Genomic DNA, 54,947 nt, shown 5'->3' on the forward strand with positions numbered 1-54,947 from the left:
AACTCGTGGAAGACGCAGATGTCGTCGGAGCCCAGGAGTGTCTGCCGGCCCGCGACCTCGGCCCGGTGGACACCCAGGGGCTGGAGCGAGACCGAGACGATGGGGTGCTCCCGGTGGTGGCGTACGTGCCGGTCCGTCCGCCGCACCCGGAAGCCCGAGTTGCGGGTGGCGAAGAAGTCGAGTCCGCCGACGCGCCACAGTTCCATGCGCGCGTGGATACCGGTCGCCGGCTCCTCGTGGGCGACGTCGTTGGGCACCAGGGAATCCGTCAATGCGTGGTGGAACGCGTCCACGCGCTCACGAGGTGACACCGTGTTGAGGTCGAGCAGCAGCACACACCCTCCAGGAGAGACGACTTACGGGAATTCCGCGGCAGCGGTGAGTGCCCTCGACCGCGGCCGGCTCCGCCGGCGGGGCGTCAGGCGGCGAGGCCGTCGAGTTCGGCGGCCCAGTCGATCAGGCCGGCCTCGGAGCCCTGGGGCACCAGGGTGAAGCAGTCCCGGCGGAGCCAGCGGCGGACCTGGCGGGCGGGGAGGTCGATGAGGACGACGGTGTCGCAGCCGCGGAGCATGATGCGCAGGGAGGCGCGGCCGTGACAGGTGCAGGGTGGCCAGACGCGGACGTCGCCGAGGCCGGCGGGTCTCTGCAGGCCCTCCCAGAGGAGGTCGCGGGAGAAGCGCCAGGTGCCCGCTTCCGCCGCGGGGCCGAGGAACTCGAGGGCGACGGCGAGCGGGTCGTCCCTGCGGTAGCCGAGGCGCACCGGGATGTCGACGGACTCGTGCTCGCCGAGGGCCAGCCGGGCGTCGAGGGTGATGTCGGTGCTGGTGGCGGCGTCCGGGCCGGGCTGGGGGCTGGGCAGGGGCTGGTGCGTGGGCACGGGGGATCTCCTGGACGGTTTCGGGGTGGGGCCGGCGCGATGCCGAGAGGGGCCGTCCGGGCCGGTGTGGGGCCGGCGGGTGCGGTGTCCGATCGGGACGGGGGCACACCGGACGATCGGGGCGTCGGCGCCGGGGACGGCGCGACGCTCCTGCCTCGAGCCCTGGGAGCTGCCGAGGAGCAGGGAGAGGCGGAACCGGTCCTCAGGTTAGGGGGTGGCGGCGGGCGTGGATGTTCCGCCCGTGCACCGCGGGGTGACGATCCGCGCACCTTTCGCCTGGGTACGGGGCCGGGCGCGGGCTCTCCGCTGTCGCTTCCACTCCGTACGACAGTTGTGGCACGGCGCGACCGGGGGTCGGAGCGGCGGTCGCCGTTCGGTCCCGCGCCTCGTCAACTTGGCTGTACTGTAAGAGAGTTCACTGGCTTTGGCCGTGCTCCGGCCTCACGCGCGGAGGCTCTTCCAGGCGCGGAAGCGGCCCGGGGGCGAGGCCGTCCGGCCCGCGGGGAGCCGCCGTTTCCTCGTTTTGTCGAAGGTTTGTCCCTCCCGTTCCGCTCCTTGTATGAATGCGCCGGGAGGCGATTGATCATGACGACGTGGATCCGGCGCGCACGCTCGGGAGGCGAGGCGCTGCAGACGCTGGTGGACGGCCTGGCCGAGGCACTGGGGCGCTCCGTCGTCCTCGACGACCCGCTGGTGCGGATGATCTGCACCAGTCGGCACTTCGGGGACGAGGACCGGGTGCGCGTGCGCACACTGCTGCAGGGCATCGCGGACGACGAGATCATCCGCTACGTGCTGTCCCAGGGCGTCGCCGAGTGGACCCGCCCGGGTGTCCTGCCGGGACGCGACGACCTGGGACTGCAGCCGCGCTACTGCGTCCCGATCCGCGAGCGTGGCCACCTGCTGGGCATCCTCATGGTCGTCGCGGCGGGCGAACCCCTCACCGCGGCCGAGACCGAGGCCATCGACCGGGCCGCCCGGGCCGTGGCGGTCGAGATGTACGCCGAGCGGCTCGCCTCCGACGACGACGAGGAGCACGTCCGCGGGCTGGTGAGCGGGCTGGTCGGCTCGGACTCGGCGCTGCGCTGCGCGGCGCACCAGCGCCTGGTCGACGACGGGCTCCTTCCGGCCGGCCCCCACGTCGTGGTGACCAGCGTGGTCGTCGCCGGACAGCGCGGGCCCTCCGGCCAGGTCGCGGTGGCGCTGCGCGGCGCGCTGGAGCCGTTCCGGCGGACCCGCACCGCCCGCGGCCTGCCGGCGGTCGACCAGGACCGGGCGGTCCTGGTGCAGGTCTTCGACCGGGAGCCGACGGAGGAGGACCTGGAGCAGCAGGGCCGTGCCGTCGTCCGCTCCCTGACGACCTTCCTGGGCCCGGGGCCGTCCGTGGCGGTGGGTGTCGGCGGACGCCGGACGGCGCTCGCCGACGCGTGGATCTCCCACGACCAGGCCCGGGTCGCGGTGCGCGCGGCCCGTCGACTGCCCCGGCTGGAGGGCGTCGGCGACTGGGAGCGGCTCGGGGAGTACGCCGTGTTCCTCCAACTGCCCGACAGCGCGCTCGACGAGTCCCTCCTGCCGAACCCGCTGCGGCGTCTGTTGGACGACAGCGCCGGCGCCCGGCTGGAGGAGACGCTGCGCTGCTTCCTGGAGAACGCGGGCTCCGTACCCAGGACCGCGGAGATGCTGGAACTGCACCGCACCTCGCTGTACTACCGGCTGCGCCAGATCCAGGAGATCACGGGCCTGGACCTGGACGACGGCGCGCACCGCCTGGTGCTGCACATGGGGCTGCGGCTGTGGGACCTGCTCCAGTCCGTCCCGGAGGCCGCCGCCCGGTAGCCGGCGGCCGGGGTGGGCCGGTGCCACAGAGCGATGAAGCACCGTTGCTACAGAGCGATGAAGCTTCGTCGGGCAATCCCTACGTCGGTCGGTGGTCAACGGGTTCAGTGCGCGGCGAGAATCGTCACCACGAGCTGCCGCTCATCCCCCGGCCGCCGTGCCCCCCTCCGTGCGGCGCGGCGAGCCCCAGCACCCGTACTGAACCCTCGCAACCGGTCGGAGCCTCCCGTGATCCCGTCGGGTCCCTCGCCCATGCCCGAACCCCCCGCGTCCGAAAGCCCCACGCCCGAACGCCGAGCCCAGCAGCTCGTCCAGGCCGCCCTCGACGGCGGCGGCGACTGCGTCGACGTCCTGTCCCCGCCGCCGGGGGCCGATCCCGAGGACTGCCTCTACGTCCTCCTGCACGTGCGGGGCGCGGCCACCGTACGGCGCGGGGGTGTCAGCACGGTGCTGACGCCCGGGGACCTGCTGATCGGCACCGCCGTGCACCCGGTGGGTCTGCTGCAGGACGCGCAGTGCCTGATGGTGCGCTTCCGCGTCCCGTGCTTCTACCTGGGCGTGCGGCAGGCCGACGTCCGGCGTGCGGGCGGGCTGGTGGCGCGGGGGAGCGAGGGCGTCGGCTCGCTCGCCTCGCAGCTGCTGCGGACGCTCGTCGTCCAGTCCCGGGCGCACCGGGCCCGGCCGGGCAACCACCTGGCGCGCAGTGTCTCCGACATCGTGGCGGTTCTGGTGGCGGAGCTGCTGGAGCGGGAGGCGCCGGACCAGCCGGGCGGCGCGGCCGAACTGCTGGCACGGATCCGGGCCCACATCGAGGAGAACCTCGCGGATCCGGATCTGGCGCCGGAGTCGATCGCCCGCTCGCAGCACATCTCGGTGCGGTACCTGCACAAGCTGTTCCAGCAGGACGGGACGACGGTGGGCCAGTTCGTGCGGCAGCGCCGACTGGACGCCTGCCGCCGGGAGTTGGAACGGCCGTCGCGCCGACAGAGCAGCGTCTCCGCCGTCGCACACCGGTGGGGTTTCGTCAGCCACTCCCACTTCAGCCGGACGTTCCGCGACGCCTATGGCGTCTCGCCGCGTGAATGGCAGGCCTACGCCACCCAGAACGACAGTCGCACTCCGGCCTCCTGACCCCCTGCGCCACGACTCCTCCGCCACCCGCCGAAAGGCCGCCATGCCCTCCACCCGGCCCACCGTCGTGCTCGTCCACGACGGCTGCTCCGACGCGACCACCTGGTTCGGCGTCGTCGCCGAACTCCACCGCCGCGGACTGACGGTCCTCGCCGTCGCGAACCCGCTGCGGGGCCTCGCCCATGACGCCGCCTACCTGGCCGACGTCGTCGCGGGCATCGATGGCCCCGTCGTCCTGGTCGGCCACTCCTACGGGGGCGCCGTGATCACCGAGGCCGGGGCCGCCCCCAACGTCCTCGCGCTGGTCTACGTGGCCGCCTACCTCCCCGACGTGGGGGAGAGCCACGAAGCGCTCGCCGGCCGCTTCGCTCCCGCGCCGCTCATCCCCCGGCTGCGGCGCACCGAGTCCACCACCGGCGGCACCGGCCGTCCGACGGAGCTCACCGTGCCCGCGGAGTGTTTCCGGCCGCTGGTCGCCGCCGACCTCGACGCGGAGCTGGCGCAGGTGCTGGCCGCGATCCAACGCCCCGTGGCCGAGCGGGTGTTGACCGACGCGCCGACGGTGGCGGCCTGGCGCGCGAAGCCCTCGTGGGCCCTGGTGACGGGCGCCGACCAGGCGCTCGCGCCGGACGTCCAGCGCTTCACGGCCGAGCGCGCCGGCGCCATCGTGCTCGAACTGCCCGACGCCTCCCACTCCGTGGCCGTCTCCCGGCCGAGCACGGTCGCGGAGTTCATCCACGAGGCGGCCGGATCGGCTTCCGTACGGCCGGCGGCGGCCTCCGTTCGGTAGCGGTAGCGGCGGCGGTGGTCCGCGGAGCCGGATGCGCAGATGCGCCTGCGCCGACGGGCGGCCGGGCGACGAGGTGCCCGGCCGCCCGTGGGTGAGCGCGTCCTGCCGGTCAGCGCTCGGTGTGGATCTCCGCGACGTAACCGCCGGGGAAGCGCACCATCGCGCTGTCCCGGCCGCCCGCGTGGACCGGTCCGGACAGCACCGTGGCGCCGGCGGCCTTCGCCTTGTCCAGGGTGGCGCCGAGGTCCGACACCCCGTAGCCGGTCAGCTCCTTGCCGAACGGGTAGGGCAGGTGGCCGTCGGTCACCGCGACCGTGGTGGTGCCGAAGCCGGAGGTGAGCCGGATGAGCCGGTACGTCGTGCCGGGCAGACCGAGGGCGGCGCCGTCGGCCTTCCGGTCGTCGGAGACGATCCGGCCCTGGGTGAAGGCGAGGTAGCTGTGCAGGAAGTCGCCGACGGCGTCCGGCGACAGGTAGAGCCGGTTCTCCGGCACGCTGGCCAGCGGCGGGTACGACGTCGGGCCGGTGTGCACGTAGAGCTGGGCGCTGATCCCGCCGGGGAACTGGACGACGGCGTCCCGGCCGATCGGGTCGGCGAACGGCGCCACGGTGACGGTCGCGCCGTCGGCGCGGGCGGCCTTGACCGCCTGGTCGAGGTCGGTCACCAGCCAGCCGGTGCGCTCGGTGCCGAAGGGGTACGGGATGGGCGTGGTGTAGTCGAACACCGACAGCGTGCCGACCGGGGAGACCACCAGCTCGGAGAGCGTCCGGCTCGGCGCCGGGGTCACCTGGGTGGAGACCGGTCCGATCGTGGTGCCGCCGAAGGTCGACGTCCAGCTGGTCACGAAGGCCTGCTCGGTGCCGGGCTCGACGTAGACGTGGGTGGTGTCGTACTGCGGGCCGACGGCGAACTGGCGGTGCTGCCCGCCCGACGCGCTCGCCGCGGTGCTCTGGGACGCGCTCTGGGGTGCGCCCTGGGCCGCCGAGACGGCGGGGGCGGCCGTGACGGCGGCGGCGAGCGCCGCCACCAGCGGAACGATGCGGCGGGCCGAACGAAGCTTCACGGGATCCTCCTGTCGTGGAGCGCGCCCGGTGCCCGTTCGAACGGACACCGGGCGCGGGTGTGCGGTGGTCGGTACCGCCGTCACCGTGGGCCTGGGACGGCGACGGCGGTACCGACGTCTGTGCGGACGGCCGCGGTCGGGTGGGGCGGCCGTCCGGGCTACTTGGCGAGGAAGGCGAGCAGCGCGGCGTTGACTTCCTCGGCGTGGGTCCAGAGCAGGCCGTGCGGGGCGCCCTCGATCTCGACGTAGTCCGCGGCGGGCAGGGCCTTGTGGAAGGGGCGCGCGGTGTTCTCGATCGGCAGGGTGCGGTCGCCGGTGCCGTGCAGGATGAGGGCCGGCACGTCGATGCGGGCGATGTCGGCGCGGAAGTCGGTGTACCAGGTGGTCGGCGCGGCCGAGGCGGCGAAGGCGCCGCCCGAGGTGGCGACGTTCCAGCTGTTGCGGACGGCCTCCTCGCTGATCCGGGTGCCGAGGTTCTCGTCCAGGTTGTAGAAGTCGTTGAAGAAGTCGGTGTAGAAGGCGAAGCGGTCGGCCTTCACCGCGGCGACGATGCCGTCGAAGAACTCCTTCGGGGCGGCGCCGTCCGGGTTGTCGTCGGTCTTCAGCAGGAACGGCTCCAGGGAGGCCAGGAAGGCGACCTTGGCGACGCGGGCCGAGCTGTACTCGGACACGTAGCGGGCGACCTCGCCGGTGCCCATGGAGAAACCGACCAGGACGGCGTCGCGGACGTCGAGGGTCTCCAGCACGGTGTTCAGGTCCGCGGCGAAGGTGTCGTAGTCGTAGCCGGTGGTCGGGTGCGAGGACCGGCCGAAGCCGCGGCGGTCGTAGGTGATGACCCGGTAGCCGGCGTCCAGCAGGGCCGCGCTCTGGCGCTCCCAGGAGTCGCCGTTCAGCGGGAAGCCGTGGATCAGCACGACCGGCTGGCCGGTGCCGTGGTCCTCGTAGTAGACGTCGATGGAGGTGGAGTTCTCCTGGCCAACGGTGATGTACGGCATGGGGTTTCCCTTTCCTAGCGCAGCGGGGGGCTGCAACGGGACCCACGCTAGGCGCCGCCGGATCCGGCCGGTTGCCTGTGAGAGCACCCCGAGTCGTCCCAGAGCGCCGAGCCGGGGCGGGAGTTGACGGCAGCGGCCCGAACTGCCCTTCGGTGCACGGACCGACTGCAGGCAGTGCGTCGTCGGAACAGGCCGCGGCGGCCGCGTTCCTAGCCTGAGGGGCACAGAAGCACGTGACACGAGGGCCTCGGTGAGGCCTCAGTGAGGACGCATACATGACGACGAACGACATGCCCACCGTCGTGCTGGTGCACGGCGCCTTCGCCGACGCCTCCAGCTTCGCCCGGGTGATCCCGGAGCTGCTGGGCGACGGACTGAAGGTCGTGGCGCCGGCGGTGCCCAACCGCAGCCTGATCGGGGACTCCGCCTACATCGCGTCGGTGGTCCGGCGGATTCCCGGGCCGGTCGTGCTGGTCGGCCACTCCTACGGCGGCGCGGTGATCACCGTGGCGGGCGCCGAGGAGAACGTCAAGGGCCTGGTGTACCTGGCGGGTTACGCGCTGGAGGAGGGCGAGAGCCTGGGCAGGCTGCAGGGCGGCTTCCCCGAGTCCGAGCTCGCCACCGCCCTGGTGTACACCCCCTTCCCGCTGGCGGACGGGGACGAGGGCACCGACGTCTCGGTGGAGGCCGACCGCCTTCCGGAGATCTTCGCGGCCGACGTCGACCCCGCCCTCGGCCGGGTCCTCGCCGTCACCCAGCGTCCGCTCGCCGCGGCGGCGTTCAGCGAGTCGGCGCCCACCGCCGCGTGGCGCGACAAGCCGTCCTGGGGGATCGTCGCCAGTGCCGACCGGACCCTCAACCCCGAGGTCCAGCGGTTCGGTTACCAGCGCGCCGGCGCGACCACCGTCGAGGTGGACTCCTCGCACCTGGTGATGCTCTCCCACCCCGGATGCGTCGCCGACGTGATCCGCGAGGCCGTCCGGTCCGTGGCCAACTGACCACCCCCGCAAGCACAGAACCCAGGAGCACCATGACCAACCAGCAGCCGCGCCTCCACCAGCACGGTCCCGAGATCCAGGAGTTCGGCACCGTCACCCAGCTGCCGATCGCGCTCTCCCACGACGCCCGGCAGTACTCGTGCCAGCGGCTCAACCGGGTCCTCGCGGACACCCAGTTCCTGTACGCGCTGTACAAGAAGTACCACTGGGGCATGCGCGGACCGACGGCCTACCAGCTGCACCTGCTGTTCGACAAGCACGCCCAGGAGCAGCTGGACCTGGTCGACGCGCTCGCCGAGCGGGTGCAGAGCCTCGGCGGCGTCGCCGTGGGCGACCCCCGGCACGCCGCCGAGATCACGGGCGTGCCGCGCCCGCCGGACGGCATCGAGGGCGTGCACTCGATGCTCTCCCGCCTGCTCGACGCCCACGAGAGCATCCTCGCCGACGTCCGCGACGCCGCCACCCGCACCGCGGAGCTCGGCGACGACGGCACCCAGGACCTCCTGGTGTCCCAGATCATCCGCACCGGCGAGACCCAGGTCTGGTTCCTCGCCGAGCACCTGGTCGTCACTCCCGGTACCGGGGAGTGACCGCGGGCCGGGCCTGTTCGTCGGCAGGCCCGGCTCCGCTCAGTGTCGGGCCCGTTCGTCGGCGGGCCCGGCACTTTTCTCGTTTCCGCTCATCGTCCTCGGAGGTACCCGTGCCCGGCCGCCATCCGTTCCCCGGTCACGGCCCCGCCGCGGCCGGGGACTGCGCCACGCCCGTACTGAACGCGCGACTCAACATCGGGGAGGGGAAGTTCATCGACCTGCCGGTGCGTTTCGTGTACCGCGCGCGGGCGCCGTTCTCCGTGGTCATGGAGTTCCCCGGCTCCGACCCGGCGGTCGGGACGTGGGAGTTCGCCCGCGACCTGCTGTGGAAGGGCCTGCACCGGCCGGCCGGGATGGGCGACGTGCGGTTCGCCCCGCCGTGCCGCTGCCACGGCCGCCGGCTGCTGCGGATCACGCTCAGGGGGGACGACGGCACCGCCTCGATCGACGTCCCGGTCGAGCCGGTGCACAGCTGGCTGCACGAGCGGAGCTTCGCCCTCGTGCCGCGCGGCGGCGAGGCCCAACTGATCGACTGGGACGCCGAACTGGGCAGGCTGGCCGGTGGCCGCTGAACCGGCGCCCCGGGCACGGCTCGCACGAACTGTCGACCGACATGCGCGAATCGGCTGTGCCCGTACCGGAATTCCGGTACGGGCACAGCCGATTCGCGTTCCTTCAGCGGAGCCGGGGCGCCGTGCGGGGCGTCCGCTACAGGGTCCGGCGCACGCCCGCCTGCTGCTCCAGCCGGTTCAGCTGGCCGGCCAGCCCCGCGTGCATGGCGTCCCGCACGGGGCCGCTGCGCCCGATCCACAGGACCTCCCGGCCCCGCAGCTCCTCCAGCATCAGGGCGTAGGCCGCGTACATCGCGACGGCCGCGAGGAGCATGCCGAGCGCGCCGGCGACGTACCCCAGCCAGTGCTCGCCCGAGACGCCGTAGAGGCCGGCGACGAGGTAGCGCGGCACGGCGATCATCAGGAGCACCCACAGCACCCTCTTCGGCCTCGCCACCGAGGCCATCAGGGCCGCGAAGACGGTGAACACCAGGTTCATCACGCCCAGGACCCGGGCGCCGCCGGGGGCGTCCGACGCCGTGACCAGGCCGTTGGCCAGCCAGGCACCGGCGAACCCGCCCATCAGCGTCGCCGCGATGACGTCGCGGGCACCGAACGCGAGGATGCTGACCAGCAGTTGGAGGACGAACGCGGAGAACAGCGTGAGCGCCACGGCCTGCCGGTACGCGCCGTCGACCAGGCCGAGCTGCAGGCTGCTGGCCACCGTCGAGGAGATGGCCACCGTGAAGAAGCCCAGGGGCATCGGCGAGGCGATGGGCCGCAGGGTGAGCCGTGTCATGGCGTGCAGGTCCGGCTCGTGGCCGGGGCCCGCCGCCCGCTCCGCGCCCGTGGGCGCCCCGCTCCCGGCCTCCGTCGGGCCCGGCGCGCGTACGTGCGCCTCTTCCGTCGTCGTTGTCGTCATCATCTCGCTCCCTGCTCTCGGTACTTCGGGTACTTCGGGTACTTCGCATGTATGCCGATGTATGCCGACGGGCTCGGGCTCCGGGTGGTCTTCCCACCCGGGGCCCGAGCCCGTTCGGTGTCGGCTGCCTGGCTGCGGTGCCGACCGGGGTCAGTCGCGGTGCAGGGCGAGCCGGGTCGCCAGTCCGCCGCCCACGCCGGCGACGACGGCGGCGGGCAGGCACCACAGGGGCCAGTCGGCGAGGCCGAGCGCCCCGTCGACGGACCACTGTCCGGGGCCGGTGGCGGTGAGTGCCGCGCCGGCGGTGATCAGGACGAACGGGAACTCGTACCCGTCGTGCTGGACCCACAGGCCGTGCGGCCACTTGACCGTCAGGGCGACGGTCATCACCCCCATGACGCCCGCGCCCGCCAGCGGGGTGAGCAGACCGGCGGCGAGCATCAGCCCGGCGCCGATCTGGGTGCCGCCGGCGGCCACCGCGGTGAGCTTGCCACCGCGGAAGCCGTCGCCCCGGAACTCGGCGCTACCGCCGTCGAGTCCGCCGCCACCGAGGTGGAAGCTGACCTTCTGGACGCCGTGGCCCGCGATGAGCAGACCGACGACCAGGCGCAGCAGGAGTAGACCCGTGTTCATGTCGGACTCCGTCGGATCGATGGGGTCCGTCAGCCGGCGGCGTGCGGGTTGATCATGGACTGGGCGTAGACCAGGCCCATGCCGTAGGCGCCGCCGTGCTCCTTGACGAGCTCGGTGACCGCGACGTAGGTCTCGGTGCGGGCCCAGTCGCGCTGGAGCTCCAGGAGGACCTGGATCCAGGTGACGGGGACGGCGCCGGCGGCGGTCATCCGCTGCAGGGCGTGCTCGTGGGCCAGCGGGCTGACACCGCCGGAGGCGTCGGCGACGACGTAGACCTCGTAGCCCTGGTCCAGCGCCGAGAGCGCCGGCAGGACGAGGCAGACCTCGGTCCACAGGCCGGAGAGGATGATCTTCTTACGGCCGGTGGCCTTGACGGCCTCGACCAGGGCCTCGTCCTCCCAGGCGTTCATCGTGGTGCGGTCGATGACCTCCTGGTCGGGGAAGACGGCCTTCAGCTGCGGCAGGATCGGGCCGGAGAAGGACTCGGCGGCGACGGTCGACAGGACGGTCGGGACGCCGAAGATCTTCGCGGCCTTGGCCAGGCCCTCGGTGGCGTTGATGATGGCGGTGCGGTCGCCGCTGCCGGTGCCGAAGAACATCTGCGGCTGGTGGTCCACGAACAGCATCATCGCGTTGTCCGGGGTGAGCAGGTCCGGGCTCGGGGCGGCGTGGACGTTGGCGAAGTCGACCATGGGTCTTCTCTTTCTCGTGAATGAGGGGAGCGACGCAGGAAATTGACACTGCGTCAGGCTTGGCCCGGCCGGATCGGCGGGGCTTCACGTCAACGACACTAGCCCGCGATCGGCGGGAGGTTCTGCTCGCTCTGCGCCCGGGACTGTCCCGACAACGCACCACCGACCGCACCCGCGCCCGGCCGGCCCGCGTCAGTGCGCTGCCGGGCAACCGGCCATGCGCTGCGAAGAACCTCGCCCCACCGCCGCCTGCCTACGTTCACCGGGTGGCCTCGCGCCGAATCACCCACCCAACGAAGGGGCTCCCCTTGTCCACCATGCCTGTCGCCGGCGTCCGCCCCGGCACCCCCGACGAGCCCGCCGACCTGGTCGTGCGCAACGCCAAGGTGTTCACCAACGACCCGCGCCGCCCGCAGGCCACCGCCGTGGCCATCCGGGACGGACGGATCCAGGCCGTCGGCGACGACGCGGACGTCCTCCCGCTGGTCGGCCCCGGCACCCGGGTGGTCGACGCGCTCGGCCGCCGGGCCGTCCCCGGCCTCAACGACGCGCACCTGCACGTCATCCGCGGCGGCCTCAACTACGTGATGGAGCTGCGCTGGGACGGCGTCCCCACGCTGCGCGAGGCCCTGACCATGCTCCGCCGGCAGGCCGAGCGCACCCCGCCCGGCCAGTGGGTGCGGGTGGTCGGCGGCTGGTCGGCCGACCAGTTCGCCGAGCGGCGCCTGCCCACCCTGGCCGAACTGAACGCCGCGGCCCCCGACACCCCCGTCTTCGTGCTGCACCTCTACCAGTCGGCCCTGCTCAACAAGGCCGCCCTGCGCGCCGCCGGCTTCACCCGCGACACCCCCGACCCGGTCGGCGGCCAGATCGTGCGCGGCAACGACGGCGAGCCCACCGGCCTGCTGATCGCCGCCCCCGGCGCTCTGCTGCTCTACTCCACCCTCGCCAAGGCGCCGATGCTGGACGAGGCCGACCGCATCGGCTCCACCCGGCACTTCCTGCGCGAGCTCAACCGCTTCGGCCTCACCTCCGCGATCGACGCGGCCGGCGGCTTCCAGGCCTTCCCCGAGAACTACGGCACCGTCATGGAGCTCGCCCGCCGCGGCGAGCTGAGCCTGCGCATCGCCTACCACCTCTTCCCGCAGACCGCCGGGCAGGAGCTCGACGACCTCAAGCGCTGGGTCGACACCGTCCGCCCCGGCGAGGGCGACGAGTGGCTGCGCCTCAACGGCGCCGGGGAGAACCTCACCTGGGCCGCCGCCGACTTCGAGAACTTCACCGAGCCCCGGCCGCAACTGGGCGCCTACGAGACCGAGTTCGAGAAGGCCGTCCGCCTGCTCATGGAGAACGGCTGGGGCTTCCGCCTGCACGCCACCTACGACGAGACCATCCGCCGCGACCTCGCCGTCTTCGAGAAGCTCGCCGCCGAGGGCCTCTTCCCCCAGGGCAACCGCTGGCTCTTCGACCACGCCGAGACCGTCAGCAAGGACAGCCTCGACCGGATCGCCGCCCTCGGCGGCGCCGTGTCCGTCCAGAACCGCCTCTCCTTCCAGGGCGAGGCCTTCGTCAACCGCTACGGCGCCCCCGCCGCCGCCGAGGCGCCGCCGCTGCGCGCCATGCTGGACCGCGGCCTGACCGTCGCGGCGGGCACCGACGCCACCCGGGTCTCCTCCTACAACCCGTGGGTCGCCCTGCACTGGCTGGTCTCCGGCCGGGCCGTCTCCGGCCGGCGCCTCGCGGCCGAGCACAACCGGCTCGACCGCGCCCAGGCCCTGGAGCTCTACACCCTCGGCGGCGCCCGCCTGACCGGCGAGGAGGACGTCAAGGGCCGCCTGACGGTCGGCAGTTACGCGGACCTCGCGCTGCTCAGCGCCGACTACTTCACGGTGCCCGAGGCCGACATCCCGCACATCGAGGCCGTCCTGACCGTCGTCGGCGGGCGCATCGTCCACGCCGCCCAGGAGCACGAGGGCCTGGCGCCCGAACTGCCGGAGATCTCGCCGTCCTGGAGCCCGGTCACCGAGTTCGGCGGCTACCACGCCACCCCCGCCCCCAGCCTGGCCGCCGGCGTCCGCCAGGCCGAGGGCGTGCTGGAGGCCGTGGCGGCCTCCGGCGAACAGCACGCCTGGCGCCAGGCGCGCGGCCTCGCCCTGCCCGGGCAGCCCCAGCTGCCGATGGACCCCTGCTTCTTCTGACGCACCCGCCGGTTCCGGCACGGGGCACCGCCTGCACCAGGCGGTGCCCCGCCCGCTTCCCCGCTTCCCCGCATCCCCCCACGAGGAGCCGTCGTGACCACACCCCCGCCGCCGCCGTCCGGATCGCAGATCCACGACCGCCACCCGCTGGCCCTGGCCCTGTTCGGCCTCACCCTGGTCAGCGGACTGATCGACGCCGTCAGCTACCTCGGCCTCGGCCACGTCTTCACCGCGAACATGACCGGCAACGTCGTCGTCATCGCCTTCGCCCTCGCCGGAGCACCCGGCTTCTCCGTCACCGGATCCCTGACCTCCCTCGCGGCCTTCCTGCTCGGCGCGGGCGTGGCCGGCCGCCTCGCCACCCGGCACGCCGGATCCCACCGCGCCGCACGGCTGCGCACCGCCTTCGTCCTGGAGGCCGGGCTGTACGGAGCCGCCGCGGCCGTCGCCTTCGCCCGGAGCGTCGAGGGGCCCGCGCAGTACCCGGTGATCGCCCTGCTCGCCCTGGCGATGGGCATCCGCAACGGCACCGTCCGCGGCCTCGGCGTGCCCGACCTCACCACCACCGTGCTGACCCTCACCCTGACCGGCCTGGCCGCCGACTCCCGCCTCGCCGGCGGCACCGCCCCCCGCCAGCGCCGGAAGATCCTCTCCGTCGTCACCATGCTCGCCGGCGCCGCCCCCGGCGCGGTCCTCGTCCTGCACGGCCAGATCGCCTGGGCCCTGGTCGCCAGCGCCGTCCTGGCCGGCCTCACCGTCCTGCTCTACCGCGAGTGACGATACGTCAAAAGACGTGCGGTAAGCCCATATCGGGCGTTCGCGTACAGCACCGTGGTGGTGCACACTCGGGCAAAGTCGACCCGCTCGCCACGCATACGGTCGGAACATCCCCCACCGGGGTTCCTGACGGACCGGCATCCCGGACGCGCCCCGGTGAACGAGCGAAGGAACCCGGATGCGAACAATTGCCAAGCGGCTCGTCTCACTGACGGCGACGTTGGCGATGGCCTTAGGGCTGGTCACGGTACTCAGCGGCACCGCGCAGGCCGTGCCCGAGCCGAGGATCAAAGCGGTCATCGAGTGGAACGTCTCGGAGATCACCACGGGCGGCTTCGTGCACGAGCGGGCCTACTACCACGTCATCGACCGGATCCACGCGGAGTCCTACGGCGGGGACACGCACATCGACGGCGTCCGGCAGACCCAGGACAACTCCGTGGAACTCATCCAGATCAGGGTGACCGACACGAACGGCGACTACCTGTCCTCGATCTACCTCTGGGCCCACGACCTGTACGTCGCCGGCTTCTACTCGCCCGGCCGCAACGGGCATTCGGGCATGCACTGGAGCTTCAACGACCGGACGGACGAGTTCGCGAGGGCCCTCCGCATCCCCCGCAACACCCTCCACGTCATGAACCCGACCGGGAACTACAGCACCCTCCCCGGCGGCAACGACCGCGGCGAGCTGGTCCTGAACCCCGGCCGGATCTACAACGCCATGTACCAGCTGGGAGACGTCACCCGCTACACCGATGAAGTCGGCCATAACCTGCTGATCGCCATCCAGATCTTCTCCGAGGCCGCCCGCTTCGCGGGCGTCTTCGACACCGTGCGCGGGAACATCGCCAACCCCCACCGGGACTGGGCCATCGACCACTGGGAGCCCGCCCCGCGGGGATTCGTGCGCTACTCCCTGGTCGAGAACCAGTGGGGTGCCATCAGCGACTTCGTGCGCAACGTCCGCAACTCCCCCAACCACTCGATCGAGATCATGGGGCACCACGTCACGAGCATCGTGGCCCTGCTCTACTGGCTCGGGGGCTTCGTCGAGCTCAACGGGTCGAGGGCCCGGCTCTGAGGCCTGACCCCGTCCCGGAACGACCCGGAGGGCTCCGACCGTCGCGTCGGAGCCCTCCGGGCGCGGGGCGGCCCCGGCCACCCCGGATTCCCCGGTTCCCCCCCCCGGCCACCGCGCGTCCCCCGCCACCGGCCGCGACGTTCCCGCCGCCCGGCCCGCGACCTCGGGAGCGGTTCCGGCGGGCGGTAGCCTTGGGCCCCCGGTGAGCGGATCGACCGGGTCGAGGGAGAGGCACCAGTGACGGAGGACAGGCGGTTTCCGGTCCTGGTCGGTCGGCAGCGGCAGACGGAGCTGCTGACCGCGGCACTGGTCCAGGCCGAGGACGGCGCGAGCGGCTCCACCGTCCTGCTGCGCGGCGACGCCGGTGTCGGCAAGAGCACGCTGATCGCCTGGGTGGAGCGGATGGCGCGCGAGCGCGGGTTCACCGTGCTGCGCGCGGTCGGCGCGGAGGCGGAGACGGACCTCGCCTTCGGCGCCCTCCACCAGGCCTTCTGGTCGCCGCTCCAGCGTTCCGGCACGCTGTCCGCGCACCAGCGGGAGGCCCTGGAGAGCGCGTTCGGCGTCCGCTCCGGGACCCCGAGCGGCTTCGCCGTCGGCGCCGCCGCGCTGGCCCTGCTGGAGGAGGCGGTGCGGACCGCCCCCGTACTGCTGCTCCTGGACGACCTGCACTGGATCGACTCGTCGAGCGGGACCGTCTTCGCCTTCCTGCACCGGCGGTGCGCCGAGCTGCCGGTGGCGATCGTCGGAGCCACCCGCCCGGACGGCGCGGCCGCCCAGATCTGGTCGGCCGAGGCCGTCGACGTCCCGGCCCTGCCCCCGGCGGACGCGGCCCTGCTGCTGGGCACCCGCTACCCCGAACTCGCGCCGCCCGCGCGGGAACGCGTCCTCGCCGAGGCGGCCGGGAACCCGCTGGCGCTGGTGGAACTGCCGCGCCAGCTGGCGGCCGCCCAGCAGCGGGGCGCCGCTCCGCTGCCCGAGCGGCTGCCGCTCGGGCGCAAGCTCGAGCGGATGTTCGCCGAACGGCTGGGGACGGTCACCCCGGAGGTCGGCCGGCTCCTCCTGCTCGGCGCCCTGGCCACCGGCCCGGACTCCGGCAGCGCCGAGTGGCTGCGCGCCCTCGCCGACGGGAACGCGCGGGAGATCCTGGCACGGATCGAGGAGGAGGGCCTGGCCCGCCTCGATCCGGCCGGACAGCTCGTCTTCCGGCACCCCCTGGTCCGCACCGCCGTCGTCTCCGCCGCCTCCGACACCGCGCGCCGGGAGGCGCACCGCGCCCTGTCCGACACCCTCGCACCGGAGGACCCCCGGCGGCTGGTCCACGAGGCCGCCGCCGCACTGCTGCCCGACGAGGACCTCGCCCACCGCCTCCAGGAGGCCGGCCGCGACCTCGCCGGCCGGGGCGGCGAGGCGGAGGGCGCGCTGCTGCTCGAACGCGCCGCCGCCCTCAGCCCCAGCGGGTGCGACCGCGTCCGCAGGCTCACCTGGGCCGCGGTGATGGCGGCCCGCGGCGGGCAACTGCGCCACACCGTGGCACTGGTCGAGGAACTGAGGAGCGGTACCGTCCCGCAGGACATCGACCCGCTGTTCTCCTATGCGGTGGTCTACGCCGACCAGAGCCACCACGTCGACTTCGAGTCCTCCGCCGCGCTGCTGCCCGCCGCCCTCGACACCCTGACCGCGCCGGGCGCCGACACCTTCGGCGGGCTGGTCGAACAGGTCTACTTCAAGCTCCTCCTCGCGGCCACCTACACGGACGACCCCTGGGCCTGGCGCGCCCTGGAACGGCACCGGGAGAACGTCTCCGAGGTCGGCCGGCTCTGCCTGCGCGCCTGGACCGACCCGGGCCCGGACGCCGCCGCCGCCCTGCTGGCGACGGCCGAAGGCCTGACCGGGGAGCAGGAGGCCGGCGCGGCCTGGCTCCTGCTCTGGACCTCCGCCGCGCTGGACTGGCCCGACGGCGACCTGTGGCAGCGCTTCACCGGCCTGCACGGCTACGCCACCCAGGGCTCGGTCGCCAAGGCCAGGGCCCACCAGGACTACCTGCTCGGACACTGGGACCGCGCGGCCGTCTGCCTGCGCGAGGCCGAGATCGCGGACGAACTCGGCTACCACACCAACGCCCTGATGTTCCGTCAGTACCACGCCCACTTCCTCGCCGGCCGGGGCGACGAGGCCGCCCTGCGGGAGGTCGAGCGGACCATCCGGCCGATCGCCACCCGCGCCCGGATGCGGTACGTCCTCGACCGGCTGACCCATCTGCGCGGCCTGGCCGCCCTCGCCCACCGCCGCTACGAGGAGGCGTACGGGCACTTCTCCGAGCTCACCCCGCCAGGGCGGCTGTCCGGCGGCCGGCCCTGGCACCACACGCTGGTCCTCGACCTGGTGACGGCCGCCGTGCACACCGGACGGCACGAGGAGGCCCGGGCCCACCTCGCGGCCGGAGCCGCGGCGCGCTCCGCCGAGATCTCCGCACACCACGCCTTCCTGTGCGCGGCCGCCACCGCCCTGGCCGCGGACGACGACGAGGCCGACGCCGCCTACGAGGCCGCCTACGCCGCCCCGGGCGCCGAGCAGTGGGTGTTCGACCTCGCCCGGCTGCGGCTCGCCCACGGCGCGTGGCTGCGCCGCCGCCACCGGCCCGGCGCCAGGGAGGCGCTGCGCGCGGCCCACCACGCGTTCCGCCGCCTGCGGGCCACCCCCTGGGCGGCGCAGTGCGAGGAGGAGCTCCGCGCCGCCGGGGACTCGGTGGCCCCGCCGCAGACCGGACCGGCCGCCGCGGCGTCCGAGCTGACCGGCCAGGAACTGCGGATCGCCCGGCTGGCCGCGACCGGGCTGACCAACAAGGAGATCGGCCGGCAGCTCCAGCTGTCGCCCCGCACCGTCGGGGCCCACCTCTACAAGATCTTCCCGAAGCTCGGCATCACCACGCGGGCCGCCCTCGCCCACGCCCTCGACGGGATCTGACCTGCGGCCCCGCCCGCCCGACCGGGCCGACGGGGCCGCCTCGCCGGACTCCACGAAGGGCCGTCCGAACACGTCAGTCAGATGACCTACCGACCCGCCGCGCCGGCGGGCCACGCTGAGAGTGCGCGGGGCTCCGGCGGAAGGGCGGTCAGATGGGCGTGCGAGTGACGACGGCATCGGTCGCGGACGGCGACAAGGCGGCCTTCTGGAGCGGGGCGGTCTCACGGTCGCTGGTGCCGCTGGAGGTGCACCCGCTGACCGGGCGGCCGTTCGAGGGGCTCCTGGAGTCGCACCGCCTCGGGTACGTGCGGATCTCCACCCTGGAGGCCGACGCGGCCCGGCTCTCCCGCACGGCGGCACTGATCGCCCGGACCCCGCGGAGCGAGCCGCAGGTCGGGGTCGGGGTGCAGGTGGCCGGCCGGGCCGTCCTGGAGCAGGACGGGCGCCGCGCCGAGGTGCCGCCGGGCGGGCTGGTGCTGTACGACACGGCGCGCCCGTACGCGGTGGACTACCCGGAGCGGTTCCGCACCCACCTGTTCCACCTGCCGCGCCGGCTGCTCGGAGTGCCGGAGCACGACCTGCGGCACGCCTCGGCGACGGCCGTCGGCCCCACGGAGGGGTGCGGGCCGGCGATCCTGCCGTTCCTGGACGTCCTCGCCGCCTGCGCGCACTCCTACCCCGCCCCGGTCGGCGACCGGCTGGCCGGCAGCGTCGCCGACCTGGTCGCCGCACTCGTCGCCCAGCTGGCGCCGCCCCGGGCCGCCGACGAGCCGGGTGCCGCGACCGCGCACCTGGTCCGGCGGGTGCGGGAGTACATCGACCGTCACCTGGGCGACCCGCAGCTGTCGCCGGAGAGGATCGCCCATGCCCACCACATGTCCGTGCGCTACCTGCACCGGCTCTTCGAGGGCGAGGGCGTGACGGTGAGCCGCCTCGTGCGGCAGCTGCGCCTGGACGCCTGCGCCCGCGAGCTGGCCCGGCGCGGCCGCACCGCGCCCACGGTCTCGGCCGTCGCCCAGCGGTGGGGCTTCGTCAACGCGGCGCACTTCAGCCGCAGCTTCCGCGCCGTGTACGGCGTCTCGCCGCGCGAGTGGCGCGCACGTCCGTACGGCGCGGACACCGGCGACGTACGCCCGCACGAGGCACACCCGGACGAGGCGCACCCGCGCGAGGCGCACCGGCACGAGGCACGCCCGCAGGACGCACGCCCGCACGACGCACGCCCGCACGAGGCACACCCGCGCGAGGCGCACCGGCACGAGGCACGCCCGCAGGACGCACGCCCGCACGACGCACGCCCGCAGGACGAAGCCGGTTGAGGCAGGCGCCGCCGACCCGCCCGCCGCAGGGCACGAACAGGCCATCACGGCCGGGGCACACACGGAGCCGCCGTGCCCGTCGACCGAAGCCAGGAGCGAAGAGTTGTCCGACCCCACCCCTCAGCCCGACCGGCGCCCCGTCCTCGACCAGGCGCTCCAGGAGTTCCTGGACGACCGGGCCGGCCGGTCCGCGACGGAACTGCCGGACCTCTCCTTCCTCACCGCCGAGGATCTTCCGGGCGACGGCGAGTTCGAGGACCCGGACGATCCGTGCGACATCGAGTCGGAGTGGCTCGCCCTGCCCTGTGAGTCCGCGGGGCGGGTGCACGTCCAGGTGACCAGACCCACCGACGCCGCCCGGCCCAGTCCGGTGGTGCTGTTCCTGCCCGGCCTGGGCTGGTCGCTCGGTGACGCCGACTGCTACGCCCGGCTGGTGCGGGAGTTCGCGCTGGGTACGGATGCGGCGGTGGTCTACGTGGACTACGCCCGGGCCCCGGCGGCGCGCTACCCGGTGGCCGTCGAGCAGTGTTACGCGGTCGCCCGGTGGATCCACCAGCACGGGCACGAGATCGGGCTGGCGGGGGAGCGGATCGCCGCTGTCGGGGACTCGGCGGGGGCGAACCTGGTGGCGGCGCTGACGCTGCTGGCCCGGGAGCGCGGTGAACTTCCGCTGGTCCAGCAGGTGTTGCTCTGCCCGGTGACCGATGCCGACTTCGACACCCCGTCCTACCGCCGTTTCGCCACCGGCTACTTCCTGCACCGTGAGCACATGCGCCGGTTCTGGGACGACTACCTGCCCGAGCCGGCTCGCCGGACGGAGGTGACGGCCGCGCCGCTGCGGGCGTCGCGGGAGCAACTCACCGGGCTGCCACCGGCGTTGGTGGTCACTGCGGAGGCCGACGTGCTGCGGGACGAGGGCGAGGCCTACGCGGCCAGACTCCGCGCCGCCGGTGTCCCGGTGGTGGCCACGCGCTACCAGGGAGCCCTGCACGGCTTCCTGCTGATCGGTGCGAGCCGCCCGACGAGCACCGCCCGGGCCGCGATGATCCAGGTCGTCGACACCGTCCACATGGCGCTGCACAGCCGACCCTGGTGACCCTTTCCTACCCGCCGCCCCGACGACGTCGCACCCGAACGGCACGGTCGCGTCCCGCCACAACCGAATCACGTCACCGGCTTGACTGGTGACGTGCCGAGTTGCCATCATTGCATCACCGGCCAGGCCGGTGATGCTCCCAGGGTTCGAGTGCATCGCCGGACGTGGTCGGACGCCGATTCGATCCAGATGGGGAGCACCAGTCATGGCAGTCAGCTACACCGCCGTTGTCGACGTCGACGGTGAGGGCCGCAACGGCGGCCGGGTCCGTTCCTCCGACGGTCTGCTGGAGACCGGTCTCGCCATTCCGAAGGAGTTCGGCGGCGCCGGCACCGCGACCAATCCGGAGCAGCTCCTCGCGGCCGGCTGGGCGGCGTGCTTCCTCGGGGCCGTCCGCCGGGCGGCCGGCGACCGCAAGGTCCGGCTCACCAGCACCAGCATCACCGCCGAAATCACGCTGAACCACGGCGACGACGACGCCTTCTCGCTCTCCGCGGTCCTCCGCCCCGTACTCGGCGGCGTGGACCAGGCCACCGCCGAGGAGCTGGCGCAGGCCGCCCACCGGATCTGCCCGTACTCCAAGGCCACCCGCGGCAACATCCCGGTCGTCATCCACGCCGGCGTCGTTGCCTGACCCACCCCCCTGAACGGCGGGCCCCGTGCCTGTTTCCCCCGTCCGGCACGGGGCCCGCTCACACCCGCACACTCACACGTACGCACACCGTCGACCGGAGGGCGAAGGGCCATGGCTTCCTCGACACACACATGTCTCCGGGTGGCCGGACGTATCCGTCACGCCCTTGACCGGTGCTCCGACATCTCCGCCGGGCAGCGACCCCCGGGGGAGCGGCCCTGGCCGGACGCCGCGCAGCTGTGGAGCTGGGCGGAGACCGTCGAGCTGCTGGGGTACGGCCCCGGGGCCTCGTTCTTCGTGTGAGTCCGGGGCCGGCCGGTCAGTCGGCCAGGCCCGCGCGCACCAGGGTGTACATCACGGAGCGCTGCTGCTTGTGGCGCCGGATGCGCCCCTTGGCGACGAGGGACTCCAGGGTGTTCCGCACGACCTGCGGCGTCGGATTGCGCTTCGGGTACGTCGCCATCAGCTCGTCGCGCAGGTCCTTCGCCAGGCACGGTTCCTCGTGCCGGCCCAGCAGTTCCGCCAGCAGGTCGCCGAGCAGAGGCCGGTGCGAAGTGCCCTTCGCACCGGCCTTCGTCGTGCGGGCGGCCGGGACGGCCGGGACGGCCGGGGCGGTGGGGACGGTGGGGACGGCGGCGGGCTCCGCGGGCGTCCGCCCGGAAGGAAGCGCCCGGTCGGAGGGCCCCTCGTGGCGCTCGGCCACACTCAGGATCTCGGCCAGGAGGGCCTCCTCCTGCTTCAGCGTCCTGAGCTCCTCCGCCAGCTCCCGCTGTCGCTGGTGGTTCTTCTCCAGGTCCGACGCGGCTTGTTCCACGTAGCGGGACCGGAGCGTGGAGGCTGGCTGGAGGGTCACAACCGTTCACTCCCTAGGGCACGGATGGGGTGTTGCATGGTACCCGTGCCGGGGCCGGTGTGCCGACGCCCGTGACGGCGCACGGCCCCGCACTCGTCGTGCGGGGCCGTGGCCCGAGGGGGTGCCGAGAGGTTCCCGGGGCTACCGGGCGCCCGCCGCGGACGGCGTCTTCTCGGACGGCGTCTTCTTCCGTGCGCGGTAGGCGGCGGCCTTGATCTTGTTGCCGCAGGACTCCATGCCGCACCACTGGCGGCGCATGCCCCGGGAGCGGTCGATGTAGATCCGGGTGCACTCCGGGTTGCCGCACTCCTTCATCAGCGGGACGTCCGGACCGCTGAGGAGTTCGACCGCCTGCCGCGCGACGGTCGCCAGCGCCTGCTCGGGGGTCGCCTCGTTGTGCCGCCCGGTCATGGTGAGCTGCGGCGTCACGGGCGTCTTGCGCGCGGCGGCGTTGAGGACGGCGAGCGCCTCGCGGTCGAAGGGCTCGTCGAGCCGTCGGTTGGTGACGAGCCGGTAGATCGCCTCGCGGACGGTCGTCGCCTCGCGGACGTCGTGCTCGTCACCGGGCGTGATCGTGTCCACGAGCCCGGAGTCCAGGTACCAGGCGTTCAGGCGCTCCGGCGTCACGAACATCTCGAACCGGACCGTGCGCCGGGCACGGAGCGTAGCGGCGAAGTCCAGGGCGGGGTGCCCGCAGACGAAGACATGGTCAAGGTTCACATCACCATGCTGACAGGTGACTGCGCGGCGGTGCAATAACGCGGGGCGCCGGCCGGGACGAGCCGCAGCTCGCGGCCCTGCCAGCGCCGGCGCAGCCAGCGGTCGTGACTCGCGAGGACGATCGCTCCGGGGCCGGTGCCGAGTGCTTCCTCCAGTTCGTCGCACAGACGCGGGGAGAGGTGGTTGGTGGGTTCGTCGAGCAGCAGCAGCCGGGGTGGGTCGGCGACCAGGAGCGCCAGCGCGAGCCGTCGGCGCTGTCCGACGGAGATCCGGCCGACGGGCTTGTCCAGGTCCGCGGGGTGCAGCAGACCGAGGGACGCCAGCGGCACCCGCTCGGCCCGGGCCGGGCCCAGCGCCAGCAGGTAGGTGTCGCGGACGGTGCGGTCGGGCCGGTCGAACACGGTGTCCTGGGTGAGCAGGCCGACCGTCAGCCCGGGCCGCCGGTGCACCGTGCCCCGGGCGGCGAGGTGTCCGGCGAGCACGGCGAGCAGCGTGGACTTGCCCGTCCCGTTGCCGCCGGTGACCAGCAGCCGGTCGTCGGCCGCCACCTCCAGGGAGTCCAGCGCGAGCCGCCCCGGCACCCGGACGTCCCGGAGCGACACCAGCGGCCGACGGTCCTCGCCGGCGCCCACGGCCGGCAGCCCGGTGTCCGCGGCCAGGCCGTCGCCGTCGCCCGAGGCCGGCAGCCCGGCGCCCGCGGCCAGCGCCTCGACGGCGAACCGCAGCGGGCGCGGCGGCTCGGGGACCTGCGCGCGCTCCAGCTCCTCCAGCCGCCGGGTGGCGTTGCGCACCCGGCGGGAGACCTGGTTCTGCACCCGGCCCGCCCGGTGGCCGTAGCCCATCTTCTCGTGGTCGCGCGGCCCCCGGTCCGGGGCGACCAGGTGCGCCGTCACCCCGGCCGAGTGGCGCAGCTGCGCCAGTTCCTGCTGCTCCTCGGCGTACCGCCGCTCCCAGCGCGCCCGCTCGGCGCGCCGCTCGCCCAGGTAGGCGCTGTAGTTGCCGCCGTAGCGGACCGGCCCGTCCACCGCCGGGTCCAGGTCGATCAGGTCGGTGCAGACGGCGTCCAGGAACGCCCGGTCGTGGGAGGCGAGGACCACGGTGCCGGGCAGGGCGCGGAGCTGCTCCTCCAGGAAGGCGGCGCCGCCGTCGTCCAGGTGGTTGGTCGGCTCGTCCAGCAGCAGCGCGGACGGCCGGCGGACGAGCAGCGCGGCGAGCGCCAGCCGGCCGCGCTGCCCGCCGGACAGTGAGCCGAGCGTGCGGTCGTGCCCGAGCGCGCCGAGGCCCAGCCCGTCGAGGACCAGGGCCGCGCGGCGGTCGGCGTCCCAGGACTCCCGGTTCTGCGCCAGCTCCAGCCGCCTGCCGTAGGCGTCCAGGAGGTCCGCGTGGCCGGGGTCGGACTCCGGCACCCGGGCGATCTCCGCGCCGAGCCGGTCCAGCTCCGCGAGGTCCTCGCGGGCCTCGCGCAGCGCGTCGTCCAGTACGGCGGCGACCGTCGCCCCGGGCTCGTGGGGCAGCTCCTGGTGGAGGAAGCCGAGGTCCTCGGGGCGGGAGACGCTTCCCGCGTCGGGTCGGTCCACGCCGGCGAGCACCCGCAGCAGGGTGGACTTGCCAGCGCCGTTCTCCCCGATCAGGCCGATCCGGTGGCCGGGGGCGGCGGTCAGGCCGACGCCGTCGAGGACGCGCCGGCCGCCGAGGTTGCGGACGACGTCGTGGGCGAGCAGGGCGTGCTGGAGCACGGGGAAACCTTCCGACGTGGGGGTGGGGGCCCGCCGGGCACGGGGGCTCGACGGGCCCAGGCGCGGGCCGTGTCACACGTCGGCGGCTCACACCGCGGGCGCCCCGGTCTCCTTCAGCGTGCCGTCGGCCAGCCGGAGCCAGCGGTTCACCCCGATCTCGGCGAGGAACCGTTCGTCGTGACTGACCACCAGGAAGGCGCCCTGGTAGGAGTTCAGGGCGCTCTCCAGCTGGCCTGCGCTGACCAGGTCGAGGTTGTTGGTCGGCTCGTCGAGCAGCAGCAGGTGCGGGGCCGGCTCCGCGCACAGCACGCAGGCCAGGGTGGCGCGCAGCCGCTCGCCGCCGGAGAGCACCCCGACCGGCAGGTGCGCCCGGGCGCCGCGGAACAGGAAGCGGGCGAGCAGGTTCATCCGATCCGTCTCGGGCCGCTCGGGGGCGAAGGCGGCGAAGTTCTCCGCCACGGTGCGGTCCAGGTCCAGCAGGTCCAGGCGCTGCGAGAGGTAGGCGATCCGCCCGTCGTTGCGCGTGATCTCCCCGCCGTCCGGGACGAGTTCGCCGGTGACCAGCTTGAGCAGGGTGCTCTTGCCCGCGCCGTTGGGCCCGGTCAGCGCGATGCGCTCGGGGCCGCGGACGCTGAGGTCGACGCCACCGTCGGCGAACACCGGCCGGCCGGCGTGGCGGACCTGTAGGCCCTCGCCGAGGAAGAGGTTGCGCCCGGCGGGCACCTGGGTGTCGGGCAGGTCCAGGGAGAGGCGCTGCTCCTCGCGCAGGGCGCGCCCGGCCTCGTCGAGCCGGGCCTTGGCCTCGCTGACCCGGGCCGCGTGCATCTGGCCGGCCCGGCCCGCGGACTCCTGGGCGCCGCGCTTCATGTTCCCGGCGAAGATCCGCGGCAGGCCGGCGTTCTTGAGGTTGCGGGCGGCGTTGCTCTGGCGCCGCTCGGCGCGTTCGCGGGCCTGCTGCATCTCCCGCTTCTCCCGCTTCAGCTCCTGCTCGGCGTTTCGGACGTTCTTCTCGGCGACCTCCTGCTCGGCCTGCACGGCCTCCTCGTAGGCGGTGAAGTTCCCGCCGTAGAAGCGCAGTTCGCCGTTGCCGAGTTCGGCGATGTGCTGCATCCGGTCGAGTAGCGCGCGGTCGTGGCTGACCAGCAGCAGGCAGCCGTTGAAGTCCCCGAGCACGTCGTGGAGCTTGTGCCGGGCCTCGGCGTCGAGGTTGTTGGTCGGCTCGTCGAGCAGCAGGACGTCGGGGCGCTTGAGCAGCTGGGCGGCGAGGCCGAGGGAGACGATCTGGCCGCCGCTGAGCGTGCTCAGGCTGCGGTCCAGGGCGAGGTCGGTCAGGCCGAGACGGTCGAGCTGGGCGCGGGTGCGCTCCTCGATGTCCCAGTCGTCGCCGATGGTGGTGAAGTGCCGCTCGTCGACGTCCCCGGACTCGACGGCGTCGATGGCGCGGATGATCCCGGCGATGTCGAGCACCTCGGCGACGGTGAGGTGGGAGGTCAGGGGGAGGCTCTGGCGGAGGTAGCCGAGCCTTCCGGTGACCGTCACCGAGCCGGTGGCGGGCTTGAGTTCACCGGCGATCAGCTTGAGCAGGGTGCTCTTGCCGGCGCCGTTGGGGGCGACCAGGCCGGTCCGGCCGGCGGGCACGGTGAAGGACAGGTCGTGGAAGACCCGGGTGTCGTCGGGCCAGGCGAAGGACAGGTTGGAGCAGACGACGGCAGCGTCGGACATGGAGATGACCTCGAAGGGAATGAGGGCAGGAAGGTAGACCTCTGCCCTGGGCAGACGTGCGGAAAATGGGTACGACGAAACGGACCATCCCGGCGGCGGCGCTCCTGAAGCACCGGCCGATGGCCGTCAGATCCGGATCTCACCCGGAGATGTCGTCGTCACCCGCCACGTCTGCCACTCCTCGATCACGAACTATCAGGTCGCGGCCACTGTAGCAGGCGTTCCGGAGGCGGCAACTTTCTTTTCCCGCGCCCCCGTTCGCCCCGGCCCGAGCCTCCCGTCGCCTCGTTGACAGGCCGGGCGCGGCCGTGTCAGCATCGTCACCAGTTGAACCGGTGACGAAGTCGAGGCGGCTCGATCGTGTTCACACGTGTGAACCGCCCGCGACCGGGCCGGCCGTGGGCGGCCGCCCACCGGGACCGTCGCCACCCCGAAGGAGCGCAGTGACCATGGCGGGAAAACCGAAGCGGAGGGCCGAGGGCGCACCCGTGGGGAGGCGCGCGGTCCTGGGCATGCTCGGCGCGGGTGCCGCGGGGATCGCCGCGGCGCCGTACCTCCAGCGCGGCTGGGAGAAGGCGCTGTCCGTCGCCTCCGAGAAGGACGCGACCGGCCTGACCGGGCTGCTGCCCAACCCCGGCGGCTTCCGGTACTTCAGCGTCGTCGGCTCGGTGCCGCACAAGGACGAGACCGACTACGAACTGCGGGTCGACGGACTGGTCGAACGTCAGAGGAGGTACACGCTGGCGGAACTGCGCGCGATGCCGCAGACCCGAGTGGTCCGCGACGTGCTCTGCACGGACGGCTGGCGGGTGAACGGCACCCCGTTCGAGGGGGTGCTGCTGGCGGACCTCCTCGATGCCGCCGGAGTGCGGTCCCCGGGCGCGGCGATCCGCTTCACCTGCTTCGACGGCGAGTACACCGAGAGCCTCACCCTGGAACAGGCCCGCCGCGCGGACGTCCTGGTGGCGCTGAACATGCAGGACAAGCCCCTCACCCACGCGCACGGCGGACCGGTCCGCCTCTACGTGGCACCCATGTACTTCTACAAGTCGGCCAAGTGGCTGTCCGGCATCACGGTCACCGACAAGGTCGTCCCCGGCTACTGGGAGGAGCGCGGCTATGCCGTCGACGGCTGGCTCGACGAGGCCGACCAACGCCCCGAAGCGGCCTGAACTCCCGGACCGGGTCCGCAGGTTCGGCGCCGCCGAGCGAATGGTCCACCGGGCCACCGGCATCCTGATGCTGCTCTGCCTGGCCTCCGCGGCCTGCCTGTACCTCGGGCCGCTGGCCCAACTCGTCGGGCGGCGCTTCCTGGTGGCCACCGTCCACAAGTGGACGGGCATCCTGCTGCCGCTGCCCCTCCTGCTCGGGCTGCTCTCCGCCGAGTTCCGCGCGGACCTGCGCCGGCTCAACCGCTTCGCACCGTACGACCGCGAGTGGCTGCGGGCCGTCCGCAGGCGCTGGACGTGGCCGGAGGCCCGCCCGGCCGGCAAGTTCAACGCCGGGCAGAAGCTCTTCGCGGGCTGGATCGCCGGCGCCGTGCTGGTGATGGCCGCCACCGGTCTGCTGATGTGGTTCAGGGGCCTGCTGCCGTTCGTCTCCCGGACCAGCGCGATCTTCGTCCACGACGTCCTGGCCTGGGCGATCGCCCTGGTGCTGTACGGCCATCTGCGCAAGGCGTTCCAGGACCCGGAGGCGCGGCGCGGGATGCGCACCGGGTACGTCAGCCGTGCCTGGGCACAGCGGCACCACGCCCGGTGGCTGTCCCGGGACCGGACCGACTCCTGACTCCCCGGACACCCCCCCGCTCCCGATCAACTCCCTGCTCGACCACCCCTTTTTTCGACCGAATCCTTTTCGACCAGACGTACTTGGACGGGACACCCATGAAGAGATTCCTGATCGTGCTGGCGACCGGCGCCGCGCTGGCCGCCGTGAACCTGCCGATGGCGGCGGCGGACACCCGGAGCGCCGCCGCACCCACGACGTCCAGCTGTACGGCGCCGTCCGTGCAGGCCCCGGCCGGCACGGCGGTGGAGTCCGTGACGGCGCTCCGGCGCGAGGGCGGCACCATCGACGGCACCGGGGTGGTGGGCGGCACGGTCACCGGGGTCCCGGCCTTCTGCGAGGTGACCGTCACCCTGACCCACCCGGGCGACAACGACCATGCCAAGGTGCTGACCTGGCTCCCCGTCAGCGGCTGGAACGGCCGCTTCCAGGCGCTCGGCGGCAGCGCCTTCGCGGTCGGGGACAACGGCGTCGGAATGGGCACCGCGGTCAAGAACGGGTACGCCGCGACCACCACCGACGGCGGGCTCGGCGACGCCGTCGACGTCAGCTGGGCGCTGGACGCCAAGGGCGAGGTGAACCGCGCGCTGCTGAAGAACCTCGCGTCCCGCTCCCAGCACGAGGCGTCGATCCTCGGCAAGCAGGTGGTCGCCGCGCACTTCGGCCGACAGGCCTCCTACTCCTACTTCAACGGATGTTCCACCGGTGGGCGCCAGGGCTACATGGAGGCCCAGCGCTTCCCCGACGACTTCGACGGCATCCTCGCCGCCGCGCCCGGCGTCAACTGGGACGAGTTCGAGGTCGCCACCCTGTGGCCGCAGGTGGTCATGAACAACGAGAAGACCTACCCGTCCGCCTGCGAGTTCAAGGCCTTCACCGACGCCGCCGTCGCCGCCTGCGACCCGCTCGACGGCGCCAGGGACGGCCTGGTGAACGACGCGTCGCGGTGCGACTTCGACCCGCGGCGGCTGATCGGCACCACGGTGGTCTGCGACGGGAGGGAGCTGACCGTCACGGCGGCCGACGCGGCCGTGGTGCGCAAGATCTGGGACGGCCCGCGGAGCACGTCGGGCCGGAAGCTGTGGTCCGGCGTCCCGGTCGGCGCGGACCTGACGGGGCTGGCCGGCACCGTGCTCGGCCCGGACGGTCAGTCGAAGGGCGCGCCGTTCCCGGTGCCCCAGCTCTGGGCGACGACCTTCCTGAAGAAGCAGCCGTCGTTCGACGTCTCGACGATCACCTACGACCGGTTCACCCGGCTGTTCGAGCAGTCCCGGGCCGAGTACGACGAGATCATCGGCACCGACGACCCCGACCTGTCCGCCTTCCGCGACTCCGGCGGGAAGCTCCTGAGCTGGCACGGCCAGGCCGACCAGTTCATCCCCACCCAGGGCACCGTCGACTACCGCCGGCAGGTCGAGCGGACGATGGGCGGCGCCCAGCGGGTCGACGACTTCTACCGCCTCTTCCTCGTCCCGGGCGCGGCCCACTGCGGCCTCAACAAGGGCGCCGGCACGGTCGACGACCTCGCCTCCCTGGTGACCTGGGTCGAGCAGGGCAAGGCGCCCCGGACGCTGTCCGCCGGCCTGATCGACGCGGCCGGGCAGACCGTCGGCCGCGACCTGTGCCGCTACCCCGAGGTGTCCCGCTACCGGGGCTACGGCGACACCGGCGCCGCCTCCAGCTTCCGCTGCGTCCTCCCCTCCCGACACTGATCCCCTCCCGGCACTGATCCCCTCCGGTGCCCGCCCGGCCCGCGCCCCACGGCGCGGGCCGGGCCTTTTCGTGTCGGCGCCGACGGGCGGGAGGCGTGCGGGACGGGCGATCAAGTCACCCAGCAGTACGGGGACATGACGAAGGGGCCGACAGCGGGTGCTGTCGGCCCCTCGGAGTGGGGTCACTTGGCCTGCAGGGGCCCCGCGAAGGACTTGCGCAGGGCCGGGGGAGCGGCGACGGGGAGCAGGGCGGCGAGCATCCTGCCCTTGAGGGTGTCCGGCTGTCGCGTCAGCTGGACGTCGACCCGGGTGCCGTCGTCCCCGGGGGTCATCCGGAAGACCCAACCGCCGCCGGGGCCGAAGAGCTTGGAGTCGAGGGTGGTGACGGTGACGGTGTCGCCGCCGGGCTCCCAGTCGTAGCGGGCGCGTTCCCAGGCGGCGGCGGTTCCCTCGGTGACCTCGGCCCAGGTGTCGCCGAGCGCGTGGACCTCGAAGTGTTCGGCGTCGATCGTCGGCCAGGCCTCGGAGCGGGAGGGGCTGAAGTCGGTCAGCACCGCCAGGACGCCCTCGGTGTCGAGCGTGGAGACGAGATGGAACCGTACGACTGCCATGGCGGGTGTCCTCATCGAGAGTAACTGTTCTGACCGGTGACGCTAGATTTCCATGAGGCTCCGTCACCTGTCAAGGTGGTGACGAATGAGTGTGGTGGATCACGCCTCCGGGGAGCGGCCGCCCGGCCGAGGGCGTCGCGCAGGGCGGCGCGGGAGGTGATCCCCAACTTGGGGAGCGCCCGGTAGAGGTGGGAGCCGACGGTGGTCGGTCTACGCCGGCCGAGCTCCCGTGTGCCGCCCCGTACACGGCTGTGCCCGGTACCGCCGGGTGGCGGTACCGGGCACGCGGGCGAGCGGGAAGGGCCGTCAGCGGGCGGTGGCGCGGGCGGCCCGCTCGATGACGTCCGCGACGAGGCGCGGGTGGGAGGCCGCGACCGAGTGCGAGGCGGCGACCTCGGTGGTCGCGGCGTGGGCGCGCTCGGCCATGAAGCGCTGCGCGGCGGCCGGGATGTTGAGGTCCTGGGTGGTGACGACGGCCCAGCTGGGTTTGGTCAGCCAGGCGGCGGAGGTGGCCTTCTCCGTCAGGGCGGCCTGCGCGATGGGCCGCTGGCCGGCGGCCATCTGGGCGGCCTGGCCGGCCGGGACGTCGGCGGCGAACTGGTGGCGGAACGCGTCCTGGCGGATGTACAGGTCGGTGGCGGTGGTGCCGTCGGCCTGCGGGTGGACGACCGGGTCGAGGGCCTCCGGGAGGGTCGAGCCCGGGTACTTGTTCGTCAGCTCCAGGGCGCTCTCCCCGGGGGCGGGCAGGAAGGCGGCCACGTAGACGAGGGCCTTGACCTCGGGGTCGTCGGTGGCGGCCTGGCTGATGACGTTGCCGCCGTAGGAGTGCCCGGCCAGGATCTTGGGGCCCTTGACGTGGTCGAGGACGGTGCGCAGCGCGGCGGCGTCGGAGGCCGGGCCGCGCAGCGGGTTGGCCGCTGCGACCACCGGGTAGCCGTCGGCGCGCAGGGCGGAGATGACACCGTTCCAGCTGGAGCCGTCGGCGAAGGCGCCGTGCTCCAGGACGATGGTCGGCCTGGCGCGGCCGCCGAAGGCGTCGGCCACGGTCGCGCCGTCGGCGGCGCCGCCGAGGGTGAAGGCGCACAGGGCGAGGCCCGCCGTGAGTGCCGAGACCACGCTCGCCGCCAGCCGTCCGCGTCGGCCCTTGATGCTCACCACGACAGATCCCTCCCAGGTGTTCGGCATGGGGCGGCCGGCATCACCGATGCCGTCACCGCCCTGACAGGTGATGAGATTGCCGGACGTCGGCGTCACCTGTCAAGGCAGTGACGATCGGAAGGGGGTGCGACGCCCGGAGGGGCGCCGCACCGGGCGTCGCTAGGCCGGGACCACCCGGTAACTCAGGGCCGCCATCGGGAGGTTGGACTGCGCCAGCGAACCACTGGCCCACGCGGACGGGCCGGTGCAGCCGGCGCCCGGGTACAGCACCACGGACGCGGCGCCGTTGGCGATCTGCATCGAGCGGGCGGGCGTCGACAGCGTGTGGCAGGTTCCGAGGTCGGCGAGGTCGACGGTGGTCACCGCCCCCCGTCCGTCGGTGGCCGAGTAGAGGCGCGCGCCCGGCTCCAGCGGCGGCCAGCCGGTGGCCTCGGCCGAGCCCGCGCCGAGCGCGATCAGGGCGGCGGCCAGGGCGGTGGTCACGGCTGCGCCGCGGAGCTTCGCCTTGGGTGTGAGCTTGGGTGTGGACATGCGACCCACCTTCTCGTGTGTGGCGGAACTGTCTGGAAGCCGGTGCGTGGCCCGTCGGCCGGGCCCGGCTGGGAGCAGATCCTGACATCGTCGACGAGGTGCGGGGAGTGCGGAATCGGCCAAACACGTGTGAACGGGTGGCGGTCAGGTGTGTTGGCCGAATCCGTCATCACCGCCTTGACGGGTGACGAGTCGGGGTGCATCCTGAAGGCCGTCTCCGGCGCCGTGCGGGCGCCGTCCGTGATCGGCGATCTGGAGAGCGACCATGAGCAACCGGCCCGCGGGCGACCCCGCCGCCGAGGCGCGGCACGCGCGCTACGGCACCCTTCCCGAGCGCATCCGCTTCGAGGACATGACCGAGGAGGCCGCGGCCGGCCCGGGCGGTGTGGCGAACTCCGCGTACGACCCGGAGAGCGCCTGGAAGTTCTACAACTGCCTGGCCGTCGACCTGGCCCTGTGAACCCGGCCGGCACGGCTGCGGCGTGAGGGTGGCGCCTGAGGGTGGAGCGTGAGGGCGGAGCGGCCCCGGCGCACGGCCTGTCGGGGAGAGGCGCCGGATCGACGGGGGAGCGATCCGGCGCCCGGCTCGGAGGCGAGGGCGAGGCCTCGCGGTGCCACCCGGCAAGGGTCGACCGGAACGCAGCGTCACGGCGCGTCCGAATCTGTCGACCTGTCAGCAGATGCTACCGGGGATTTGTTGATCTGTCCATGAGGAAGAGGTGCCGGTGGAAGCCGGCCAGCCGACCTCCTGTGCGAGATCCGCACGGAAGTGCCCTAGCATGGCCCCGTGTTCCTCTCTCGTGACTAGGGCCCCAGGCAGCGACCGCACCCCGATGGTGCGGCCCTTCGGCGTCCCGGTACACCGGCGCGCGGTGCGCGCCAACCTTCGAGGAACCCCTCCATGTCTTCGTCCTATGCGACGGTCCTGCGCACCCCTGGCGCGGTCCGGCTCTTCGGCGCGGCCCTGATCGGCCGCCTCTCCTACGGCATCGTCCCGCTCTCGCTCCTGCTGGCCGTCACCGGCGCGACCGGCTCGTACGCCCGGGCCGGCTGGCTGACGGCGCTGTTCGCCGGCTCCAACGTGCTGCTCTCGCCCGTCCGGGCCGGGCTGGTCGACCGCCACGGCCCGCGCCGGGCGCTGCCGCCGATGGCGGCCGGGTACGCGCTGGTGCTGCTCGCCCTGGCGGCCGCCACCTGGCGTCCCGGCGTCCCGTACTCCGCCCTGCTCGCCCTCGCGGTGGCGGCCGGTGTGCTCGCGCCACCCCTCGGGCCGGTCACCCGGGCGTGCTGGAGTGCCCTCCTGCCCGATCCCGAACTGCGCCGACGGGCCTACAGTCTGGACACCGTCGCCGAGGAACTCCTGTACGTCACCGGCCCGTTGCTGGCCGGCCTGATCGCGGCCGGGACGGCCCGCCCGGGGCTCGGGCTGGTGCTGGGCGCCGTCCTGGTCCTCTCCGGCACCCTCGCCCTGGCCGCCTCGGTGCGCGGCGGGCCGAGTCGGGCGCCCGTGAACTACCCTGCGGCCGCTGACCGTTCGCGCCCCTGGCGGCTGCTGTCCCGGACCCGCCAGCCACTCGCCGCCGCGGCCGGCGCCGGGGCCGGACTCGGCGCCTTCGGCCTGCTGGCGGTGGTCTTCGCCCAGCGGTACGGGCAGTCGGCCGACGCCGCCTGGGTGGAGGCGGCGCTGGCGGCCGGGAGTGCGGTCGGCGGTCTCGCCCTGGGCTCCCTCGACTGGCGCGCTCCGGCCAGGGTCCGGCTCGCCGTCCTCTCCGCGGCCTTCGGCGGCGCACTGGCCCTGACCGCCCTCGCCCCGACGCTCCCGCTCCTCGCGGCGACCGCCGCCCTGGCGGGCCTGGCCGTCGCCCCGACCCTCACCACCGCCTACCTGCTCACCGACGAACTCGCCGAGCCCGGCCAGCACACCCGGGCCGGCGCCTGGGTCAACGCCTGCTTCAACGCGGGGAGTTCGGCCGGAACGGCGCTGGCCGGCCTGCTCGCCGAGCGCCTGCCGCTGCCACTGTGCCTCGTCCTCGCCGCGGCCCCGGCCCTGGCCTCCCTCGTCTCCGCCCCTGCCCGGTCCGCCACCCCGCCCGACAGCCGCCCGCCGGTCACGCGCCGCGCGTGATCAGCTCCTTCACGCCCTCCGCGAGGGCCTTGCTGGTCCGCCACCTGCGGAGGAACGGGTCCGTCGCCAGCTCCGCGACGACCGAGGACAGCCAGGCGTCGTCGCCGAGCCGGTCGACGCGCCCGAGATCGACGATGTCGCCCAGCAGTTGCTGCAGCACCGTGATCTCGGGCGCCGGGTACCACCGCCGGTGGTGGACGAACCGGGGGCTCCACATGTCGTAGGGGTGCCGGACCATGGCGCGCAGGCAGGAGCCGTGGGCGCCGATCGCGGAGCGGTGGCCGCCCGCCAGGAGCCCGCCGACCGGTGTGCTGAGGAACCGGCCGCTGGTGACGGCGAGTTGCAGGCTCATCAGGCGCTTCCACGGCACCAGGAACGGCTCGTGCCCGGCGACGCGGTGCTCGAACCCCTCGGGGAGGACGGCGAGGTACGCCCTGCTCTCGTGGTCGCCGATGAACCAGGCACCGTCGATCCGCACCAGTGGGCCGAGGCCGACCGGCGGCGCGTCGGCGTCGAGCGTGCCGCCGTCCGGCGTGTCGGTGTCAGGCACTTCGACGTCGGGCACTTCGGTGTCGGTCACGTCCGAGGCGGTCGACCGGTCAGCGGCGGTGGGGCGGTTGGCGTTCACGGCTCTCCTCAGGACGGGCGGCAGTTGCTCGCCGACCAGGCTTCCCGGTGCACCCCCTCGTCACCATACCCGCCGACCGGGGGTGTCGAGCGGGAGGACGCGAACTTCCCCCCGTCGGCGCCGCCGTGGACGCTACTCCCCGGAGTCCGCGGCGGCGGTGGGCTCGGCCTCGGTTTCGGCCGGGGCCGGAGCGGCCTCCAGCGCCGTCATCCGGGGGAGCAGGAGCAGCACCGCGACCAGCAGGACCAGCAGCAGGGCGCCGCCGACGAAGAGCGGGGTGCGGATGCTGACGGTGGAGGCGATCCAGCCGCTGAGGGCGGCGCCGGTCATGATGCCGAGGCGGCTCAGCAGCATGTAGCAGCTGTTGACCCGGCCGAGCAGTTCCTTCGGTACGGCCTGCTGGCGCAGCGAGATCGCCTGGATGTTCCAGGTGACGATCCCGAAGCCGATCACGCCGTAGAGCGCGGCCACTTCGGCCACCGAGGTGCTCAGGCCCATCAGGATCAGCGAGACGCCCATCAGCAGGAAGGCGAGGGCGATCCGGGTGCCCCGGCCGAGCAGTCGGCTGAGCCGGCCGGCCAGGGTGCTGGCGGCGGTGCCGCCGATGGCGCCGGCCGCGAGCACGATGCCGTAGGAGGCGGCCGGTGCGTGGATGACCTTGGTGACCATCAGGACCATCATGGTGGTGCCCATGAAGCAGGCCAGCGCGCCGAGGGTGGAGAGCACGGCGAGCATCCGCACGTCGCGGTGGTGGAACAGCCAGTCGACGCCCTCGCGGATCTCGGTGAGCACCGGTCGGCGGTCGGCCCGGGTGCGCGGGGCGGTGGAGCGGCCGGTGGCGGCGACCAGGACGGCGGCGAGCGCGAAGGACACGCCGTCCACCGTGAACGGGGAGGCGACGGCCACGGCGAACAGCGCCGAGCCGAGCAGCGGGCCGACCAGGTTGCCGCCGACCAGCATGTTGGCCTGCATCCGGCCGTTGGCGGCGTCGAGTTGGTCGGGTCGGACCAGCTCGGGCACGGCCGAGGTGGCGGCGTTGGAGAAGACCGTCTCGCCGCAGCCGAGTACGAAGGCCAGCGCGGCGAGCGCGACCAGGGGCGGGTCGGCGAGGAAGACCCAGCCGGCGAAGCCCAGGACGACGACGGCGCGTGCGGCGTCGATCGTCCACATCAGCCGCCGCCGGTCGGCCCGGTCGGCGAGCACCCCGCCGTACAGCGACATCACCAGGAAGGGCAGCGACGCGGCGACTGAGACCACGGAGACCGCGCTGGGGGAGTCGGAGACGGCCACCGCCAGCAGCGGCAGGGCGGAGTCCCGCATGCCGTCGCCGACCGAGGATATCGCCGACGCGGACCACAGCAGATTGAACTTCCGGCCCAGTTGGGGGCGGGTCTTGGACGGTTTTTCGGCCACGTCAGCTGAGGTCACCGACGCAGTATGTCATGTCCGCGGAGGACTGTTCGGGTGGTTTCTGAACTGCCCGGGGTGTCCCGAACTGTCCGTGTCGGCAAGGGTGTCGGGCTCATCCGGGGGTGTCCGGAGTGTCCGGTGGGTTCCGGCTTCCGCCGGGTTCCGGGCGCCGGCGCTCCCGCCGGGCGTTCGGCCGGGCCCCGAGACACCCTTGACCAGCGTCGTCACCCCGCCGGCCGGGGCCAGGCCCGGCACCACCGGCCGGGCACGGTGTTCGGGCACCCGGTCGTCGAGCAGCCGGCCGACCACCGCGCCGCCCGCGAGTGCCGCGGCCACCGGCCACCGGGCCGGCCCGGACAGCGCGGGCAGTCCTTTTCCGGCCAGCGAGAAGGCGTCCACCACCACCCCGTGGAGCCGGGCGTCGGGCAGGAACTCCCGGGCCGTCCAGCCGGTGTTGACGGCGTACAGGGAGACGGCCGGGCCGCCCACCCCGGCGGCCGCGTTCATGAAGCCGCCGGCGGCTCCCGCGACCGGGGCGCCGCCGGTCCCGCGCAGCGCGGCCGCCCGGCCCTTGCACGGCCGTCCGCCCCCTCGGGCCCGCGCGAGCGCGAGCCCGGACGGGGGCGGGGGTCAGTGCTTCGGGAGGGCGTCCGCGGACTCCGGCAGCGGGTAGGCGCCGGCGTCGACCGGGCCCGGCAGGTCGGTCGCCGGGACGCCGGGCGCGCCCGGGTCCGGCAGCGAGGGCTGGGCGGGCGGGGCCGGCACCTGGCTGAACGGGATGCCGGGCGGTGACTGGACCGGGCTGGTGCGGCCGAACGGCGGGGCGGTCCGGCCCTGGACGGCGCAGCCCGCCAGCGTCTCCAAGCCGTCCGGGCTCTGGACGCCCGGCTGGTTGCCGGTGAAGCAGTTGCCCGGGTCGGCGGAGGCCAGCACCAGGTCGGTGCCGTTGCCGGCGGCCCGGTTGCCCTCGATCCGGTTGCCGCTCGCCGGGTGCCCGGGCGGGTCGGTGACGACGATGCCGGCCGCGCGGTTGCCCTGGACCAGGTTGCGCCGCACCTGGTTCTCCGTACCGCCGCCGATCCCGATCCCGATGCCGTACGCGCCGTCGGCCTGCTGGGGGGTGTCGGTGGCGTTGTTGTCGGTGACGACGTTGCCCACGATCACCGCGCCGTGCTGCGGGGCGAGGGCCTCCAGGTCGTTGGAGTTGACGGTGACGCCGACCCGGTTGCCGGTGACCCGGTTGCCGACCACGGTGAGCCCGTCGGAGGCGTTGGTGATCTCGATGCCGACGGCGTTGCGCTCGACGGTGTTGCCCCGCACCAGGGTGTCGCAGGGCTTGCACTGGCCGACGTAGATGCCGGAGTCCGCGCCCCCGGAGGCGTACGAGTTCTCGATGACGCCGCCGCGCGCGTCGAAGGCGTAGATGCCGTACAGGCCGTTGTTGTACGCGGTGACGTTGCTGGCCCGGAAGCCCTGGACGACCGGGAAGCGGACGGTGTCCAGCGGGTTGTAGGCGGAGCCGCCGGCGCCGTGCTGCTGGAGCTTCTCGTCGGTGACGCCGGTGAACAGCACGCCGTTGGCGAGGTAGCCGTGGACGGTGAGGTTCTCCACCACCGAGCCGGGGCCGGAGGCCGTGATGCCGTTGACCAGCCGCAGGCCGCCGTCCAGGACGACGGTGTTGCGGTCGGTGCCGCGCAGCACGATCTTGGGCTTGGTGAGGCGGACGCTCTCCCGGTAGGTGCCCGGGTCGACCAGCACGGTGTCCCCTTCGCGGGCGACGTCCACGGCCTGCTGGATGGTCGGGAAGTGCTGCGGGACGCGGATGACCGTGCCGTCCGGGTGCTTGGCGTCGGAGGAGGACGAGCCGCCCGAGGAACAGCCGGAGAGAACGGGGACGAGGGCGAGCACGGCGGCGGTGAACAGGGCGGGCAGCCGCCTGACGGTACGGGCCCCGCGTGGGGGAGTTGCGGTCGGGCCGGGATGACGTGTGGTCAAAAGTTGCATACGGCGTGTTCTATCGTCTCCAATGTCGCCCATGCATGCCGAAGCCGGAAAGGCGCAGGACCAGCCACCGACCGTCGGGACCGGTGTGGGGCGAAGGGCTCTGATCACGGGCGGGGCGCTGGCGGCCGCCGGGATCGGCGCCGGCGTCACGGCGCTGGCCCTGGACGGCGGCGGCCTCCACGGCGGCAGGCCCGGACGGGAGGCGCCGCCGGAGCAGCCCCCCGTGCCCTTCCACGGCGAACGGCAGGCCGGGGTGACGGTCGCGCAGCAGCCGGCCACCCAGCTGCTGGCCCTCGACCTCGCGCCCGCCGCGACCTCGGACGGACGGGCCGCCCTGCGCGGCCTGCTCGGCGAGTTGACCCGGGTGCTGGCCGAGGCGTCGGGCGACAGCCCGGCGGACGAGCGGCTGCAGGGAGCCCCGCCGGCCCGGCTGAGCAGCCTGGTCGCGGTCGGGCCCGGGCTCGCCGCCCGGCTGGGGCTGAACGTTCCGCCTGTGCTGCTGACCGAGCTGCCCGCCTTCCCCGGCGACCGGCTCGACCCGGCGCGCGGCGGCGGCGACCTGGTGCTCCAGCTCTGCGCGGCGGACCGCTGGCCGCTGTCCGTGGTCGCCGAGCAGGTGGACGCCGTGGCCCGGGCGGCGGGCGCGACGGTGCGGTGGACCCAGTCCGGCTTCCTGGCCCGGACAACCGGCGGCGCCACGCCGCGCAACCTGTTCGGCTTCAAGGACGGCACGGCGAACCCGGACGGCGAGCAGAGCGGGCAGTGGGTCTGGGGCCCGCCGGGGCCGCACGAGCACGGGACGGTGCTGGTCTACCGCCGGATCCGGATGGACACCGCCGCCTTCGCGGCCCTCCCCGGAGACCGCCGGGAACAGGTGATGGGCCGCCGGGCCGGCGACGGCGCCCCGCTCACCGGCACGGCGGAACACGACGAGCCGGACATCTACGCCAAGAACCCGGACGGCTCGTACGTCATCCCGGCCACCGCGCACGTCCGCCTCTCCAGCCCCCGGCTGGACGGCGGCGCCCGGATGCTGCGGCGGGGCTACAACTACGACGACGGCCCGGGCGACCGCGGCCTGCTGTTCTGCGCCTTCATGCGCGACCCGGCCCAGTTCACCCGCGTCCAGAACCGGCTGGCCGCGCGCGACGCCCTGAACGCCTTCGTCGAGCACACGGCCTCGGCGGTGGCCTACGTGCTGCCGGGCGTGCCGGAGGGCGGGACGCTGGGGGAGGTGCTGTTCGGATGAGCCGGGAGGGGGAGCGGCCGCTGCCCTCGTCGGCCCAGGAACCGCCCGTGCCCGGTGAGGAGTTGTTCGCGCCCGCTGGGGAAGAACCGCTGTCCGGCGGGAACACGAGCGCCGGCGTGGTCCGGGTCGGGGACACCGTGCGGCGCCCGGCCGGGCCGTGGACGCCCGCGGTGCACGCGCTGCTGGAGCACCTGCACGCCGTGGGGTACCGGGCGGCGCCGCGCCCGCTCGGCCTCGACGCGCAGGGGCGCGAGGTGCTGACGTACCAGCCGGGCCGGGTGCTCTGGCCGGACCGCTTCCACCTGCTGGGCCCGGCCGAGCGCCTGGCCGGGGTGGCCCGCCTGATCCGGGAGTTCCACGACGCCGTCCGGGACTTCACGCCCCCGCCGGACGCCCGCTGGCAGGTGCTGATGCCGCCCGACGGCGCCGACATCATCGCCCACAACGACCTCGCCCCGTGGAACCTCGTGGTCGGCGCCGAGCACCAGTGGTCCTTCATCGACTGGGACACGGCCGCCCCCGGCACCCGCCTGTGGGACCTCGCGTACGCGCTGCACGGGTTCCTGCCGCTGTCGGCGCAGCCGGACCTGCGGCTCGCCGACGCCGACGCGGCGGCCCGGCTGCGGGTGTTCGTCGACGCCTACGGACTGGACGAGGCCGAACGGCGGGCGCTGGTCCCCCTGTTGGGCCCACGGGCCCGGGCCATGCACGACTTCCTGCGGGACCGGGCGGGCCGTGGCGTCCAGCCCTGGGCGAGGCTCTGGGAGCAGGGGCACGGGGAGGTCTGGCGCGGCGACGCCGAGTACATCGAGCGGCGCCGGGAGCTCTGGCTGGGCGCCCTGCTCGACGGCTGACGCCGAGCGGGGCGCCGAGGGTTCTTTTAGGGCCTGTCTCTTGGATCCTTGCCGGGTGCGCGACGCCGGGGCACGTACCTCGCCGCGTTGTCGTCGGTCGCCAATGGCCCCCAGCCTTCGGCCGGGAGGTGCCCCCACCGCAGTGGCTCCCTCCTCCGCCTTGCGATGTACGCACCCCAACGCCGCGCCCTGATCCGACAAAATCCAAGAGACAGGCCCTGGCCGCGGGTCGGGCGGGGATTGGTCGCGGGTTGGCGCGGGTCGGTCGCGGGTTACCAGTCCACCGGCAGGCGGGCCGGGCTGCGGGTGGTGCTGCCGAGCTGCCAGGCGAGTTCCGCGACCGGGGTGGTGAGGCGCAGGCCGGGCAGCGCGGTGGCGAGGCGGTGCAGCGACTCGCGCATCTCCAGCCGGACCCGCCACGCGCCGATGCAGTAGTGCGGGCCGGAGCTGAAGGCCAGGGTGGGGGCGGGCAGCGGGAGGCTGAGGTCGGTGTCGAGGCCCTCGGGGTAGACGGCCGGGTCGCGGTTGGCGCTGCCGAGGCTGACGGCGACGACCGAGTCGGCCGGGATGGTGACGTCACCGACCTCGATCGGCGCGGTGGTGCGGCGGACGGTGGCCTCGTCGTCGCCGAGCGGGATGTAGTGCAGCAGGCGTTCGGCGGTGTGCTCGGCGACGACCGGGTCGGCGAGGAGCGGCCAGTGCTCGGGGCGTTCGCCGAGCACGTACACCAGGGCGTTCGCGAGCGCCCCGGCGACGCTCTCGTTGCCGCTGGCGGTGAGTCCGGCGACCAGGAAGACGAGGGAGTCCTCGGGGACGCCGCCGTCCTGGTCGGCGGCCCGGACCAGCCGGCTGACCAGGTCGTCGCCGGGCTCGCGGCGCCGGCGGGCGACCAACTCGGCCATGAAGGCGCCGAATTCGGCGAGGGTGTCGCCGTGGTCGGGGCCCGCCTGCTGCTTCGGCCCGTCGCCCGGCCCGTTTCCCGGCCAGTCGCCCGGGTCCTCGCCCTGGGCGAGCAGGGCGAGGGTCCAGCGGTGCAGCCGTTCCTCGTCCAGGTGGTCCGGCCCGTCCCCGTCGAGCCCCATCAGCCGGGTGGTGACGGCGAACGGCACCGGCCGGGCGAACGCGGGGACCAGGTCGGCCGGAGGCCCGGCGGCGACCAGCCGGTCCACGGACTGCTGGACGGCGGCGGCGACCCACGGCTGCCAGCCGGCGATGGCGCGCGGGGTGAAGGCCCGTTGGACGGTGCCGCGCAGCCGGCGGTGGGCGGGCCCGTCCTGGTTGAACAGGGACGCCGGGTTGGCGGCCACGTCGGCGGTGGCGCCGGCGGTGCCGACGTCATGCAGGTCGGCCCGGGTGACCCGGGGGTCGCCGAGGACCTGCCGGACGTCGTGGTAGCGGGTGATCAGCCACGCGGGGGTGCCGTCCGGGAGGGTGGTGGGGTGGGGCGGCTGGGCGGGGGTGGTGGGGAGCCGGTGGAGTGGAGGGAGGGTGGTCCGGGGGTCGGCTGTGACGGAGTCCATGGGTCCCTTCGCGGGTTCGGAGGTCCGGCTGGTCGAGGAGAGTCGGAGCATTCAATTGTCGTATATTCATAGGTAATTGGATGCTTGTGACGCTTCTCCCCGTTACGCCCCGATGGTATGCCCTGGGTGCCCCCAGTCGGGTGCCGGATCGGCGGGCAGCAGCGGCCGGAGCGCGCCCAGCACGGCGCCGACGCAGACGTCCCGCAGCTCGGTGCGGGTGCAGCTCTCCTCGGTCAGCCAGTCGATGACCAGCACCCGGACGAACACCAGCCAGCTGCGCAGGACCTGTGACACCGCCCGCCGCGCCCGCTCGTCCGCGAGCGGGAGGACGCCGAGCAGCCGGCCGCGCAGGGCGTCGAGCTCCTCGTCGATGATGGTCTGGATCACCTGGTCCCCGGCCAGCACGCGGTTGGCCGCCAGCACGGCGTGCCGGTTGGCGATGAAGTAGTCCAGGTGGGCGTCCATGCCCTCCACCAGCTGCTCGACCAGGGTGTCGGCCGGGTCGAAGCGGGTCCTGGCGAGCAGGCCGTCGGCGGCCTCCCGGTAGACTGCGGCGAAGAGGTCGTGCTTGCTCGCGAAGTGCCGGTAGAGCAGCGCGCGGGAGACCCCGGCCTTCTCGGCGACCTCCTCCATCAGCACGTCCTCGTACGGCCGTTCGGCGAAGAGCCGGGCGCCGGTGGAGAGCAGCTGGGCGCGTCGCTCGGCGGGGGAGAGGCGCCGGCGTCGTTCGTGGACTGGCATGCGCGCCAGGTTACTTGACACGCGTCTACTTGTCGGCGCAGCTTAGTGGACACGTGTCAACCAGACCTCTGGAACGGGTGGGTGGGTCATGGCCAAGGCGTTACGGGTGCTCGCGTGGACGATGGGGGTCGCCTGCGTGGCGATCGGCTTCGTCCACATCCTGCTGGGGAACGCCGCGATGCCCGGCATCGCGGACGCCGGGCCGACGGCCGCCGGCTTCGGCCGCTTCATGGGGGCGGTGTTCGCCGGGTACGGGGCGGCCTGGATCCAGGCCGCCCGGCAGGCGCCGGTGCCCGCCCGGACGGTGCGGTGGCTGGCGGCGGTGTTCCTGCTGGGCGGCCTCGCACGGGTGCTGTCCATCGTGGTCGACGGCCGGCCGCACTGGTTCCAGCTGGTGCTGATGGCGCTCGAACTCGGGCTCGCGCCGGTGTACTTGTGGCTCGCCGACGCGGACGAGCGGGCGGCGCGCGGCGGGAACGGGGCCGGGGCCCGGCCCAGCGGGGCTCAGTCGACCGGGGCGTAGCCCGCGAGCTGCGCGGCGACGGCGGCCCGGTCGGCGGTGGCGCCGGTGAGCGCGACGTAGCCGTCCGGGCGGACCAGCACGACGGCGTCGCCGCGCAGCCCGTACGCCCGGGCGACGTGGCCCTCGGGGTCCAGCACGGCGGCGCGGCGCAGGCCGGGGGCGGCGGGGTCCGCGTTCTCACGGACGTCGGCCAGTGCCGGGTGCTCGCCGACGGTCAGCAGGGTGAAGTGCGGGCCGCGGAACAGGTCGAAGAGCCGGGTCGGGGTGCCGTCGGCGGTGGTGCAGGGCGCGTCGGGAGCGCGGTCGCCGGCCCGGATGCCGGTGGTGTCGTCGAGGTCGCGGCCGAGCGGCCCGCCCCGGTAGCCGACCGAGAGCCCGGTGAAGTCGGCCCCGCCCGCGGTGGACATGGAGACGAACTGGTCGGTCAGCGCCCGGGCGCCGTCGGCACTGAACAGCCTCCGGTGCTGGGCTGAGGTGGCGGCCAGCACGGCGGCGGCGACCGGCAGCCGCTCGGCCTGGTAGCTGTCCAGCAGCGCCTCGGGCCCGCCGCGCAGCACGGCGGCCAGCTTCCAGCTCAGGTTGTGGGCGTCCTGGACGCCGGTGTTCATACCCTGGCCGCCCGCCGCCGAGTGGCAGTGCGCGGCGTCCCCGGCGAGGAACACCCGGCCGTCGCGGTAACGCTCGACCATGCGGACCGTCGGGCGCCAGACGGTGGACCAGGTCGGCTCGTGCAGCCGGACCCCGGGCAGGCCGGCCCGTTCGGCGAACAGTCGGCGGAAGGTCTCCAGGGTCGGGGCCGGCAGCTCGCCGTGCCCGTCCGGCTCGACGGAGGCGTGCGCCGCCCAGGTGCCGTCCTCCCGCATCGGGACCAGCACCAGGGCGCCGATCCCCAGCCGGGGATGGTTCCACAGGTGCATGCGGTCGGTGTCCAGGCCGTCCACGTCCATGGTGGCCATCAGGAACCGCTCCTCGTCCCAGGTCTCGCCGAGGAACGGGATGCCGGCCAGCTTGCGGACGGTGCTGCGGCCGCCGTCGCAGCCGACCAGGTAGCCGGCGGTCAGCTGCTCGGTGCGGCTGTCCTGGCTGTCGCGCCCGTCGTGCCCGTCGTGTCCGTCGCGGCGGAGGGTGGCGAGCACGCCGTCCGCGTCCTGGGTGTGGCCGACCAGCTCGGTGCCGGTCTCGACGGTGACGCCGTACCCGGCGAGCCGCTCGCGCAGCACGGCCTCGGTGTGGTGCTGGGCGAGCAGCAGCGCGCCGCTGTACGGGCGGTCGGGGGTCGGGCGGTTGGCGGGCGCCGGGTCGACCTCCCCGACGACCCGGTCGCCCTCGTACGTACGGACCTTGAGGTTGAGCGTGCCCCGGTCGAGGATCGCGTCCACGACGCCGAGGTCGTCGAAGACCTCCAGGGTGCGCGGGGTGATCCCCTTGCCCCGGACACCGCGGTCGCGGAAGCCCGGCTCCCGTTCGACGACGCGGCAGGCGATCCCGGCGCGGGCCAGGCCGAGGGCGAGCGCGAGGCCCACCGGGCCGGCGCCGACCACCAGGACCTCGGTCGTACCGGCGGTCCGGGTGCTGTGAGTGCTGTGGGTGCTCTGAGTGCTCCGAGCGGTGCTGTGACCAGTGCGCATGACGGATCCCCCCTGGCCGTCCGGCCATAAGATACGGCGCGTTTCCTGTGTTCGACTGTAGGCTCGCCCCCGCAAGAAACGCAACGTATCTACGAGGGGCGGGTGCGGAACCCGGTGGAGCACGGCAGACCGGTGCGCCGACGCGGCGACGAACTGGAACGCGCGATCCTGGACGCCGTCTGGGGCGAACTCGTCGAGCACGGCTACGACCGGCTCACCATGGACGGCGTCGCCGCCCGCGCCCGGACCAGCAAACCGGTGCTCTACCGCCGCTGGCCGAACCGCCCCGCCCTGGTCATCGCCGCCCTCGGCCGCAACGCCCCGAACTTCCAGGAGCCGCCGGACACCGGCGAGTTGCGCGCCGACCTGCTGCTCTTCATGGGCAGCCTGCTGCACCGCTTCGACGACCTGCCGGGCGAGGCCGTGCACGCCTTCCTGGTCGACCTGCTGCGCGACCCGGAACTCCGGGCCCGCTTCACCGGCGCGCTGACCTCCGAGGGCCCGGTGAACACCCTGGAGGCGATGCTGCGCCGGGCCGCCGCCCGGGGCGAGATCAACCCCGACCGGATCACCCCACGGGTCGTCTCGCTCCCGCTCGACCTGCTGCGGGACGCCTTCCTGACGGGCGGGACGGTGGCGCCGGACGGGGTGGTGGAGGAGATCCTGGACGAGGTCGTGCTGCCGCTGCTGCGGGCGCCCTCGGAGGGCTGACCGTACGGCCGCGGCGGAGTAGGCTCCTGGCCGGTCGAACGTGCGTCTGCGAGGAGGGCCCGAACATGAGCGGCACCGTGGTGGCGGTCAGCAGCAACGCCGAGTACTCGTTCACCAAGTCGAACCGCGACGGCATCATGCTGCTCGCCGGGCTGGGCGTCGAGGGGGACGTGCACGCCGGGGCGACGGTCAAGCACCGGTCCTGGATGGCGCAGGACCCGACGCGGCCCAATCTGCGCCAGGTCCACCTGATCCACCGTGAACTGCTCACCGAACTCGGCGAGTCGGGCTTCGACGTGCGGCCGGGCGCGCTCGGGGAGAACATCACCACCGAGGGCGTCGACCTGCTCGGCCTGCCGGTCGGCGCGGTGCTGCGGATCGGCCCGCAGGCCGAGGTGGAGATCACCGGCCTGCGCAACCCGTGCGCCCAGATCGACAACTACCGCCCCGGGCTGCTCAAGCAGGTCGTCGGTCGCGGCGCGGACGGCACGATCGTGCACCGCGCCGGAATCATGGGCATCGTCCGCGCCGGCGGCCCGGTCCGCCCCGGTGACCCCGTCACCGTCACGCTCCCGGACGGCCCGCACCGCCCGCTCGACCGGGTCTGACCGGGTCTGGCCGGGTCCGAGCGGGTCCGAGCCTGGCGGTCGGCCGTGGCGGCGGCGTCAGCGGGGTGGCTCTCCGTCGACCCGGCGCAGGTCGTAGAGGTACGACCTGCCCGCCTTCCAGCTGCGCCACGGGCCGGTGGGCGGGTGCTCCCGGTGTCGGCTCCGGGCCGGCAGGGGGCCGGAGTCGGGCACTCCGTCGGCATCGACCACGCACCAGCCCCGGTCCGGCAGCCACCGGCACCACAGGTCCAGGTCCCGCCGCCGGTAGGACGGGCGGCCGTTGAAGGTTCCGTCCGGGTCGAAGCGGTAGACCAGGCCGTCCAGTCGGCGGACGAACTCGATCGACTCCACGGTTGATCACCCCTGATCACCCCGATTCGACTGCCCGGTAAGGCGGTTGACCGCCGAGCATACCCCCGCCCCGTAACGGCTCCGGCTCCCGGCGCGGGAGCTGCCGGGAGCCGGGGGCCGTGCTTCGGGTGCCTGGGTGCCTCGGGTGCCGGATCGGGGCCGGGTCAGGACCTGACGAGGCGGGCGATGGCCTGGTTGGCCTCGCGGATCTTGGTGCCCGCCTCCTGGCCGCCCTCGGCGATGGCGTCGCGGACGCAGCATTCGATGTGCTCGTCCAGGAGTTGGAGGGCGAAGGACTGGAGGGCGCGGCTGGCGGCGGAGACCTGGGTGAGGACGTCGATGCAGTAGGTGTCCTGCTCGACCATGCGCTGGAGGCCACGGATCTGGCCCTCGATGCGGCGGAGCCGCTTGAGGAAGTCGTCCTTGTGGGAGCTGTAGCTGACCATGGCCGTCTCCGGTTCCTGTGCGGTGAGGCGTTCCCTCACTCTACCGGCGGCGTGGTGGTGGGGAGTCGGCCCGAACGGGTGTGGTGGTGCCCCGCCCGGGCCGACGCGGGCGGGTCAGCCCTCGACGCGGCCGACCAGGTCGTAACCGGCCTCGTCGATGGCGGCGGCCACGTCGGAGTCGGCGAGCGGCAGGGTGCTGCCGACGGTGACCCGGCCGGTCGCGAGGTCCACGGCGACGTCCTCGACGCCGTCGATCTTCTTCAGCTCGGCGGTCACCGAGGAGACGCAGTGGCCGCAGGTCATGCCCTTCACCTGGAACACCGAGGCCCGGGCGGGCTCGGCGGCCGGCGCCGCACCGGCGCTGGTGCCGCACGAACCGCAGCAGGAGGAGGTCTCGGCGGCGGCGGACTCGACGATGACGGTGGTCTCGCTCATGGGTGTGCTCCTGTCGTGGGTGCCCGGCGCCGACCGGACGGCCCGGGCGGCTGCTTCACTTTGAACATACCATACCCCCCTAGGGTAATTACCAGTCCCCGCGAAGCCCCTCCCCGCCCAGCCGCTCACCGGCCCGAAGATCGTCAACACCGAACTGAAACAGCCCTGTTGATGCACCGGCGGAGGGTGAAGCCGGAAGCGGAATCGAGGGAGCGAGTGGACGGAGACCCGGGAACGGCGTTGGAAGAGAAGACGGCGCCGGCCTCCTCGATCGAGGAGGCCGGCGCCGTCTCAGGCGTTCGCCGTCGTCACCGGGTGCGGTAGGCGTCGGCGATGGTCTGCTCAAGGGTGTTGCCGTCGGTGTCGGTCAGTTCGGCGCGCAGGGAGACGGCGCTGCCGGCCGGCGGGTTCTGCACGGTGACGGCACCGGCCTCCAGCGGGAGGCGGGTCCACGAGGCGCCACCGTCGGTGGAGGCCGAGACGGTCAGCGAACGGGTACGGCCGTCGGCGGCCGCGCCCTGGACGGTGACGGGGATCCGGAGCGGGCTGCCGGCCGTCGCGGTGCCGGTCAGGCCCAGATCGGGGCAGAACCGCACGACGCTCACCGGGAGCGCCGTCGGCCCGGCCGTGGTGGCCGAGGCGAAGGTCCAGGACGCGTTCACGCGGGTGGTCGCGCCGGCCGCGGCCCTGCGGGTCACCGTGGTGGCCAGACGGTACGAGCCCTGGCCCGGGGCCACGGTGAACTCGCCGCGCCCGGGCGCGTCGGACGCGGTGCCGACCAGCACGCCGTCGCGGTACAGCGCGGTGTACGCGGTGTCGAACGACGGGCTCCACGACGCGTGGCCGTCGCCGTCGGCGAGTAGCGGGACGTCGGCGGTGATCCGGTCGCCGTCGCGCGAGACGGCGGGACGCTCGGTGAGCGCCGGGCCGAACACCGGGCCGTCGAAGGTGTGGGTCGTCGTCGTCCCGGCCCGTACGGCGACGCGGTCGGCGACGTAGTAGTTCCGCGTCACGTCGTCGGCGCCCGGGACGGTGACACCGATGTCCCAGGTGCCGCGCTCGGGCGCGACGAGGAAGGTGGCGGTGCCCGGCGTCTTCATGACCCGGGGAGCGCCGGCGACCGTCCCGGTGCTCGGCAGGACGCTCAGCAGGGCGGTTCCGTTGCTGCCCGGCCCGGCGGCGCCACGGACGTTCAGGGTCGCCAGCTCCTGCGCGGCGTACTGCCGGGCGAGCCCGGTCAGGGCGCGGGTGCCGGAGAAGGTCTGGCCGAGCAGGTAGCCGCCGGTGTCGGTCGCCCAGTGCGCGTCGTACCACTGATTGACCGTCCCGGCCTCGGCCTCGGGCCCCAGGTGGGCCACCCGCAGGTTCGTCGACCTGTTGCCGATGTTCGCGCTCCTGGTGACACCCTCGTGCGTGACCTCGACGAACATCGAACTCTGCAGGAACCGCGCGGTGCCGTCCGGGGGCCGGACGTCGACGGGGGCGGTGGTCCGCGCGTCGACGGTGACGGTGGTGTCCCGGTCGAGGTCGAGGCGCGGCTGGACGACCCAGTCCGTCCAGGCCGGGCCGCCCGCCCCCGGGCCGTCGGGCAGGGTGCTGTCCAGCAGGTACCGGCCCCTGGGCAGCCGCACCGTCGTGACCCCGGAGGCGTCCTGCTGCTCCAGGAACTCCTCGACCCCGGCCTCGAAGACCCCGCTGACGTGGGTGCGGTACTTCCCGGCCGGTTGGCCGGCGCGGTCCAGGTGCTTGATCGTGAGGGTGTACGTCTCCGGCTCGGCGGCGAAGGCCGCACTGCCGAAGGCGGGAGTCGAGGTGCCGACCAGTGCGACGGCGACGGCCAGGGCGCGGAGGGCGTTGCGGCGGGGAAGGGAGGTCGTGGTCATGCCCTGTACTGCTCGGCCGGGCACCGGAGTTCCCGTGATCAGGGCCACACCCCGGGCGGGCCGGCGGCTGTGACGCGCATCACCGGAACCCGGGCGGCGGACCGGGCAGAGCAGTGTGTGGAAGCACTCATGAGAACGCGTCTTCGCCGCGGCGACCCCGATGCCCTGGGCGAGCTGTACGACGAGCACGCCCAGGTGCTGTACCGCTACGCCCTGCGCGTGACGGGCGACTGGGCGGAGGCCGAGGACGTCGTCTCGACGACCTTCCTGGAGGCGTGGCGGGGCCGGGAGCGACTGCACCCCGCCGGCGACGGACCGCACCTCGACGGCGACGGGACACGCCCCGCCGGCGAAGGGCCGCGCCCCGACGGTGACGGGCTGCGCCCGTGGCTGCTGGGGATCGCGACCAACATCATGCGCCGCAACGCTCGCGCCCGCCGGCGCCGTGACATCGCGCTGGCCCGGACCCCGGAACGCGGCTCGGTCCCGGACTTCGCCGACGACCTGGTCGCGAACCTCGCCGACGTCGAACACCTGCGGGCCGCGCGCCGCGCGCTCGCCCGCCTCCGGCGCCGCGACCGGGAGGTCTTCACCCTCGTGGTGTGGGCCGGACTGGACTACGCGAGCGCGGCCGAGGCGCTCGGCACGCCGATCGGGACCGTCCGCTCGCGGCTGTCCCGGGCCCGTGCCCGGCTGCGCGACCTCACCGAAGCCGAAGTCGCGGCGGAGGCCAGGGCTTCGGCCAGGGCCTCCGCACGCGTGCGGCACCGGCCGGACGGCACCGGAGAGCCCACCGCGGCGGAGGGCAGGACCTCCTCCGCCGTCACCACCCTGCCCGTACCCGGCCGTGTCCCCGTGCTCCGGCCGTCGACCCAGGAGAGCCACGGATGAATGCCACCCCACGGCGCGGTACCCAGTGCCCGTCGTCCGAGGAGTCCGAGCGCCGCGAACTCGCCGAGCTGCTGCCGCCGCCGGCGGTGCCCGGCCTGGACGAGGAGCGTCGACTGCTGCTGAGACGGGAGGTGTTGCGCAGGGCCGCCGCCGATGGTGCCGAGGCTGCTCCGCCTGCCGTGTCCGCCGCGTCTGCCGCGTCCGCCGGGTCCGTCGGGCGGGCGCCGTCCGGGCGTCCGACCCGGCGTTCGCTCCGGTTCCGGATCGCCGTGCCGGCGCTCGCCTGCGGCCTGGCGGCCGTCGGCGTCGTGGCGCTGGACCTCGGGGGTGCGGCCGAGCCCGACCGCGCGGTCGTCGAGAGCAGCGCCGCCGGGACCTCCGAAGCGGGACGGCTCCTCGGCCGCATCGCGCTCGCCGCCGCCGAGGCGGAGCAACCGGCTGTCCGCGCCGACCAGTTCGTCTACATCGAGAGCAGGGTCGCCTTCGCCGGGCAGAGCGCCGCGGGCGGTCCCGCGACGACGGCGCCGGCGCACACCCGGCAGGTCTGGCTGTCCGCCGACGGCAGTCGCCCCGGTCTGCTGCGCGAGGACGGCGGGCCGGACAGCCCGCTGGGCGAGGACGGACCCGTCTTCGAGCTCGACCGGCCGGGCGCGACGCCCCGGCCCCACACCGCACGCCCGGTCGGCCCGTCGATCGCCGAGCCGACCCACGCGTACGTCGCCTCCCTGCCCACCGACCCGGACGCCCTGCTGAAGCTGATCCGGGAACAGACCCGCACCGAGGGCCAGACCGGCGCGGGCCAGGACCCCGACCAGCGGGCCTTCGCCGCGATCGGCGACCTGCTGGCCGAGACCTGGGCGCCGCCGCAGGTCGGCGCCGCGCTCTACCGGGCCGCCGAGCGGATCCCCGGAGTCACCGTGGTCCCCTCGGCCGGCGACGCCGCCGGGCGCGAAGGCGTCGCCGTGGCCCGCACGGCGCACGGACAGCAGACGCAGTGGATCTTCGACCGGACCACGTACGCGTTCCTCGGCGAGCGCACGGTCCTCAGTGAGGCCGGCGACGCGGGGCCGGCCGGGACGGTGCTCGGAACCTCCGCCGTCCTCACCAAGGGCGCGGTCGACCGCGTCGGCGAACTCCCGCTGGAGGCACGGTGACCAGGCGCTCGCGTGACGACCGCTGGGGGTGACAGCCGCCCCCGGCCTTCGGCACCGACCCCCGCCGCCCCGGGATTTCAGCGAACAGATTTCAGCGAACGTTCGCTGAAATCTGTTCGCTGAAAACTGTTCGCTGACATTCGTCCGCCGGGGCCACGGGCCGCCGGGACCGAGCTTGTTGCGCTTGAGCGGGGAGCGGAGTAGTAAGGCGGCATGAGCGACACCCGTACGAACCAGGAAGCGGTCGTCTGCGAACTCGCACCCGAGGACGGAGCGGAGGCCGCGCTGCGGCACGACCCGGACGCGACCGGGCCACGCGCCGACTGCGTCCTGTGCGGCGAGCCGACCGAACTGCCCGCCGACCACCCCGGCGGCACCCTCTGCCCGGTGTGCGCCTGGCAGCAGGCGCAGCGAATCGCCTGCTCGGGCTGACCTCGGGCCGCGTCGAGATCCACGGTGGAGTACTAGGCAGGAACCGGTCCCGCGTTGATGCCCGAGATACGGCCGGCGGAGTCGAAGGAGACCACCGCGGCGCCCCCGCTGGGCAGAGGCGCGGTGATCCGGTCGGCGGCTTCCTGCACCGGGATGCCGTGCAGGGCGAACCAGCCGTTGACCACAAGCCGCGGCGAGCGCGCGAAAAGCTGTGCGCCAGTGAGCAGATGGCGCGGCATGGCGACCGGGTCCAGCCGCGCGGGCCGAAGTCGCGGATCTTGCGGTACGAAGTAGACCCGGGTCTCCGGACCGTCCTCCTGGCCGATGTAGCCGGGCGCGCCGAGCGCTGCCATGCCGAGGAAGGCCAGTGCCTCCGCCGCCCGGCGCGGGTCGGCGAAACGGGCCAGCTCCACGCCCTCCTGCTGCAGCTCCACGATGCCGTGACGGCGGCCGAACTCGGGGATTCGCGCGCAGGCGGCAGCCACTTCACTGCCGCGCAGCCCCGGGTTGGCCCAGCCCCACAGCCAGGTCTGCTCGGCCAGGTCGTAGCTGCCCAGCAGTCCCACCCGAAGGCTTCGGCCGCCGGACTCGTAGTGGCACTGGTCCAGATCTGCCGTCCACGGCCCAGCCGGGAAGGCCTGGGTGATCATTTCCAGCTGTTGTACGCCCCAGGCCGCGTGGTACTCGGCGGCGTGCAGGAAGGCGTCGGAGAAGGCTACGGTCATCGGGGCACCTTAGCCCCTGTCAGGTCGACGGCCCTCGGAGGTCTCAGCCCGGGATCAGCAGGGCGAGGCACTCATGAAGGTCACGGTGTACGGCTGGAGTACTACGGGAGTACTAAGCGTCCTCCCGTCCGGCCAGTGCCAGGGTCGAGCCGTGCCGCCCCTTGCGGACCAGCAGCTGGGCGGGGATGCGGCTGCGCAGGTCGGCGACGTGGCTGACGATGCCGACCGCGCGGTCGCGCTCGCGCAGGCCGTCCAGGACGTCCATGACCTCCTCCAGGGCGTGCTCGTCGAGGGTGCCGAAGCCCTCGTCGATGAAGAGGGTGTCCAGCGGCATGCCGCCCGCCTCGTCGGTGACCACGTCGGCCAGGCCCAGGGCGAGGGAGAGCGAGGCGAAGAAGCTCTCGCCGCCGGAGAGGGTCGCGGTGTCCCGCTCGGTGCCCGTCCAGGCGTCGACCACCCGCAGGGCCAGGCCCGAGCGCTTGGTGCCGGTGCCCCGGTCGTCGCTGTGCACCAGGGTGTAGCGCCCGCCGGACATCCGGACCAGCCGGTCGCTGGCCGCCGCCGCGACCTGCTCCAGCCGGGCCGCCAGGACGTACGACTCCAGGCGCATCCGCAGCCGGTTCTCGGCCGAGGTGCCGGCCGCGAGCGCGGCGAGCCGGTTGATCCGCCCGTAGCGGTCCAGCGCCGGGGCCAGCTCGGCGGCGAGCCCGTCCAGTTGCCGACCGATCGCGGCCAGCGCCGCGCAGCGCTCGCGGGCCGCCGCGTGGGCGGCGTGCGCCCGGCCGAGCCGGTCGGTGGCCGCGCCGAGCGCGGTTGCGACGGCGGTCAGGTCCACCGGCGGACGGCCCGCGGCCTCGGCCAGTTCCGGCAGCGCCAGCTCTCGGCGGACGGCGGCGGTCTCCGCGCGGTGCCGCTCCAGCCGATCCTCCAGCCGCTCGCGCTCCTCGCGCGGCAGCAGCACCGCCAGCGCGTCCGCGGCGTCCGGGAAGCCCGCCGCGGCGGCGGCCTTGCCCAGCTCGTCCTCGGCCTCGCCGAGCCTGGCCTCCGCCTCCGCGTGCGCCCTGGCGGCGGTTGCCGTGGCGGCGACCGCCTCGGTGAGCCGGGACAGGGCCGCGGCCCTGTCCGCGACCGAGGCCGCCTCGCCGCGGGCGGCCGCCACCCGGGCCGTCAGCGCCCGCTGCTCGGTGCCGAGCGCCAGCAGACGGTCGGAGAGGACGGCGGCGCGCTCCTTGGCCTCGTGCAGTTCGTCGACCCGGCGGGCGCGGTCCTGCGACAGTCGGGCGATGTCCTGCTCGACCCGGCCGAGCGCCTCCGCCGCCTGCCGTGCCTCGCGGTGCTCGCGCTCCAGCCCGGCGAGGGCCTGCGCGAGCGCCTCCGCGCCGTCCGGCCCGGCCGCGCCGGCGGCGGTGGCCTCGCGCACCCGCAGCGCGGTGAGCGCCTGGTCGGCCTCCGTCCAGGCCCGCTCGGCGGCGGCCTGTGCCCGGCGCGCCCGCTCCTCGTCCTCGGCGCCGACCCGGCCGCCGGGCGTGGCCTCGGCGGGTGCCGGGTGCTCGGGCGAGCCGCAGACCCGGCAGGCCTCGCCCGTGCGCAGCTGCTCGGCCAGCTCGGCGGCCATGCCGCTCAGCCGGCGGTCCCGCAGGTCCAGGCTGTGCTCGCGGGCGTCCAACGCGGCGGTGCGCAGCGCGACCACCCGGGGCTCGGCGGCGGCGATCTCGGCGCGCAGGCCGTCGCGCTCCCTGGCCGCTCCCAGACGAACCGTCAACTCGGTGCGCTGCCCGTCCAGTTGATCGACCCTTGAGCTCGCGGACCGGGCCTCGGCGTGCTGCTGTTCCAAGCGGCCCAGCTCGTCCTCGAACTCGGACAGCCAGTCCTCGGCCTCCTCGGCCCGTTCCTCGGCGGCGCGCCGGTCTTCCGTCAGGGAGCGCTGCTCGTGGGCGAGTTCGGCGCAGCGTCGCTCCTCCGCCCGGGCCGCCTCCAGCCGGACCACCTCGGCCCGCAGCCGCAGTTCGGCCTCGGCGAGCCCGGCGGCGTCCGCCCCGGCGAGCTCCCGGCCCTCGCCACCGGAGCCGGCCAGCGCCTCGCGGTGCCGGCGCTCCGCCAGTCGGGCGCGCCCGAGCACCTCGGCCGCGTTCTCCCGCAGCCGCAGCGCCGACTCCACCCCGACGGCCTCCTGGGCGGCGGCCAGCCGCCGCCGGTCCGCGGCCGCGGCGGCCTCGAAACCGGCCAGCCGCTCGGCCCGGTCCAGCGCCTCCCCGTGCCGGCGCTGGCGACCGGCCAGCTCCTCCGCAGCGCCGCGGTGCTCCTGGGCGGCGCGCTGAGCGGCGCCGGCGCCCGCGAGGGCGGCCTCGGCGACGGCGAACTGCTCGGCCGCGCCGCTGCGCAGGACCGCCGCCCAGCCGAGCACCCCGGCGGCCAGACCGGCGTCGTCCTCCTCGGCCGGCACCCAGCCGGCGGCGGGCTCGGCGCCCGGACCGGCCGCCTGCTCGGCCTTGCTGGCGAGGTCCCGCAGCCGCCGCCGGCCGGCCTGGACGGCGGCCTCCTGACCGCGACGCTGCTCGGCCAGCCAGGCCTCCACGTGCTGGAACCGCTCGGTGTCGAACAGCCGCCGCAGCAGCTTGCCGCGCTCCTCCGAGTCGGCCTTGAGGAAA

The 54,947-nt window shown here is 74.1% G+C and carries 54 protein-coding genes (2 of these 54 cut by a window edge); 27 read left to right on the forward strand and 27 right to left on the reverse strand.

The window, feature by feature from the left end; translation table 11 throughout:
- Positions 1-335: the 5' end (the start) of an AraC family transcriptional regulator gene (locus ACGF0D_RS19320; RefSeq protein ID WP_392875035.1), read on the reverse strand. 646 nt of this gene lie to the left of the window's left edge; 335 of the gene's 981 nt are visible here — the first part of the coding sequence; its start codon is at positions 333-335; its stop codon lies off the left edge, out of view.
- Positions 336-418: 83 nt separating this feature from the next.
- Complete coding sequence (locus tag ACGF0D_RS19325) at positions 419-877, reverse strand: SsgA family sporulation/cell division regulator (protein ID WP_392917751.1); 459 nt, start codon at positions 875-877, stop codon at positions 419-421.
- A 585-nt stretch (positions 878-1,462) separates the two neighbouring features.
- Between ACGF0D_RS19325 and ACGF0D_RS19330 the strand changes: the two genes are divergently transcribed.
- The 3 genes from ACGF0D_RS19330 (at position 1,463) to ACGF0D_RS19340 (ending at position 4,634) form a co-directional block, all read left to right on the forward strand.
- Entirely contained in the window at positions 1,463-2,713 is a 1,251-nt protein-coding gene (locus tag ACGF0D_RS19330; protein WP_392917754.1) for a PucR family transcriptional regulator, read from the forward strand.
- Positions 2,714-2,965: 252 nt separating this feature from the next.
- Positions 2,966-3,844: a helix-turn-helix domain-containing protein gene (locus ACGF0D_RS19335; protein WP_392917757.1), complete on the forward strand. Its 879-nt coding sequence runs from the start codon at positions 2,966-2,968 to the stop codon at positions 3,842-3,844.
- A 43-nt stretch (positions 3,845-3,887) separates the two neighbouring features.
- On the forward strand, positions 3,888-4,634 hold the full coding sequence (locus ACGF0D_RS19340; RefSeq protein WP_392917760.1) for an alpha/beta fold hydrolase: 747 nt from the start codon (positions 3,888-3,890) through the stop codon (positions 4,632-4,634).
- 109 nt (positions 4,635-4,743) lie between these two features.
- Here ACGF0D_RS19340 and ACGF0D_RS19345 read toward each other — a convergent pair whose 3' ends face one another.
- Positions 4,744-5,697 carry a VOC family protein gene (locus ACGF0D_RS19345; RefSeq protein ID WP_392875050.1) on the reverse strand — a complete coding sequence of 318 codons (954 nt, stop codon included), beginning with the start codon at positions 5,695-5,697 and terminating at the stop codon, positions 4,744-4,746.
- A 158-nt stretch (positions 5,698-5,855) separates the two neighbouring features.
- Positions 5,856-6,692 (reverse strand): alpha/beta fold hydrolase, encoded by an 837-nt coding sequence (locus tag ACGF0D_RS19350; protein ID WP_392917763.1) that lies wholly within the window; start codon positions 6,690-6,692, stop codon positions 5,856-5,858.
- A 275-nt stretch (positions 6,693-6,967) separates the two neighbouring features.
- Between ACGF0D_RS19350 and ACGF0D_RS19355 the strand changes: the two genes are divergently transcribed.
- The 3 genes from ACGF0D_RS19355 to ACGF0D_RS19365 all read left to right on the forward strand — a co-directional run bounded on the left by ACGF0D_RS19355 (position 6,968) and on the right by ACGF0D_RS19365 (position 8,852).
- Complete coding sequence (locus ACGF0D_RS19355; RefSeq protein WP_392917766.1) at positions 6,968-7,690, forward strand: alpha/beta fold hydrolase; 723 nt, start codon at positions 6,968-6,970, stop codon at positions 7,688-7,690.
- A 32-nt stretch (positions 7,691-7,722) separates the two neighbouring features.
- Positions 7,723-8,280: a Dps family protein gene (locus tag ACGF0D_RS19360; protein ID WP_392917769.1), complete on the forward strand. Its 558-nt coding sequence runs from the start codon at positions 7,723-7,725 to the stop codon at positions 8,278-8,280.
- A 110-nt stretch (positions 8,281-8,390) separates the two neighbouring features.
- On the forward strand, positions 8,391-8,852 hold the full coding sequence (locus ACGF0D_RS19365) for an SsgA family sporulation/cell division regulator (protein WP_392875061.1): 462 nt from the start codon (positions 8,391-8,393) through the stop codon (positions 8,850-8,852).
- A gap of 136 nt (positions 8,853-8,988) precedes the next feature.
- Here the strand turns inward: ACGF0D_RS19365 and ACGF0D_RS19370 are convergent, their stop codons facing one another.
- The 3 genes from ACGF0D_RS19370 to ACGF0D_RS19380 form a co-directional block, all read right to left on the reverse strand.
- Positions 8,989-9,756, reverse strand: a complete 768-nt coding sequence (locus ACGF0D_RS19370; protein WP_392917771.1) for a hypothetical protein — start codon at positions 9,754-9,756, stop codon at positions 8,989-8,991.
- A 147-nt stretch (positions 9,757-9,903) separates the two neighbouring features.
- Positions 9,904-10,386 carry a DoxX family protein gene (locus tag ACGF0D_RS19375; RefSeq protein ID WP_392875067.1) on the reverse strand — a complete coding sequence of 161 codons (483 nt, stop codon included), beginning with the start codon at positions 10,384-10,386 and terminating at the stop codon, positions 9,904-9,906.
- Between the two features lie 29 nt (positions 10,387-10,415).
- Entirely contained in the window at positions 10,416-11,078 is a 663-nt protein-coding gene (locus ACGF0D_RS19380; protein ID WP_392875070.1) for a hydrolase, read from the reverse strand.
- 317 nt (positions 11,079-11,395) lie between these two features.
- On the opposite strand from ACGF0D_RS19380, the gene ACGF0D_RS19385 reads away from it, so the two are divergent.
- The 8 genes from ACGF0D_RS19385 (at position 11,396) to ACGF0D_RS19420 (ending at position 21,453) form a co-directional block, all read left to right on the forward strand.
- Positions 11,396-13,276 carry an amidohydrolase gene (locus tag ACGF0D_RS19385; RefSeq protein ID WP_392917855.1) on the forward strand — a complete coding sequence of 627 codons (1,881 nt, stop codon included), beginning with the start codon at positions 11,396-11,398 and terminating at the stop codon, positions 13,274-13,276.
- Positions 13,277-13,369: 93 nt separating this feature from the next.
- Positions 13,370-14,053, forward strand: a complete 684-nt coding sequence (locus ACGF0D_RS19390) for a YoaK family protein (protein ID WP_392875073.1) — start codon at positions 13,370-13,372, stop codon at positions 14,051-14,053.
- A 178-nt stretch (positions 14,054-14,231) separates the two neighbouring features.
- Entirely contained in the window at positions 14,232-15,137 is a 906-nt protein-coding gene (locus ACGF0D_RS19395) for a ribosome-inactivating family protein (RefSeq protein WP_392875076.1), read from the forward strand.
- Between the two features lie 237 nt (positions 15,138-15,374).
- Complete coding sequence (locus ACGF0D_RS19400; protein WP_392917774.1) at positions 15,375-18,101, forward strand: AAA family ATPase; 2,727 nt, start codon at positions 15,375-15,377, stop codon at positions 18,099-18,101.
- 152 nt (positions 18,102-18,253) lie between these two features.
- Positions 18,254-19,420, forward strand: coding sequence for a helix-turn-helix domain-containing protein (locus ACGF0D_RS19405; RefSeq protein WP_392917777.1), 1,167 nt, complete (start codon positions 18,254-18,256; stop codon positions 19,418-19,420).
- A 103-nt stretch (positions 19,421-19,523) separates the two neighbouring features.
- Positions 19,524-20,516: an alpha/beta hydrolase gene (locus tag ACGF0D_RS19410; protein WP_392917779.1), complete on the forward strand. Its 993-nt coding sequence runs from the start codon at positions 19,524-19,526 to the stop codon at positions 20,514-20,516.
- A 205-nt stretch (positions 20,517-20,721) separates the two neighbouring features.
- Positions 20,722-21,150 (forward strand): Ohr family peroxiredoxin, encoded by a 429-nt coding sequence (locus tag ACGF0D_RS19415; RefSeq protein WP_392875088.1) that lies wholly within the window; start codon positions 20,722-20,724, stop codon positions 21,148-21,150.
- A gap of 141 nt (positions 21,151-21,291) precedes the next feature.
- The gene (locus tag ACGF0D_RS19420; RefSeq protein WP_392875091.1) at positions 21,292-21,453 is read left to right on the forward strand and encodes a hypothetical protein; all 162 of its coding nucleotides are present in this window, start codon (positions 21,292-21,294) and stop codon (positions 21,451-21,453) included.
- Between the two features lie 16 nt (positions 21,454-21,469).
- On the opposite strand, the gene ACGF0D_RS19425 is transcribed toward ACGF0D_RS19420, so the two are convergent.
- From ACGF0D_RS19425 to abc-f, 4 genes are all read right to left on the reverse strand, one after another.
- Complete coding sequence (locus ACGF0D_RS19425; protein ID WP_392917781.1) at positions 21,470-22,003, reverse strand: hypothetical protein; 534 nt, start codon at positions 22,001-22,003, stop codon at positions 21,470-21,472.
- A 141-nt stretch (positions 22,004-22,144) separates the two neighbouring features.
- Positions 22,145-22,723: a CGNR zinc finger domain-containing protein gene (locus ACGF0D_RS19430; RefSeq protein WP_392917784.1), complete on the reverse strand. Its 579-nt coding sequence runs from the start codon at positions 22,721-22,723 to the stop codon at positions 22,145-22,147.
- On the reverse strand, positions 22,720-24,459 hold the full coding sequence (locus ACGF0D_RS19435) for an ABC-F family ATP-binding cassette domain-containing protein (RefSeq protein WP_392917786.1): 1,740 nt from the start codon (positions 24,457-24,459) through the stop codon (positions 22,720-22,722). Before ACGF0D_RS19435 ends, ACGF0D_RS19430 begins: the two co-directional genes overlap by 4 nt.
- Positions 24,460-24,546: 87 nt before the next feature.
- Positions 24,547-26,181, reverse strand: coding sequence for a ribosomal protection-like ABC-F family protein (gene abc-f, locus ACGF0D_RS19440; protein ID WP_392917789.1), 1,635 nt, complete (start codon positions 26,179-26,181; stop codon positions 24,547-24,549).
- A 449-nt stretch (positions 26,182-26,630) separates the two neighbouring features.
- Here abc-f and ACGF0D_RS19445 point away from each other — a divergent pair, with 449 nt between their 5' ends.
- The 3 genes from ACGF0D_RS19445 (at position 26,631) to ACGF0D_RS19455 (ending at position 29,681) form a co-directional block, all read left to right on the forward strand.
- Positions 26,631-27,353, forward strand: coding sequence for a molybdopterin-dependent oxidoreductase (locus ACGF0D_RS19445; RefSeq protein ID WP_392917792.1), 723 nt, complete (start codon positions 26,631-26,633; stop codon positions 27,351-27,353).
- Positions 27,301-27,969 carry a cytochrome b/b6 domain-containing protein gene (locus tag ACGF0D_RS19450; protein WP_392917794.1) on the forward strand — a complete coding sequence of 223 codons (669 nt, stop codon included), beginning with the start codon at positions 27,301-27,303 and terminating at the stop codon, positions 27,967-27,969. The genes ACGF0D_RS19445 and ACGF0D_RS19450 overlap by 53 nt, the downstream gene beginning before the upstream one ends.
- 98 nt (positions 27,970-28,067) lie before the next feature.
- Entirely contained in the window at positions 28,068-29,681 is a 1,614-nt protein-coding gene (locus ACGF0D_RS19455; protein WP_392917797.1) for a tannase/feruloyl esterase family alpha/beta hydrolase, read from the forward strand.
- A gap of 182 nt (positions 29,682-29,863) precedes the next feature.
- Here ACGF0D_RS19455 and ACGF0D_RS19460 read toward each other — a convergent pair whose 3' ends face one another.
- The 3 genes from ACGF0D_RS19460 to ACGF0D_RS19470 form a co-directional block, all read right to left on the reverse strand.
- Entirely contained in the window at positions 29,864-30,292 is a 429-nt protein-coding gene (locus ACGF0D_RS19460; protein WP_392875115.1) for a hypothetical protein, read from the reverse strand.
- A gap of 306 nt (positions 30,293-30,598) precedes the next feature.
- Positions 30,599-31,450, reverse strand: coding sequence for an alpha/beta fold hydrolase (locus ACGF0D_RS19465; protein WP_392917800.1), 852 nt, complete (start codon positions 31,448-31,450; stop codon positions 30,599-30,601).
- 159 nt (positions 31,451-31,609) lie between these two features.
- Positions 31,610-31,981, reverse strand: a complete 372-nt coding sequence (locus ACGF0D_RS19470; protein WP_392917802.1) for a hypothetical protein — start codon at positions 31,979-31,981, stop codon at positions 31,610-31,612.
- A 265-nt stretch (positions 31,982-32,246) separates the two neighbouring features.
- Here ACGF0D_RS19470 and ACGF0D_RS19475 point away from each other — a divergent pair, with 265 nt between their 5' ends.
- Positions 32,247-32,441 (forward strand): hypothetical protein, encoded by a 195-nt coding sequence (locus ACGF0D_RS19475; protein WP_392875124.1) that lies wholly within the window; start codon positions 32,247-32,249, stop codon positions 32,439-32,441.
- A gap of 441 nt (positions 32,442-32,882) precedes the next feature.
- A complete protein-coding gene (locus tag ACGF0D_RS19480) occupies positions 32,883-34,106 on the forward strand; it encodes an MFS transporter (protein ID WP_392917805.1) in 1,224 nt (407 codons plus the stop codon).
- On the opposite strand, the gene ACGF0D_RS19485 is transcribed toward ACGF0D_RS19480, so the two are convergent.
- From ACGF0D_RS19485 to ACGF0D_RS19500, 4 genes are all read right to left on the reverse strand, one after another.
- A complete protein-coding gene (locus ACGF0D_RS19485; protein WP_392917808.1) occupies positions 34,090-34,734 on the reverse strand; it encodes a hypothetical protein in 645 nt (214 codons plus the stop codon). The genes ACGF0D_RS19480 and ACGF0D_RS19485 overlap by 17 nt on opposite strands.
- A 132-nt stretch (positions 34,735-34,866) precedes the next feature.
- The gene (locus ACGF0D_RS19490) at positions 34,867-36,162 is read right to left on the reverse strand and encodes an MFS transporter (protein WP_392917811.1); all 1,296 of its coding nucleotides are present in this window, start codon (positions 36,160-36,162) and stop codon (positions 34,867-34,869) included.
- 12 nt (positions 36,163-36,174) lie between these two features.
- Positions 36,175-36,651 (reverse strand): hypothetical protein, encoded by a 477-nt coding sequence (locus tag ACGF0D_RS19495; protein WP_392875136.1) that lies wholly within the window; start codon positions 36,649-36,651, stop codon positions 36,175-36,177.
- A 123-nt stretch (positions 36,652-36,774) separates the two neighbouring features.
- Positions 36,775-38,148, reverse strand: a complete 1,374-nt coding sequence (locus ACGF0D_RS19500) for a right-handed parallel beta-helix repeat-containing protein (protein WP_392917814.1) — start codon at positions 38,146-38,148, stop codon at positions 36,775-36,777.
- Positions 38,149-38,179: 31 nt separating this feature from the next.
- On the opposite strand from ACGF0D_RS19500, the gene ACGF0D_RS19505 reads away from it, so the two are divergent.
- Both ACGF0D_RS19505 and ACGF0D_RS19510 read left to right on the forward strand, forming a co-directional pair.
- Complete coding sequence (locus tag ACGF0D_RS19505; RefSeq protein WP_392917817.1) at positions 38,180-39,397, forward strand: Dyp-type peroxidase; 1,218 nt, start codon at positions 38,180-38,182, stop codon at positions 39,395-39,397.
- The gene (locus ACGF0D_RS19510) at positions 39,394-40,251 is read left to right on the forward strand and encodes a phosphotransferase enzyme family protein (RefSeq protein WP_392917820.1); all 858 of its coding nucleotides are present in this window, start codon (positions 39,394-39,396) and stop codon (positions 40,249-40,251) included. The genes ACGF0D_RS19505 and ACGF0D_RS19510 overlap by 4 nt, the downstream gene beginning before the upstream one ends.
- A 272-nt stretch (positions 40,252-40,523) precedes the next feature.
- Here ACGF0D_RS19510 and ACGF0D_RS19515 read toward each other — a convergent pair whose 3' ends face one another.
- Together ACGF0D_RS19515 and ACGF0D_RS19520 are read right to left on the reverse strand one after the other, a co-directional pair.
- Positions 40,524-41,771 carry a cytochrome P450 gene (locus tag ACGF0D_RS19515; protein WP_392917823.1) on the reverse strand — a complete coding sequence of 416 codons (1,248 nt, stop codon included), beginning with the start codon at positions 41,769-41,771 and terminating at the stop codon, positions 40,524-40,526.
- A 102-nt stretch (positions 41,772-41,873) separates the two neighbouring features.
- Positions 41,874-42,512: a TetR/AcrR family transcriptional regulator gene (locus tag ACGF0D_RS19520; RefSeq protein ID WP_392875151.1), complete on the reverse strand. Its 639-nt coding sequence runs from the start codon at positions 42,510-42,512 to the stop codon at positions 41,874-41,876.
- 88 nt (positions 42,513-42,600) lie between these two features.
- Here ACGF0D_RS19520 and ACGF0D_RS19525 point away from each other — a divergent pair, with 88 nt between their 5' ends.
- A complete protein-coding gene (locus ACGF0D_RS19525) occupies positions 42,601-43,035 on the forward strand; it encodes a DUF4345 domain-containing protein (RefSeq protein WP_392875154.1) in 435 nt (144 codons plus the stop codon).
- Here ACGF0D_RS19525 and ACGF0D_RS19530 read toward each other — a convergent pair.
- On the reverse strand, positions 43,017-44,663 hold the full coding sequence (locus ACGF0D_RS19530; protein ID WP_392917825.1) for an FAD-dependent monooxygenase: 1,647 nt from the start codon (positions 44,661-44,663) through the stop codon (positions 43,017-43,019). The two genes, ACGF0D_RS19525 and ACGF0D_RS19530, sit on opposite strands and share 19 nt — an antisense overlap.
- Positions 44,664-44,765: 102 nt before the next feature.
- Between ACGF0D_RS19530 and ACGF0D_RS19535 the strand changes: the two genes are divergently transcribed.
- Both ACGF0D_RS19535 and ACGF0D_RS19540 read left to right on the forward strand, forming a co-directional pair.
- On the forward strand, positions 44,766-45,374 hold the full coding sequence (locus ACGF0D_RS19535; protein WP_392875160.1) for a TetR/AcrR family transcriptional regulator: 609 nt from the start codon (positions 44,766-44,768) through the stop codon (positions 45,372-45,374).
- Between the two features lie 65 nt (positions 45,375-45,439).
- The gene (locus tag ACGF0D_RS19540) at positions 45,440-45,982 is read left to right on the forward strand and encodes an MOSC domain-containing protein (RefSeq protein WP_392875163.1); all 543 of its coding nucleotides are present in this window, start codon (positions 45,440-45,442) and stop codon (positions 45,980-45,982) included.
- A gap of 57 nt (positions 45,983-46,039) precedes the next feature.
- On the opposite strand, the gene ACGF0D_RS19545 is transcribed toward ACGF0D_RS19540, so the two are convergent.
- The 4 genes from ACGF0D_RS19545 to ACGF0D_RS19560 form a co-directional block, all read right to left on the reverse strand.
- Positions 46,040-46,333: a hypothetical protein gene (locus tag ACGF0D_RS19545; RefSeq protein WP_392917828.1), complete on the reverse strand. Its 294-nt coding sequence runs from the start codon at positions 46,331-46,333 to the stop codon at positions 46,040-46,042.
- A gap of 164 nt (positions 46,334-46,497) precedes the next feature.
- Positions 46,498-46,779, reverse strand: a complete 282-nt coding sequence (locus ACGF0D_RS19550; RefSeq protein ID WP_392875169.1) for a metal-sensitive transcriptional regulator — start codon at positions 46,777-46,779, stop codon at positions 46,498-46,500.
- A 114-nt stretch (positions 46,780-46,893) separates the two neighbouring features.
- A complete protein-coding gene (locus ACGF0D_RS19555; protein WP_392917831.1) occupies positions 46,894-47,214 on the reverse strand; it encodes a heavy-metal-associated domain-containing protein in 321 nt (106 codons plus the stop codon).
- A gap of 308 nt (positions 47,215-47,522) precedes the next feature.
- Positions 47,523-49,097 (reverse strand): serine protease, encoded by a 1,575-nt coding sequence (locus tag ACGF0D_RS19560; protein WP_392917834.1) that lies wholly within the window; start codon positions 49,095-49,097, stop codon positions 47,523-47,525.
- A gap of 129 nt (positions 49,098-49,226) precedes the next feature.
- On the opposite strand from ACGF0D_RS19560, the gene ACGF0D_RS19565 reads away from it, so the two are divergent.
- The 3 genes from ACGF0D_RS19565 to ACGF0D_RS19575 all read left to right on the forward strand — a co-directional run bounded on the left by ACGF0D_RS19565 (position 49,227) and on the right by ACGF0D_RS19575 (position 51,574).
- Complete coding sequence (locus ACGF0D_RS19565; protein ID WP_392917836.1) at positions 49,227-49,988, forward strand: RNA polymerase sigma factor; 762 nt, start codon at positions 49,227-49,229, stop codon at positions 49,986-49,988.
- Entirely contained in the window at positions 49,985-51,142 is a 1,158-nt protein-coding gene (locus ACGF0D_RS19570; RefSeq protein WP_392917839.1) for a CU044_5270 family protein, read from the forward strand. The genes ACGF0D_RS19565 and ACGF0D_RS19570 overlap by 4 nt, the downstream gene beginning before the upstream one ends.
- Positions 51,143-51,355: 213 nt before the next feature.
- Entirely contained in the window at positions 51,356-51,574 is a 219-nt protein-coding gene (locus ACGF0D_RS19575; protein ID WP_392875181.1) for a hypothetical protein, read from the forward strand.
- A gap of 32 nt (positions 51,575-51,606) precedes the next feature.
- Here ACGF0D_RS19575 and ACGF0D_RS19580 read toward each other — a convergent pair whose 3' ends face one another.
- Entirely contained in the window at positions 51,607-52,299 is a 693-nt protein-coding gene (locus ACGF0D_RS19580; protein ID WP_392917841.1) for a DUF6882 domain-containing protein, read from the reverse strand.
- Between the two features lie 112 nt (positions 52,300-52,411).
- Positions 52,412-54,947: the 3' portion of an AAA family ATPase gene (locus ACGF0D_RS19585; protein WP_392917844.1), read on the reverse strand. The gene runs 503 nt beyond the window's last position; the window shows 2,536 of its 3,039 coding nt (coding positions 504-3,039); the start codon falls outside the window, past its right edge; its stop codon occupies positions 52,412-52,414.

This window comes from Kitasatospora sp. NPDC048298 (assembly GCF_043201465.1).
Lineage (GTDB): Bacteria > Actinomycetota > Actinomycetes > Streptomycetales > Streptomycetaceae > Kitasatospora.

What these genes read in the sequence shown, in the direction of transcription:
- ACGF0D_RS19500 (WP_392917814.1), bottom strand. Translation starts at nt 38,148, where the DNA reads ATGCAACTTTTGACCACACGTCATCCCGGCCCGACCGCAACTCCCCCA.
- ACGF0D_RS19560 (WP_392917834.1), bottom strand. Translation starts at nt 49,097, where the DNA reads ATGACCACGACCTCCCTTCCCCGCCGCAACGCCCTCCGCGCCCTGGCC.
- ACGF0D_RS19350 (WP_392917763.1), bottom strand. Translation starts at nt 6,692, where the DNA reads ATGCCGTACATCACCGTTGGCCAGGAGAACTCCACCTCCATCGACGTC.
- ACGF0D_RS19340 (WP_392917760.1), top strand. Translation starts at nt 3,888, where the DNA reads ATGCCCTCCACCCGGCCCACCGTCGTGCTCGTCCACGACGGCTGCTCC.
- ACGF0D_RS19360 (WP_392917769.1), top strand. Translation starts at nt 7,723, where the DNA reads ATGACCAACCAGCAGCCGCGCCTCCACCAGCACGGTCCCGAGATCCAG.
- ACGF0D_RS19475 (WP_392875124.1), top strand. Translation starts at nt 32,247, where the DNA reads ATGAGCAACCGGCCCGCGGGCGACCCCGCCGCCGAGGCGCGGCACGCG.
- ACGF0D_RS19580 (WP_392917841.1), bottom strand. Translation starts at nt 52,299, where the DNA reads ATGACCGTAGCCTTCTCCGACGCCTTCCTGCACGCCGCCGAGTACCAC.
- ACGF0D_RS19550 (WP_392875169.1), bottom strand. Translation starts at nt 46,779, where the DNA reads ATGGTCAGCTACAGCTCCCACAAGGACGACTTCCTCAAGCGGCTCCGC.
- ACGF0D_RS19540 (WP_392875163.1), top strand. Translation starts at nt 45,440, where the DNA reads ATGAGCGGCACCGTGGTGGCGGTCAGCAGCAACGCCGAGTACTCGTTC.
- ACGF0D_RS19515 (WP_392917823.1), bottom strand. Translation starts at nt 41,771, where the DNA reads ATGGACTCCGTCACAGCCGACCCCCGGACCACCCTCCCTCCACTCCAC.
- ACGF0D_RS19510 (WP_392917820.1), top strand. Translation starts at nt 39,394, where the DNA reads ATGAGCCGGGAGGGGGAGCGGCCGCTGCCCTCGTCGGCCCAGGAACCG.
- ACGF0D_RS19335 (WP_392917757.1), top strand. Translation starts at nt 2,966, where the DNA reads ATGCCCGAACCCCCCGCGTCCGAAAGCCCCACGCCCGAACGCCGAGCC.
- ACGF0D_RS19575 (WP_392875181.1), top strand. Translation starts at nt 51,356, where the DNA reads ATGAGCGACACCCGTACGAACCAGGAAGCGGTCGTCTGCGAACTCGCA.
- ACGF0D_RS19530 (WP_392917825.1), bottom strand. Translation starts at nt 44,663, where the DNA reads ATGCGCACTGGTCACAGCACCGCTCGGAGCACTCAGAGCACCCACAGC.
- ACGF0D_RS19445 (WP_392917792.1), top strand. Translation starts at nt 26,631, where the DNA reads ATGGCGGGAAAACCGAAGCGGAGGGCCGAGGGCGCACCCGTGGGGAGG.
- ACGF0D_RS19520 (WP_392875151.1), bottom strand. Translation starts at nt 42,512, where the DNA reads ATGCCAGTCCACGAACGACGCCGGCGCCTCTCCCCCGCCGAGCGACGC.
- ACGF0D_RS19330 (WP_392917754.1), top strand. Translation starts at nt 1,463, where the DNA reads ATGACGACGTGGATCCGGCGCGCACGCTCGGGAGGCGAGGCGCTGCAG.
- ACGF0D_RS19415 (WP_392875088.1), top strand. Translation starts at nt 20,722, where the DNA reads ATGGCAGTCAGCTACACCGCCGTTGTCGACGTCGACGGTGAGGGCCGC.
- abc-f (WP_392917789.1), bottom strand. Translation starts at nt 26,181, where the DNA reads ATGTCCGACGCTGCCGTCGTCTGCTCCAACCTGTCCTTCGCCTGGCCC.
- ACGF0D_RS19375 (WP_392875067.1), bottom strand. Translation starts at nt 10,386, where the DNA reads ATGAACACGGGTCTACTCCTGCTGCGCCTGGTCGTCGGTCTGCTCATC.
- ACGF0D_RS19395 (WP_392875076.1), top strand. Translation starts at nt 14,232, where the DNA reads ATGCGAACAATTGCCAAGCGGCTCGTCTCACTGACGGCGACGTTGGCG.
- ACGF0D_RS19470 (WP_392917802.1), bottom strand. Translation starts at nt 31,981, where the DNA reads ATGTCCACACCCAAGCTCACACCCAAGGCGAAGCTCCGCGGCGCAGCC.
- ACGF0D_RS19570 (WP_392917839.1), top strand. Translation starts at nt 49,985, where the DNA reads ATGAATGCCACCCCACGGCGCGGTACCCAGTGCCCGTCGTCCGAGGAG.
- ACGF0D_RS19565 (WP_392917836.1), top strand. Translation starts at nt 49,227, where the DNA reads ATGAGAACGCGTCTTCGCCGCGGCGACCCCGATGCCCTGGGCGAGCTG.
- ACGF0D_RS19385 (WP_392917855.1), top strand. Translation starts at nt 11,396, where the DNA reads ATGCCTGTCGCCGGCGTCCGCCCCGGCACCCCCGACGAGCCCGCCGAC.
- ACGF0D_RS19480 (WP_392917805.1), top strand. Translation starts at nt 32,883, where the DNA reads ATGTCTTCGTCCTATGCGACGGTCCTGCGCACCCCTGGCGCGGTCCGG.
- ACGF0D_RS19355 (WP_392917766.1), top strand. Translation starts at nt 6,968, where the DNA reads ATGACGACGAACGACATGCCCACCGTCGTGCTGGTGCACGGCGCCTTC.
- ACGF0D_RS19405 (WP_392917777.1), top strand. Translation starts at nt 18,254, where the DNA reads ATGGGCGTGCGAGTGACGACGGCATCGGTCGCGGACGGCGACAAGGCG.
- ACGF0D_RS19555 (WP_392917831.1), bottom strand. Translation starts at nt 47,214, where the DNA reads ATGAGCGAGACCACCGTCATCGTCGAGTCCGCCGCCGCCGAGACCTCC.
- ACGF0D_RS19525 (WP_392875154.1), top strand. Translation starts at nt 42,601, where the DNA reads ATGGCCAAGGCGTTACGGGTGCTCGCGTGGACGATGGGGGTCGCCTGC.
- ACGF0D_RS19495 (WP_392875136.1), bottom strand. Translation starts at nt 36,651, where the DNA reads ATGAACGCGGCCGCCGGGGTGGGCGGCCCGGCCGTCTCCCTGTACGCC.
- ACGF0D_RS19455 (WP_392917797.1), top strand. Translation starts at nt 28,068, where the DNA reads ATGAAGAGATTCCTGATCGTGCTGGCGACCGGCGCCGCGCTGGCCGCC.
- ACGF0D_RS19505 (WP_392917817.1), top strand. Translation starts at nt 38,180, where the DNA reads ATGCATGCCGAAGCCGGAAAGGCGCAGGACCAGCCACCGACCGTCGGG.
- ACGF0D_RS19450 (WP_392917794.1), top strand. Translation starts at nt 27,301, where the DNA reads ATGCCGTCGACGGCTGGCTCGACGAGGCCGACCAACGCCCCGAAGCGG.
- ACGF0D_RS19370 (WP_392917771.1), bottom strand. Translation starts at nt 9,756, where the DNA reads ATGATGACGACAACGACGACGGAAGAGGCGCACGTACGCGCGCCGGGC.
- ACGF0D_RS19380 (WP_392875070.1), bottom strand. Translation starts at nt 11,078, where the DNA reads ATGGTCGACTTCGCCAACGTCCACGCCGCCCCGAGCCCGGACCTGCTC.
- ACGF0D_RS19460 (WP_392875115.1), bottom strand. Translation starts at nt 30,292, where the DNA reads ATGGCAGTCGTACGGTTCCATCTCGTCTCCACGCTCGACACCGAGGGC.